Source organism: Streptomyces sp. NPDC005878, from assembly GCF_040629815.1.
GTDB lineage: Bacteria > Actinomycetota > Actinomycetes > Streptomycetales > Streptomycetaceae > Streptomyces.
Map to the genome: position 1 here is coordinate 1 of NZ_JBEXWK010000025.1, position 49,402 is coordinate 49,402.

Annotated in this window: 44 protein-coding genes and 1 rRNA gene; 17 read left to right on the top strand and 28 right to left on the bottom strand. The window is 72.2% G+C overall.

Annotated features, from left to right (window positions below; translation table 11 throughout):
- Both rrf and ABZ404_RS28935 read left to right on the top strand, forming a co-directional pair.
- Window positions 1-91: ribosomal RNA gene (gene rrf / locus ABZ404_RS28930) — 5S ribosomal RNA — on the top strand; the annotation flags it as partial.
- Between the two features lie 82 nt (window positions 92-173).
- The gene (locus ABZ404_RS28935; protein ID WP_358833720.1) at window positions 174-734 is read left to right on the top strand and encodes a GNAT family N-acetyltransferase; all 561 of its coding nucleotides are present in this window, start codon (window positions 174-176) and stop codon (window positions 732-734) included.
- A 45-nt stretch (window positions 735-779) separates the two neighbouring features.
- Here ABZ404_RS28935 and ABZ404_RS28940 read toward each other — a convergent pair whose 3' ends face one another.
- The 6 genes from ABZ404_RS28940 to ABZ404_RS28965 all read right to left on the bottom strand — a co-directional run bounded on the left by ABZ404_RS28940 (window position 780) and on the right by ABZ404_RS28965 (window position 8,352).
- Window positions 780-2,474 carry a type IV secretory system conjugative DNA transfer family protein gene (locus ABZ404_RS28940; protein ID WP_358833719.1) on the bottom strand — a complete coding sequence of 565 codons (1,695 nt, stop codon included), beginning with the start codon at window positions 2,472-2,474 and terminating at the stop codon, window positions 780-782.
- A 109-nt stretch (window positions 2,475-2,583) separates the two neighbouring features.
- Window positions 2,584-4,008, bottom strand: coding sequence for an ATP-binding protein (locus tag ABZ404_RS28945; protein ID WP_358833718.1), 1,425 nt, complete (start codon window positions 4,006-4,008; stop codon window positions 2,584-2,586).
- Window positions 4,009-4,033: 25 nt separating this feature from the next.
- Window positions 4,034-5,584: an SCO6880 family protein gene (locus ABZ404_RS28950; RefSeq protein ID WP_358833717.1), complete on the bottom strand. Its 1,551-nt coding sequence runs from the start codon at window positions 5,582-5,584 to the stop codon at window positions 4,034-4,036.
- Window positions 5,581-6,951 (bottom strand): hypothetical protein, encoded by a 1,371-nt coding sequence (locus tag ABZ404_RS28955; RefSeq protein ID WP_358833716.1) that lies wholly within the window; start codon window positions 6,949-6,951, stop codon window positions 5,581-5,583. The genes ABZ404_RS28950 and ABZ404_RS28955 overlap by 4 nt, the downstream gene beginning before the upstream one ends.
- Window positions 6,941-7,786, bottom strand: coding sequence for a hypothetical protein (locus ABZ404_RS28960; protein WP_358833715.1), 846 nt, complete (start codon window positions 7,784-7,786; stop codon window positions 6,941-6,943). Before ABZ404_RS28960 ends, ABZ404_RS28955 begins: the two co-directional genes overlap by 11 nt.
- 257 nt (window positions 7,787-8,043) lie before the next feature.
- Window positions 8,044-8,352: a hypothetical protein gene (locus tag ABZ404_RS28965; RefSeq protein WP_101389324.1), complete on the bottom strand. Its 309-nt coding sequence runs from the start codon at window positions 8,350-8,352 to the stop codon at window positions 8,044-8,046.
- A 400-nt stretch (window positions 8,353-8,752) separates the two neighbouring features.
- Here ABZ404_RS28965 and ABZ404_RS28970 point away from each other — a divergent pair, with 400 nt between their 5' ends.
- Window positions 8,753-9,595: a trypsin-like serine protease gene (locus tag ABZ404_RS28970; RefSeq protein WP_358833714.1), complete on the top strand. Its 843-nt coding sequence runs from the start codon at window positions 8,753-8,755 to the stop codon at window positions 9,593-9,595.
- A gap of 34 nt (window positions 9,596-9,629) precedes the next feature.
- Here ABZ404_RS28970 and ABZ404_RS28975 read toward each other — a convergent pair whose 3' ends face one another.
- Genes ABZ404_RS28975 through ABZ404_RS28985 form a run of 3 tightly spaced genes read right to left on the bottom strand, consistent with a single transcriptional unit; the run spans window position 9,630 to window position 12,586 of the window.
- Window positions 9,630-10,208, bottom strand: a complete 579-nt coding sequence (locus ABZ404_RS28975) for a hypothetical protein (RefSeq protein WP_358833713.1) — start codon at window positions 10,206-10,208, stop codon at window positions 9,630-9,632.
- Window positions 10,198-12,096 carry an alpha/beta hydrolase gene (locus tag ABZ404_RS28980; RefSeq protein ID WP_358833712.1) on the bottom strand — a complete coding sequence of 633 codons (1,899 nt, stop codon included), beginning with the start codon at window positions 12,094-12,096 and terminating at the stop codon, window positions 10,198-10,200. Before ABZ404_RS28980 ends, ABZ404_RS28975 begins: the two co-directional genes overlap by 11 nt.
- Before the next feature lie 7 nt (window positions 12,097-12,103).
- Window positions 12,104-12,586 carry a hypothetical protein gene (locus ABZ404_RS28985; RefSeq protein WP_358833711.1) on the bottom strand — a complete coding sequence of 161 codons (483 nt, stop codon included), beginning with the start codon at window positions 12,584-12,586 and terminating at the stop codon, window positions 12,104-12,106.
- Window positions 12,587-12,755: 169 nt separating this feature from the next.
- On the opposite strand from ABZ404_RS28985, the gene ABZ404_RS28990 reads away from it, so the two are divergent.
- The 3 genes from ABZ404_RS28990 to ABZ404_RS29000 all read left to right on the top strand — a co-directional run bounded on the left by ABZ404_RS28990 (window position 12,756) and on the right by ABZ404_RS29000 (window position 16,410).
- Window positions 12,756-14,375, top strand: a complete 1,620-nt coding sequence (locus tag ABZ404_RS28990) for a serine/threonine-protein kinase (RefSeq protein ID WP_358833710.1) — start codon at window positions 12,756-12,758, stop codon at window positions 14,373-14,375.
- A 68-nt stretch (window positions 14,376-14,443) separates the two neighbouring features.
- Complete coding sequence (locus ABZ404_RS28995; protein WP_358833709.1) at window positions 14,444-15,460, top strand: bifunctional lytic transglycosylase/C40 family peptidase; 1,017 nt, start codon at window positions 14,444-14,446, stop codon at window positions 15,458-15,460.
- A 209-nt stretch (window positions 15,461-15,669) separates the two neighbouring features.
- On the top strand, window positions 15,670-16,410 hold the full coding sequence (locus tag ABZ404_RS29000; protein ID WP_358833708.1) for a phosphatase PAP2 family protein: 741 nt from the start codon (window positions 15,670-15,672) through the stop codon (window positions 16,408-16,410).
- Between the two features lie 89 nt (window positions 16,411-16,499).
- Here ABZ404_RS29000 and ABZ404_RS29005 read toward each other — a convergent pair whose 3' ends face one another.
- Both ABZ404_RS29005 and ABZ404_RS29010 read right to left on the bottom strand, forming a co-directional pair.
- On the bottom strand, window positions 16,500-18,095 hold the full coding sequence (locus ABZ404_RS29005) for an FAD-binding oxidoreductase (protein WP_358833707.1): 1,596 nt from the start codon (window positions 18,093-18,095) through the stop codon (window positions 16,500-16,502).
- Window positions 18,096-18,192: 97 nt separating this feature from the next.
- A complete protein-coding gene (locus tag ABZ404_RS29010) occupies window positions 18,193-18,348 on the bottom strand; it encodes a hypothetical protein (RefSeq protein WP_358833706.1) in 156 nt (51 codons plus the stop codon).
- Between the two features lie 110 nt (window positions 18,349-18,458).
- On the opposite strand from ABZ404_RS29010, the gene ABZ404_RS29015 reads away from it, so the two are divergent.
- Together ABZ404_RS29015 and ABZ404_RS29020 are read left to right on the top strand one after the other, a co-directional pair.
- Window positions 18,459-19,325 carry a hypothetical protein gene (locus ABZ404_RS29015; RefSeq protein ID WP_358833721.1) on the top strand — a complete coding sequence of 289 codons (867 nt, stop codon included), beginning with the start codon at window positions 18,459-18,461 and terminating at the stop codon, window positions 19,323-19,325.
- Between the two features lie 135 nt (window positions 19,326-19,460).
- Entirely contained in the window at window positions 19,461-19,634 is a 174-nt protein-coding gene (locus ABZ404_RS29020) for a hypothetical protein (protein WP_358833705.1), read from the top strand.
- Window positions 19,635-19,806: 172 nt separating this feature from the next.
- Here ABZ404_RS29020 and ABZ404_RS29025 read toward each other — a convergent pair whose 3' ends face one another.
- Complete coding sequence (locus ABZ404_RS29025; RefSeq protein WP_358833704.1) at window positions 19,807-20,145, bottom strand: metal-sensitive transcriptional regulator; 339 nt, start codon at window positions 20,143-20,145, stop codon at window positions 19,807-19,809.
- Between the two features lie 206 nt (window positions 20,146-20,351).
- Between ABZ404_RS29025 and ABZ404_RS29030 the strand changes: the two genes are divergently transcribed.
- Window positions 20,352-20,972: a DUF47 family protein gene (locus ABZ404_RS29030; protein WP_067155188.1), complete on the top strand. Its 621-nt coding sequence runs from the start codon at window positions 20,352-20,354 to the stop codon at window positions 20,970-20,972.
- A gap of 5 nt (window positions 20,973-20,977) precedes the next feature.
- Window positions 20,978-21,976 (top strand): inorganic phosphate transporter, encoded by a 999-nt coding sequence (locus tag ABZ404_RS29035; protein ID WP_358833703.1) that lies wholly within the window; start codon window positions 20,978-20,980, stop codon window positions 21,974-21,976.
- A gap of 225 nt (window positions 21,977-22,201) precedes the next feature.
- Here the strand turns inward: ABZ404_RS29035 and pstB are convergent, their stop codons facing one another.
- The 8 genes from pstB to mshD all read right to left on the bottom strand — a co-directional run bounded on the left by pstB (window position 22,202) and on the right by mshD (window position 31,718).
- Window positions 22,202-22,978 (bottom strand): phosphate ABC transporter ATP-binding protein PstB, encoded by a 777-nt coding sequence (gene pstB, locus ABZ404_RS29040; RefSeq protein WP_358833702.1) that lies wholly within the window; start codon window positions 22,976-22,978, stop codon window positions 22,202-22,204.
- Window positions 22,979-23,007: 29 nt separating this feature from the next.
- Window positions 23,008-24,084, bottom strand: coding sequence for a phosphate ABC transporter permease PstA (pstA, locus tag ABZ404_RS29045; RefSeq protein ID WP_358833701.1), 1,077 nt, complete (start codon window positions 24,082-24,084; stop codon window positions 23,008-23,010).
- Window positions 24,084-25,076 carry a phosphate ABC transporter permease subunit PstC gene (pstC, locus tag ABZ404_RS29050; protein WP_358833700.1) on the bottom strand — a complete coding sequence of 331 codons (993 nt, stop codon included), beginning with the start codon at window positions 25,074-25,076 and terminating at the stop codon, window positions 24,084-24,086. The genes pstA and pstC overlap by 1 nt, the downstream gene beginning before the upstream one ends.
- Window positions 25,077-25,219: 143 nt before the next feature.
- Window positions 25,220-26,362 (bottom strand): phosphate ABC transporter substrate-binding protein PstS, encoded by a 1,143-nt coding sequence (pstS, locus tag ABZ404_RS29055; RefSeq protein WP_358833699.1) that lies wholly within the window; start codon window positions 26,360-26,362, stop codon window positions 25,220-25,222.
- Between the two features lie 321 nt (window positions 26,363-26,683).
- A complete protein-coding gene (locus ABZ404_RS29060) occupies window positions 26,684-27,106 on the bottom strand; it encodes an NUDIX hydrolase (protein WP_358833698.1) in 423 nt (140 codons plus the stop codon).
- Window positions 27,103-28,137, bottom strand: coding sequence for a CHAD domain-containing protein (locus ABZ404_RS29065; RefSeq protein ID WP_358991056.1), 1,035 nt, complete (start codon window positions 28,135-28,137; stop codon window positions 27,103-27,105). Before ABZ404_RS29065 ends, ABZ404_RS29060 begins: the two co-directional genes overlap by 4 nt.
- Window positions 28,124-30,373 (bottom strand): RNA degradosome polyphosphate kinase, encoded by a 2,250-nt coding sequence (locus ABZ404_RS29070; RefSeq protein WP_358832002.1) that lies wholly within the window; start codon window positions 30,371-30,373, stop codon window positions 28,124-28,126. The genes ABZ404_RS29065 and ABZ404_RS29070 overlap by 14 nt, the downstream gene beginning before the upstream one ends.
- A 406-nt stretch (window positions 30,374-30,779) precedes the next feature.
- Window positions 30,780-31,718 carry a mycothiol synthase gene (gene mshD / locus ABZ404_RS29075; RefSeq protein ID WP_358832003.1) on the bottom strand — a complete coding sequence of 313 codons (939 nt, stop codon included), beginning with the start codon at window positions 31,716-31,718 and terminating at the stop codon, window positions 30,780-30,782.
- 211 nt (window positions 31,719-31,929) lie between these two features.
- Between mshD and ABZ404_RS29080 the strand changes: the two genes are divergently transcribed.
- The gene (locus ABZ404_RS29080) at window positions 31,930-33,777 is read left to right on the top strand and encodes a bifunctional metallophosphatase/5'-nucleotidase (RefSeq protein ID WP_358832004.1); all 1,848 of its coding nucleotides are present in this window, start codon (window positions 31,930-31,932) and stop codon (window positions 33,775-33,777) included.
- An 88-nt stretch (window positions 33,778-33,865) separates the two neighbouring features.
- Here ABZ404_RS29080 and ABZ404_RS29085 read toward each other — a convergent pair whose 3' ends face one another.
- From ABZ404_RS29085 to ABZ404_RS29095, 3 genes are all read right to left on the bottom strand, one after another.
- Window positions 33,866-35,281: a HAMP domain-containing sensor histidine kinase gene (locus ABZ404_RS29085; RefSeq protein ID WP_358832005.1), complete on the bottom strand. Its 1,416-nt coding sequence runs from the start codon at window positions 35,279-35,281 to the stop codon at window positions 33,866-33,868.
- Window positions 35,278-36,012: a response regulator transcription factor gene (locus ABZ404_RS29090; RefSeq protein WP_358832006.1), complete on the bottom strand. Its 735-nt coding sequence runs from the start codon at window positions 36,010-36,012 to the stop codon at window positions 35,278-35,280. Before ABZ404_RS29090 ends, ABZ404_RS29085 begins: the two co-directional genes overlap by 4 nt.
- Before the next feature lie 97 nt (window positions 36,013-36,109).
- Window positions 36,110-37,171, bottom strand: a complete 1,062-nt coding sequence (locus tag ABZ404_RS29095; protein ID WP_358832007.1) for a trypsin-like peptidase domain-containing protein — start codon at window positions 37,169-37,171, stop codon at window positions 36,110-36,112.
- Window positions 37,172-38,113: 942 nt separating this feature from the next.
- Here ABZ404_RS29095 and ABZ404_RS29100 point away from each other — a divergent pair.
- Together ABZ404_RS29100 and ABZ404_RS29105 are read left to right on the top strand one after the other, a co-directional pair.
- Window positions 38,114-39,022, top strand: a complete 909-nt coding sequence (locus tag ABZ404_RS29100; RefSeq protein ID WP_358832008.1) for an NUDIX hydrolase — start codon at window positions 38,114-38,116, stop codon at window positions 39,020-39,022.
- Window positions 39,023-39,089: 67 nt separating this feature from the next.
- Window positions 39,090-39,920 carry an MBL fold metallo-hydrolase gene (locus tag ABZ404_RS29105; protein ID WP_358832009.1) on the top strand — a complete coding sequence of 277 codons (831 nt, stop codon included), beginning with the start codon at window positions 39,090-39,092 and terminating at the stop codon, window positions 39,918-39,920.
- 146 nt (window positions 39,921-40,066) lie between these two features.
- Here the strand turns inward: ABZ404_RS29105 and ABZ404_RS29110 are convergent, their stop codons facing one another.
- Window positions 40,067-40,741, bottom strand: a complete 675-nt coding sequence (locus ABZ404_RS29110) for a Crp/Fnr family transcriptional regulator (RefSeq protein WP_017947815.1) — start codon at window positions 40,739-40,741, stop codon at window positions 40,067-40,069.
- Between the two features lie 263 nt (window positions 40,742-41,004).
- On the opposite strand from ABZ404_RS29110, the gene nth reads away from it, so the two are divergent.
- The 4 genes from nth (at window position 41,005) to ABZ404_RS29130 (ending at window position 45,685) form a co-directional block, all read left to right on the top strand.
- The gene (nth, locus tag ABZ404_RS29115; protein ID WP_358832010.1) at window positions 41,005-42,099 is read left to right on the top strand and encodes an endonuclease III; all 1,095 of its coding nucleotides are present in this window, start codon (window positions 41,005-41,007) and stop codon (window positions 42,097-42,099) included.
- Between the two features lie 245 nt (window positions 42,100-42,344).
- Complete coding sequence (locus ABZ404_RS29120) at window positions 42,345-43,001, top strand: CoA pyrophosphatase (protein ID WP_358832011.1); 657 nt, start codon at window positions 42,345-42,347, stop codon at window positions 42,999-43,001.
- Window positions 43,002-43,013: 12 nt separating this feature from the next.
- The gene (locus tag ABZ404_RS29125) at window positions 43,014-44,237 is read left to right on the top strand and encodes a MarP family serine protease (protein ID WP_358832012.1); all 1,224 of its coding nucleotides are present in this window, start codon (window positions 43,014-43,016) and stop codon (window positions 44,235-44,237) included.
- A gap of 95 nt (window positions 44,238-44,332) precedes the next feature.
- A complete protein-coding gene (locus ABZ404_RS29130) occupies window positions 44,333-45,685 on the top strand; it encodes a 6-phospho-beta-glucosidase (protein WP_358832013.1) in 1,353 nt (450 codons plus the stop codon).
- Between the two features lie 33 nt (window positions 45,686-45,718).
- On the opposite strand, the gene ABZ404_RS29135 is transcribed toward ABZ404_RS29130, so the two are convergent.
- The 4 genes from ABZ404_RS29135 to nhaA form a co-directional block, all read right to left on the bottom strand.
- On the bottom strand, window positions 45,719-45,898 hold the full coding sequence (locus tag ABZ404_RS29135; protein ID WP_358832014.1) for a hypothetical protein: 180 nt from the start codon (window positions 45,896-45,898) through the stop codon (window positions 45,719-45,721).
- A 169-nt stretch (window positions 45,899-46,067) separates the two neighbouring features.
- On the bottom strand, window positions 46,068-47,024 hold the full coding sequence (locus tag ABZ404_RS29140) for an alpha/beta hydrolase (protein WP_358832015.1): 957 nt from the start codon (window positions 47,022-47,024) through the stop codon (window positions 46,068-46,070).
- Window positions 47,021-47,482, bottom strand: a complete 462-nt coding sequence (locus ABZ404_RS29145) for a phage holin family protein (RefSeq protein ID WP_358832016.1) — start codon at window positions 47,480-47,482, stop codon at window positions 47,021-47,023. The genes ABZ404_RS29140 and ABZ404_RS29145 overlap by 4 nt, the downstream gene beginning before the upstream one ends.
- 74 nt (window positions 47,483-47,556) lie before the next feature.
- Window positions 47,557-48,960, bottom strand: coding sequence for a Na+/H+ antiporter NhaA (gene nhaA, locus ABZ404_RS29150; protein WP_358832017.1), 1,404 nt, complete (start codon window positions 48,958-48,960; stop codon window positions 47,557-47,559).
- Window positions 48,961-49,402: the final 442 nt, after the last annotated feature.

Consider the following 49,402-nt stretch of genomic DNA (forward strand, 5'->3'; position numbering starts at 1 on the left):
GCCCGGTTACATTCCGAACCCGGAAGCTAAGCCTTTCAGCGCCGATGGTACTGCAGGGGGGACCCTGTGGGAGAGTAGGACGCCGCCGAACAAATATTGCGGGAAGCCCCGCACCATGATCCGCAAGGATTAATGGTGCGGGGCTTTTCTGCGTTCCGTGGCAGGATCACGCCATGGACCACGTGATACGCCCCGTACGGGCCGATGAATGGCGCAAGGCCAAGGAACTCCGGATGGCCGGGCTCGCCGACCCTGCCGCCCCCGTCGCCTTCCTTGACACCGCCGAAGAGGCAGCAGTACGCCCCGACTCCTTCTGGGAGGAGCGGACGGCCGGCGTCTCCGGTGACGCTCCCGGTGGCCGGCAGTTCGTGGCCGAGGGCCCGGACGGCACCTGGGCCGGTTCGGTCGTCGTCCTGGTCGAGCAGGCCGGGAACGTGGACTTCTTCGGGCTGGACATCGAGGCCGCCCAGGGCCATCTCGTCGGTGTCTTCGTACGTCCCGAGTTCCGGGGCGTCGGGCTCACCGAGCGGCTCTTCGAGGCCGCGCTGGAGTGGGCCTGGGCCCTGGAGCGACCGCGCCTGGAGCGCGTACGGCTCTACGTGCACAACCAGAACGAGCGGGCCGAGGGCTTCTACCGGAAGTTCGGGTTCGTACGGACGGGCAAGACCGTTCCTGCGGGCGCCGGGCAGGCGGCTGGCGCGTACGAGGTCGAGATGGAGTTCCCGCGTCCGTAGGTCCGGCGCGTCTGTAGAGCCCGTCTGCCGGTCACAGGTGCCGGGCTAGGGCGTCAGCGTCTCGGTCCAGCGGGCCCGGGCCTGTTCGGCAGAGCGGAGCAGGACCAGGGTCGGCAGGCCCATGTCCTGCCCGGTCGAAAGGAGTTCGGGCAGCCGGGGCAGCGGGGCGACCGCCGCCACGTCGTCCAGGACCAGCGTCATTGGTGGGTCGAGCCGACCGTCGGGTGACCGTTCGGCCATGCGGCGGCCGCGCTCGACCACGTCTGAGGCGAGGGCGGTCAGGAGGGGCATCGCGGCGGGACGGGACCGCGGATCCTCGATGGCTTCACCCACCACGTAAAGCGTGCCCCCTTCGGCGGCGAATGATGCCAGCGCGAGCGAATCCGCTCGGTTGGGTGTGCATGCCTCGCGGATGTGGATCGAGGAGAGCGCGTCGAGCGCACGGGCCGTCAGCTCCTGGGCGATCTCCCGGCGTTCGGGGTGCGCGGTCAGCGCCGACTCCAGCAGGCCCGCCGCGCCGCTCATGGCCTTGGGGTGGGTGCGGAGTATCCGTACGGCCTCGTGGGCGCCGGTGCCCTGGGCCCAGCGGTGCATCTGCTTGACCGCCTTGCCGTCCCGGCTGTCCAGCGCGGCCGCGTGCAGCCAGCACCGCAGCAGGGTCTCGGCGGTGTCGGCCATGGCAGCGTCGATCCGGGCCTGCGGGCGTACGGGCGCGAGCAGCGCGTTCGCGCGCGCCGCCGCCACCTCCGCTTCCTCGCAGCCGCTCGTGGGCGACCAGTGCAGCCGGGCCGGGGTGTCGCAGAGGTGCCCCGGGTCGTACACGTGCACAGGGCCCAGCTTCGCGCGCGCGTCCTTCGTCTCCGCCCAGAGGCTGGGGTCCGAGGTGATGACGAGCGCGGCGCCCTCGGCGTCCTGGATGGCCTGGACGGCGGTGGGGCGACGGGTGTCGGGGCCGCCGTAGACGAGCCGGGGCGGGCGGGCCGCGCGCGGCGCGGGAAGACGTCCGGCTCCGGGGTCGTCGGGCGCCCAGGCCGTGGGGACGGGCGGGGTGACGGGTGCGGTGACAGGCGGGGCGGCGGGCGTGGGGGCGAGGCCCAGGGTGAGTGCGGCGGCGAGGCCGGGGGCGGGCGCGGTCTCGATCCCCGCGCCCTCCGTACGTACGGTACGGGCCGTACTCGGATCCGTACCCGGGGCCGTAGTCGGACCCTTGCCCATCTCCACGCCGGCACCGGCACCTCTAGCGGCACCCACACCCGTATCTGGGCCCGTCCCCGTACCCGTAGCCCTATCCGTGTCCGTCGGCGCGCTCCACGCGCGCGTGTCCGTGTGTCTCGTCGGCTCGCCGGGCGTCTCCGCGGCCTGCGTCGCGGCCGCCTCTCTGGCTCTCGCGCGGACCGCTTTCCAGCGGGACCACGTGCCGAGGGCGAAGATGAACAGCACGAGCAGGATGAGCAGTTCGCCGATGAGCAGGCCCCAGAAGAGGCCGTAGCCGGAGAGCTGGGCGGCGGGGGTGTCCGGCCAGGCCGCCGGGAGGTCGTGGGGGGCCTGGACCAGTTGGCGCAGGGCGAGCGGGGTGCGGGTGAACGTCACTGCGTCCGGCCAGGCGCCGTGGCTGAACAGGCCCGCGAGGCCCGTCGCCATCCAGACCAGGACTGTCAGACCGAGCAGGAACGCGAGCAGCCCGACCAGCAGGGAGTCGGGGATGCCGCGCTCCTCGCCGCGGGAGCGGGACTCCGGCATTGCAGGCAACCTCCGGCGTGTCGGGCCGACTTGCGCGTGTCGGGGAACTTTGGTGCTGCGGGCGGCCGTTGATCGGACGGGCCCCTCGGGGGGAGGGGCCCGCCGGCCGTCAGGCCACGGTCGACTCGGGGGAGGAGGTGCCTGACATGCGCTGTTCCATCATCGCTGCCCTGCGCTCGCTCTCCGATTCCAGGCGGCTCTCCAGTTCGTGCGCGAGCACGTCGTCGGTCGCCGCCGACTCGGTCATGGCCCGGTCGGTGAAGACCAGGGGCCGTTCCCGCTCGGTGACCAGGTGTTTGACCACCTGGACATTGCCGTTGACGTCCCAGACGGCGATACCGGGCGTGAGCGTCGGGATGATCTCGACCGCCCAGCGGGGCAGGCCGAGGACCCGGCCCGTCGCCCTCGCCTCGTCCGCCTTCTGGGCGTAGATCGTCCTGGTCGACGCCATCTTCAGGATCGCCGCCGCCTCCCGCGCGGCCGCCCCGTCCACGACGTCCGACAGGTGGTGCACCACCGCCACGAAGGAGAGACCGAGCCGTCGGCCGAACTTGAGCAGCCGCTGGAAGAGCTGCGCCACGAACGGCGAGTTGATGATGTGCCAGGCCTCCTCCACCAGGAAGATGCGCTTCTTGCGGTCGGGCCGGATCCAGGTGTGCTCCAGCCAGACGCCGACAATGGCCATCAGGATCGGCATCGCGATCGAGTTGCGGTCGATGTGCGAGAGGTCGAAGACGATCAGCGGGGCGTCCAGGTCGATGCCGACGCTGGTCGGCCCGTCGAACATGCCCCGCAGGTCGCCGTCGACCAGCCGGTCCAGGACGAGCGCCACGTCCAGGCCCCAGGCCCGGACGTCGTCTATGTCGACGTTCATGGCGACCGCCGAGGCGGCCTCCGGGTGGCGCAGCTGCTCCACGATGTCCATCAGGACCGGCTGGCGGTCGGTGATGGTCTCGTTGACGTAGGCGTGGGCGACCTTCAGGGCGAAGCCCGAGCGCTCGTCGAGGCCGTGCCCCATCGCCACCTCGATGATGGTGCGCAGGAGCGCCAGCTGGCCGGTGGTGGTGATCGCCGGGTCCAGCGGGTTGAGCTTGATTCCGCCGTCGAGGGCGGCCATCGGGTCGAGCCGGATGGGGGTTATCCCCAGCTCGCGCGCGATGAGGTTCCATTCGCCGACGCCGTCCTCGCCCTGGGCGTCGAGGACGACGACCTGCCGGTCGCGGAAGCGCAGCTGGCGCAGCACATAGGTCTTCTCCAGCGCCGACTTGCCGTTGCCGGACTCGCCGAGGACCAGCCAGTGCGGCGCGGGCAGCTGCTGGCCGTACAGCTGGAAGGGGTCGTAGATGTATCCCTTGCCGCTGTAGACCTCGCGGCCGATGATCACGCCCGAGTCGCCAAGACCCGGCGCCGCCGTCGGCAGATAGACGGCCTGCGCCTGGCCCGTGGAGGTGCGCACCGGCAGCCGGGTGGTCTCGACCTTGCCGAAGAGGAAGGAGGTGAAGGCGTTGGTGAGCGCGGAGAGCGGATCTCGCATGAGCAGGGCCCCTATCAGCTCTCGGCTAGCGGCGGATGCCGGTCGCGAACGGCAAGGTGTTGACGAAGGCCCGGTGGTGCTCGCGGTCGCACCACTCCAGTTTCAGGTACGACTTGCCGGCCGAGGCGCGGATGGTGCGCTTGTCCCTCGCCAGGGCCTCGGGGGAGCGCGCCGACACCGTGATGTACCCGACGAGGTTGACGCCTGCCGCGCCGCTGGCGAGATCTTCACCCCGTTGGTCGAGGCGGCCGTGGGCGGCGATGTCGCGCGGGTCGACGGTGCGGTTCATCTTGGCCGCGCGCGAGGCCTCGGCCTCGTCGTTGGTCTTCTCGGTGAGCATGCGTTCGATGGCGACCTCGGTGGGTTCGAGGTCCATGCAGACCGCGACGGTACGGATCACGTCCGGGGTGTGGACGAGCAGGGGAGCCAGGAAGTTGACGCCCACGGGGGTCATCGGCCACTCCTTCACCCACGCCGTGGCGTGGCACCAGGGCGCGCGCGTGGAGGACTCGCGGGTCTTGGCCTGGAGGTAGGTGGGCTCGACCGCGTCCAGCTCGGCGGGCCAGGCGTTGCGCTTGGTCATGGCCTGGATGTGGTCGATGGGGTGGTCGGGGTCGTACATGGAGTGCACGAGCGAGGCGAGCCGGCCCTGGCCGAGCGGCTGGCGCACCCGGATGTCGGCCTCGGCGAGCCGGGCGCAGATGTCGGTGAGCTCGCGGGCCATGACGACGGCGAGCCCCGCGTCCCGGTCCAGCTTGCGGCCGGTCTGGGGGCGGGCGGCGCGGGCCATGGCGTTCGCCTCGGCGGCGAGCTCGCGCGAGTACTGCATACAGGCGACGAGGTACGCGCGGTGCTGTTCGCTGGAGGTCGACACCATGGACTGGAGCTGCTGGTAGGACTCCTGGAGCCAGTCGGGGGCGCTGTGGTCGCCGCGCTGGGCGACGTCCTTGGCGTGCGCGTCCGGGTCGGCGGGCAGGGTGCGGGCGAGCATCTGGAGGCGGGTGACGAACCCGTCGCCGTTGGCCACGTGCTTGAGCAGGGTGCCGAACCGGTCGACGAGCGCCTCCTGGTCCTCGGAGTCGCGCAGGCCGACGCCCGGGCCCTCGATCTCGATGGCGGCGGTGACGGTCCGGCGGTCGGCGTGCAGGAGCACGGCGATCTCGTCGGGCCCGAAGGGCGCGGCGAGCCAGTTGATCCGGCCGATGCCGGGCGGCGGCCCGACCTCGACCTCGCGCCCGTCACCGCGTACGCCCGCCTCCATGGCGCCGGAGCGGTAGGTGGTGCCGCGCCGCAGGGAGCGTTTGTAGCTGCGGTTGATCTCGAACCACTTGTAGAACGTGCGGTGTTTGTACGGGAGGTACACGGCGGCCAGCGCCAGCATGGGGAAGCCCATGAGGAGCAGGATCCGCAGGGACAGGACGGGGACCAGCAGTCCGCACATCATGCCGAGGAACGCGCCGCCGATGATCAGCGCGATCTCGCCGGTCTCGCGGTTCTTGCCGACGATCGCCGACGGCCTGGCACGGCCGATCAGATACGTGCGGCGGGGCGAGACCGGTTGGGACTGGGTCGTCAACGCCCTCCACCTCCTGTGCTGTTGTTGCCTTTGGTGCCGGTGTTGCGGCTGCTGTGCGGGGTGCCGCTGGTGGGTCCGGAGCCGCTACGGGGCGGGGGTGCGGCGGAGGGGACAGGTCCGCCGCCACCGCCGCCGGAGGAACCCCGGCTGCTGTGGGCGGCGACGCCGCCGGACATCGGGTTGGCGGGGCGGGCCTGGGCGCCGCCGCCCCCCTGGTTGCCCCGGCTGCTGTGGGTCTTGATGCCCTGGGAGACGAGGGCGGCCGGGGAGGAGATCACTGCGGCGGCCTGGGAGCCGTCGGTGGCCTGCTTGCGGTTGGTGCGGGCGGCGGCGATCTCGTCGCCGAAGCCCGGGACGAAGCGGTAGATCATCGCGGAGGCGAAGATGGCCAGCAGGATGATGGCGAGGCCGGAGACGACGGCCTGGAAGGAGTCCGGCCCCTTCCCCGCCGACAGCGCGCCCGCGAGGCTGAGGACGATCACGATGATCGGTTTCACCAGGATGACCGCGATCATGATCCCGGCCCAGCGGCGGACGTGGCCCCACATGTTCTTGTCGACGAGTCCCGAGTACACGACGACGCCGAGCAGCGCTCCCACGTACAGCAGGAGGGCGCGGATGTAGAGCTCGAGGAAGAGGATGCCGGCGGCGAGGATGGTGACCAGCGAGACGACGATCAGCATGATCGGGCCGCCGCCGATGTCCGTGCCCTTCTTCAGCGCGTCCGAGAACGACCCGAAGAACACGTCGGTCTGGTCGCCGGTGCCGGCGGCGATGACGTCGGTGACGGCGTCGGTGGCGTTGACGACGGTGTAGAGGATCAGCGGGGTGAAGGCGGACGCCAGCACGGTCAGCCAGAGGAACCCGACGGCCTCGGAGATCGCCGTGGTCAGCGGCACCCCCCGGATCGCCCGCTTGGTGACGGCGAGGAGCCACAGGACGAGGGTGAGGATGGTGGCGGCGGCGAAGACGACGGCGTAGCGGCCGAGGAAGGCGGGGTTGGTGAAGTCCACCTTGGCGGCGGTCTTCACGAACTTGGAGAGCGTGTCGACGACCCAGACGGCGGCGTCGGCGCAGCCTTTGGCGAGGGAGGTGAGGGGGTCGGCGGGGTCGCCGGGGGCGACGGAGCCGCCGCCCCTCTGTGGGGCCTGGGAGGACCCGCTGTCGCAGTAGTCGCGGGCCGGGCCGGAGATCAGCGAGCAGGGGTTCTCGGACTTGCCCGGTGCCGGTGGCGACGCGCTGCCGGACGGGGTCGGCGTCGGTGTGGGGGCGGCCGTCGCGCGGGCGGCGAAGAGGACGACCGCCGTGTGCAGGACGGTCGCCGCCGCGAGAACCGAGCGGGTACGGCTGCGAGGGCTACCGGGCATAAGTGAACCCTCCGAATTCCTTGACCGCGTTCGCGATCTCCTCGGAGCCGGACACGGTGTTGTCGCCGGTGACCGGTGTCGGGCCCTTCTTCTGAGCGGTCTCCAGGACCTTCCAGTCCGACCCGTTCCACGCCAGCTTCAGCGTCATCGTGAACCAGGTGCTGGTCACCGGCTTGGTGGACTTCTCTCCGGTGAGGCCGAACAGCCCGATGCACCACACGTCGACGCTCGCGGCCTGCGGCGAGTAGCTCTGCACCTTGGTGCCCGCCGGGACCGTCCGGTTGACGAAGGTCGTCCCCGCGGGCGCGGTGCCCTCCGGGGTCAGGCCGATCTGCTGGTTGAGGCCCGGTGAGTAGTTGCTGTCGAACCCGGACCGCAGCTTCTCCTTGCTGGAGGCGTCCGCGACGGACTCCACGATGTCGTGCCGGTGCGCCGCGTTGAACATGCCGTCCGAGCCCAGCGCCACCGCGTAGTTCGCCGCCGCCGACTGTGCCCCCTGCTCCGTCTGGGCGAAGCCCGAGGCGATTCCGCCGGTCTTGCCCTCGACCGGCTTCGCCCCGCTCGCCGCCGTCGGGTTCGATCCCGTGTGCTTGGGGTCGTCCGAGGTGCCGCCGCCGCTGTCGCCCCGGTTGGCGAAGGCGATCGCGGCGACGAGGAGCGCCACCACGCCCACGACCATGATCAGGGAGCGGGAGGCGCGGACGGGGCGGCGGGCGCCGCCGTACACGTCGGCGCCCTCGCCCTCCGGCAGTCGGGTGCGCGTCTGGCGCGTACCGCCGACGGTGCTGTACGCGTCCTCCGTGCGCCTGGAGTCGTGCTCGTCGCCGAGGCTCATGCCGCGTACGCCCCCTCAACCCTTCGCTGGTCCGTCGTGTCGTAGTACGACGGTAGCCGTGCTGGTTCCCGCGCGGGCGCGGTGTGGTGACTCGACATCAGGGAGACGCAACCTCAGTCGGTGGGCACGACGGACGGATGGTGGGGGAGGGCCTGGGCGGGGCCGTGGGGACGAAGGAAACGGGATGGCACCCGGCCTGAGGACAGGTCAGGTAGGACCCGGTCGGATCAGTTCAGATCAGTTCAGATCGGATCGGGTCAGACGGCCATCCCGTACACGATGGTGAACAGGGTGCCGAGCGAACCGATGATGAAGACTCCGGTCAGTCCGGCCACGATCAGACCCTTGCCCTGCTCCGCGCTGAACGTGTCGCGCAGCGCGGTCGCGCCGATCCGCTGCTTGGCCGCGCCCCAGACGGCGATGCCGAGGCACAGGAGGATGGCCACGGCCATCACGACTTCGACCATCACCCGGGCCTCGTTGCCCAGGCTTCCGAACGGCCCCCAGTTGGGCGCGATCCCGCCGATGATCGTGGTGATGTCGCCCTTTTCTGCTGCCAGGTACACGTAACTCACCGCCCCTGTCGGGTAGTTCGATGCCCCTGCCCCATGGCATGGGTCAGGCTCTATCTTCGCTGATGAAACCGCCCCGGCATGTCGACTTGGCGGCTCTCTTTTCCCGAAACCGCACAGCTGTGCCGGTCGCACCGCCCTGACCTGCGGTGGACCGGTTCTCTACGGATTCGCGTATGGTCACTCTGTGTATCACGCACAGTGACTCCGGGCAATGACTGTCGTTGGTGCACTCTGGGCCCGTTGGCTCGAGCGGAACTCGCGCGGGCGCGTCCGGCCCCCTGTCAGGGTGCTCGTACGGGCCCCCGCGCGAACTCCTCGCCGGCTCACTTCACAGACTCTTCTCAGAAAAGTTCCAGGGCTGTTCTCAGGTCGGAGCGGCACAGTCCGGGTCATGAGACACGTCTCCCAGCTGCGTGCGCTGTCGGCGGTGGCCGTGCTCCTGGTGATCCCCGCGTACGGGGACCGGGACCCCGGGACGGGCGGCCGGACCGTCGTGGCGCCGGCCACGGCCGCCTCCGCGCGCGTGGGCGCGCTGTTCGAGGGCGGCCTGGACGGCGACCACTTCTGCACGGCGTCCGTGGTGCACAGCGCGGACCGGAACCTGATCGTCACGGCGGCGCACTGCCTGGACGGCCAGGACGACGCGGTCTTCGTGCCGGGCTACCGGGACGGCCGGGCGCCGTACGGCACCTGGCCGGTGGAGGACACCTATACGGATGACGCGTGGCAGGAGGACGGCAGCGAGGACGACGACGTGGCCTTCGCGGTTCTGGGCGCCGGCTCGCTGACGGGGGCGCGGGTGGAGGACGCGGTGGGCGCGGCGCGGCTGGCGACGCCGCCGCCGTCCGATGCCACAGCGGACGCCACGCCCGACACCACGGCCACGGCCACGGCCGGCACCACGGCCGCGCCCGACACCACAGCCACGGCCGACGCCACAGCCACGGCCGGCGCCGCGGACACCGTCACGGTCACCGGGTATCCGAGCGACGCCGACTCCCCCCTGACCTGCACGAACCGCACGACACGGTACGGCGCCACCCAGCAGCGCATCGAGTGCCCCGGCTACTCCGGCGGCACCAGCGGCAGCCCGTGGGAGGCGGCGGACGGGTCGGTGGTGGGGGTCATCGGCGGTTACGAGGAGGGCGGGGACGACCCGGACGTGTCGTACAGCATCGTCTTCGGGCCGAGCACGGCGGAGCTGTTCCGGCTGGCGGGCGGGGAGGGGTGTTGAGGGGGCCGGCGGGGCCCGGGCCCGTGGGTACGGGCTACTGGGCGCCCTCCGTGTACGCGGGGTCGACGTAGCAGGGCGAGTCCAGCATGACGAACAGGCCGTCGCGGCCCGCCTTCTCCCACTTGGAGGCCTTCGGGTCGCGCGAGGCGAAGTCCTCCTCGATCGTCGCCGTGTGGTGCAGCCTCAGGTCCTCGACGTCGAGCTGCATCTGCTGGGCCTTGGAGCCCGCCTTCTCGAAGCGGTAGACCTTCCAGCCGTGCTTGGGCAGCTCCTCGTGCAGGCGCCGCAGTGCGGCGGAGAGGACTTCGCGGGAGGGGCCGTAGACCATCCAGCTGTGCTTCACGCGGTAGCCGTGCTCGACCCTCGGGCAGGGGTCGGTGTACGGGCCGCCGTTCGTCGTGCCGTACTGCTTCAACCCGGAGACGTCCAGGAGGAGGCTGGACTGCTGCCGGGACAGCTCCTGGGCGACCTCGACGGTCTTCTTCTCGGGCGTGTAGTCGAGTCCGTCGTTGTCCATGGCGGTGCATCCTGTCGTGGCGGTGAGTACGGCGGCGGCCAGCGCGACGAGCCGGACCGGTCCGCGAAGCCGCGGACTCCTGGCGTTACTGGTCAAGGAGCTTCACCCTGTCGTACTGGCCCACGGTGACCCGGGCCTGGTTGAGGAGGCTCTGGGATCCCTCGTCCCAGTAGCCGCTGTGCCCCCGGGAGCCGTCCGTGGCGACGATGTTGGCGCCGAAGTCCGGGTTGCTCGGGGTCAGGGGCTTGACGACGCTCATGCCGTCGCCGTCGAGCCACGCGGGCAGGACGTCGATGTCGAGCTTCTTCGGCGCGTGGCCCCAGCCGCCGATCTCGGGGACCGGGTCGCTGGAGACAAAGGGGATGTTGACGCCCCCGTACTTGTCGTCACCGATGAACGGGATCGGCATGCCCTTGAGGAACGGCTCGCTGTCCGCGTTGGCCGCCCAGACATGGCCTTTGGGCACGTCCATCTCGGAGGCGTGGCCCACCTGCTCACCGGGGCTGCCCGCCACGAAGACGTCGTCGACGGGGAGGGTGCCCTGGCGGGCGGCCGAGCCGATGACCGTACTGCCGTAGCTGTGGCCCAGGGCCGTCAGATGGCCGGGTTCGCCCTCGTGGGCGGCGCGCAGACCGCCGAGGAAGTCGTTGAGGATCGGGCCGCCCTCGTTGGCGTAACCACTGCGGGGAGCGTCCGTGAGGATGCTCTGCGGCGCGTCGTAGCCGAACCAGGTGATCGTGGAGACACTTGCCCCGCGGGAGATGTCCGAGCTGGTCCGCCAGAGCTTCTCCATGCGGCCGATGTTGCCGTTGATGCCTTCGAGGTTCGTTCCCGTCCCGGGCACGTAGACGGAGGTGTGCGTCGCCGTGTCCGGGTTTCCGTTGGCGACGATGGCGCGGCCGATGCCGTCCGCGTCGAACCCGAGGAGGTACGCCTCGGGGAGCGGTCGTTCGCCGGGCCGGGTCGCCGTGCCCGTACGGTCGAAGCGCCCCTGGATCGCGTCCATGCCCTTGATCTTCGCGTCGAGAGGGCCCCGCTTCTTGTCCCACTTGCGCCATTCGGGGTTCTCGATCATCACCGGCTCACCGCCCCGCCGCGTCATCAGCAGACGGTCCGGCTCGGGGCCGAGGGCGTCGCGGTCGAGCTGGACCTGGGCGCGGGCCTCGGCGAGCACCATGCGGTTGGCGTCGTCGCGGACCGTGGCCGGCAGGCCGTCGAGGGCGCCGACGGCCGCCGGGTAGAGGGTCGCGTACTCGTCGCGCTCCTCCTGGCTCAGACCGTCCCACCACTTCTTGGTGTCCGCGGGCGACTTCCCCTTCGGAATGCCTGATTCCGGTAGGAACTTCGCGTTCTTCTGGACGTCCTTCGTGTCCGCGGCCGCGTCGACCAGCATCTCGTTGGTGACGGCGAGGCCGGGTGGGGACTTCAGACGGCGCAGGACGCCCGCGTACCGGCCGTCGATCTCGGCCGCGTCCCGGACCGCCCCGGCGATCCGCTCGGCGATGTCCTCCGCCTTCGCCTTGTTCGGGTCGCTGCCGCCCTCGCCCTTGCCGGGCAGGAACGGCACCGGGGCCCCGGGCCTGGCGACACCGGGACCGGGCGCGAGCGGCACGACGACGGAGGCGGTGCTCGGGTACTTCACCGAGCCGTCCGGCTGGACCGTGAACTTCAGGTTCTCCGCGTCCTCCAGCGCCTGCTTCAGCTTCTTCTGCGGCGCGGCGAGCTCGGTGGCGAGCCCGTCGAGCGCGGTACGCACCAGACCGCACTCGGTGTGCAGGTACTGGAAGTTGCGACTGAGCCGTCCGGTGTCGGCGACGGCGGCCTCGGCGGTCCCGCTCTGCTGCGTCTCGTGGATACGGGCGCGCATCTCGTTGTCGACGCGGTCCTTGGCGGCGTTGGCGCGGCCGCTGACCTTGCCCCAGCCGTCGGCGGCGTCGCTGAACTCGGACAGCTTCACATCGCGCAGCTGCTGCCAGGTGGGCACGGGCGGGTCACCGGCCCTTCGGGCCGGCCGGGGCGGCGGGCACGGCGGCCTTGACGTCGTTGCCGACCCGCACGTCGGTCTCGCCGAAGTCCTTGCCGACGCTTCGGAGCGCCCCGTCCAGGCGTCCGCACTCGTCGCGGACCGCGCCGAGCCGGTCGTTCCAGGACTTCTGGATCTCCACCAGGGCGGCCGTGGCGGTGAAGCCCTCGGTGCCGGCGGTGAGGCCCTCGGAGGCGGAGGCGAGGTCGGTGAGCGCGCCGGCCGCGCCCGTGCGCAGTTCCCCGGCGACCTTGCCGGCGGAGGTCCAGGGAGACTTGCTGAACCGGATGTCAGGGGCGCCATCGCCCCCGCCGCCCTCTTTGCTGTTGGCAGAAGCGAGCCGCATACCGGCGGCGGACGGCTCGCGCTCGCCCGGCCTGGGCGGAGTCCCCGCGAAGAGCTCGTCCCATTGCGCGCTGAGTACCATGTGCGGCCGTTCCCCCGTTGCCATGCCTTTTGCTTTCCTTTACTTGCCGACGCAACCTAGCAACGTCGAGGAGCGGGTGGCGAGCCGGGGATACGGGCGTATCCGTACGCGAATCGGTCGCCCGGCGTCGCACGTGATCACAAGTAGGTCAACGGGCGTGAGAAGCGCGCCAGTTGCGTGACAGAGTCGTGCGGTGGACGCGCTCAGGCCCCGGGATCCGGCACATATAGGTACGTACGCCCTGCTCGCCCGGCTGGGTGCGGGCGGGATGGGCATGGTCTACCTCGGGCGCTCGCCCGGCGGCCGGCTGGTCGCGCTCAAGGTGATCAAGGACGAGATCACCGACCACCCGGAGGCGCTGGCCCGCTTCCGGCGGGAGGCGGAGACGGTACGGGCGGTGCGCAGCGCGTACACCGCGAACCTGATCGACGCGTCGCTGGCGGCGCCGCCGTACTGGCTCGCCACGGAGTACGTCTCCGGCCCGACCCTGAGCCGGGCCGTCGCCGACCGGGGCCCGTTCCCGCCCGACACCTGCCGCAGGCTGTTCGCCGCGCTGGCGGAGGGGCTGGCGAGCGTGCACGCGTACGGGGTGACGCACCGGGACCTCAAGCCCCAGAACGTCATCCTGGCACCGCAGGGCCCGCAGCTCATCGACTTCGGCATCGCGCGGGCGGCGGCGGACACGGCCCTCACCCGCACGGGCGCCGCACCCGGCACCCCCGGCTACACGGCTCCCGAGGTGCTGGTGCGCAACGAGGTGGGTGACGCGGCGGACGTGTTCGCGCTGGGGGCGACGATGGCGTTCGCGGCCACCGGGAGGGCGCCGTTCGGGGCGGGGTCGGTGGAGGGCGTGTCGTACCGGGCCGTCCACGAGCCCATCGACGTGGCCGGCGTCGAGCCCGGGCTGGCGGCGCTGATCGCGTCCTGCGCGGCCAAGGATCCGGCGCACCGGCCGACTCCGGCGGAGGTGATCGTGCGGTGCGGGGTGACGTCGGCGCTGGTCGAGGATCCGTACTACCAGGCGCTCTCGGCGGGCCTGACGGAACCGCCCCCGCACGACCTCCCCACGGCGACGGCCCTCCCCCCGAACCGTCCCACCCCGCCCCCCGCCCCGCCCCGCTCCCGCCGCACCACCTGGCTGGTGACGGTCGCGGTGGCGGCGGTGCTGGGGGTGGTGGGGGCTGTGGTGGTGCAGGGGTTGCCGGGTGGGAAGGGAGGGGGCGCGGGGGCCGAGGCGTCGGGGACGCCCGGCCCGTCGCGGAGCGCGAGCCCCGCCGACTCCGGCAAGAAGGCACCGCTGGGGCCGCCGCAGTACATCGAGCAGACCGCGCCGTCCCTCGACGGCTACTCGGGGCTGTCGGACAGCTGCCGGCAGCCGGCACAGGAACAGCTGGACACCCAGTTCCAGTTCGCGGTGACCCCCGGGGGGCTCTCCGCCACGGACGAGGTGCCGGCGGGCAAGGTGCAGATCGGATACCGGCTCAAGTACGAGGAGCCGGGCGCGCCTCCGTACTACCTCGCGATCACCGTGAAGCCGCCGCACGAGGTCGACGCGAACGGGAACCCGACCGCCCGGACGCCCAACCGGCAGCTCGGCTTCGTCAGCAAGGTGTCCGACCTGTACGCGGGAGCCCAGACGCAGTGGAAGTACGTGACGTACCCGGACGACTTCGTCCTCCGCTCCCAGGGCAAGGTGCTGCCCGCCCTGGCCGTGGAGCGGGACAAGTCGACCGAATGGACCGTCGTCTACCAGCATGTGAAGGGGGTGAGGGAGTACCGGAGCGTCGTCTGCGCGGGCTTCGTCGTGGAATGAGACGCGCGGCCGACACGGCTGGCGGGAAAGTGGCGGTGAACCCGGCGGCGATGGGGGAGGGTTGACGGGTGCGCAAATTCTGGGTGGCAGGCGGGATCGGGTTCGGGCTGTGCCTGAGCTTCCTCGCGCTGCTCGTCGTCGGAACGTACTCGGCCGCGGCCGGGCTGGCCGGCGGCCTGGGCGGCGGGGGCGGCGCGGTCGGGCTGGCGAAGGGAGCGGTCCCGGCCAAGTACCAGCCGCTGGTGCAGAAGTGGGGGACGCTCTGCCCCGCGCTGAACCCGGCGCTGCTCGCGGCCCAGCTCTACCAGGAGAGCGGCTGGAACCCGACGATCGTCAGCCCCGCGAAGGCCCAGGGCATCGCCCAGTTCATCCCCGGCACCTGGGAGTCCCACGGCATCGACGGCAACGGGGACGGCAAGCGGGACGTGTGGGACCCGCAGGACGCCATCCCCTCCGCCGCCTCGTACGACTGCGAACTCGCCAAGTACGTCAAGAACGTGCCGGGGGACCAGGGCGCCAACATGCTGGCCGCCTACAACGCGGGCGCGTACGCGGTGATCAAGTACGGCGGGGTGCCGCCGTACCCCGAGACCCAGAACTACGTGAAGATCATCCGCACCCTGGAAAAGAGCTTCGCCCGCCCCACCACCCGGGTGGCCCCCTCCCAGCAGGCCGCCGGGGCCATCTACTACGCGCAGCAGAAGCTCGGGACCCCCTACCTCTGGGGTGGGGAGGGGACCGCCGCCCAGGGCGGGCGGTTCGACTGTTCGGGGCTTACCCAGGCCGCCTACGCCAGCGTCGGGATCGCGCTGCCACGGGTCGCCAACGACCAGTACAACGCCGGTCCGCACCCCGCCCGCAACGAGCTCCTCCCCGGCGACCTCGTCTTCTTCTCGGACGACCTGACCAACTCCCGCGCCATCCACCATGTCGGGCTGTACGTCGGCGGCGGGTACATGATCAACGCCCCGTACACCGGCGCCGTCATCCGCTTCGACAAGATCGACGCGCCGGACTACTTCGGCGCGACCCGGGTGACCAAGGACGGCGCCGCCGCGTTGCCGACCTTCAAACCGGGTACGTGACCCCCGGTGGGAAGTGGCCGGAACTCGTCGGCACTCTCCGTCAAGTCATGGCCCTGAGCTGCGACGATGAGTCTCTCTTCGGTAACGTCGTCGTGATCATTCCGTGGAGAGTGGAACGCGAGGGCCGTTCAGGCCGTTCAGTGGACAGTGACCGCAGCAGTACTGACCACGGGGGTTGGTAGCTACACGCACAGGCAAGGGGCCTCGGCATGGCTGGACTCGCGCTCGACGGGGCGAACCTGGACGTCAGCCTGCTCTACGACATCAACGGACTCGCCGCTTCCGCTCCCACCTGGCTCGACCGCGTGATGGAGTTCGTCGGGGAGTACGGCATCCTCCTCGCCCTCGTCCTCGTCGTGCTCCGGTGCTGGTGGAGCCTGCGGCGCGCGGACGACCGGGAGAGCGCGCTCGCGTCCCTCGCCGCCCTCGTCTGGGCGCCGCTCGCCGCCGGGATCGCGCTGCTCGTCAACATCCCCATCAGGGGGTTCGTGGAACGGCCGCGGCCGTTCGTCGCCCACAAGGGGCTCGACGTCCTGGTGGACGGCAAGACGGACTACTCGTTCGTGAGCGACCACGCCACGCTGGCCATGGCGATCGGGGCCGGACTCTTCGTCGCGCACCGCAGGTTCGGGCTGCTCGCCATCGGTCTCGCGCTCGCCGAGGGCTTCAGCCGGGTCTACATGGGCGTGCATTACCCCACGGACGTGGTCGGCGGCTTCGCCCTGGGTACCGCCGTCACCCTGCTGCTCGCGCCGCTCGCGCTGATGCTGCTGACCCCGCTGGTGTCGACCGTGGCCCGCTCGCCCCGGCTCGGCCGTCTCGTACGGTCGCGGCGCGCCGGCCAGTCCTCGCTGCGGCTCGCCGCCGACCTGCCGGAGCCCCGCGGCTCCCGGTCGGGTGCGGAGACCGGGACGGGAGCCGGACCGGGCGAGAACGACCTGGCGGCGTAGGCCGGTTCGGCGGTCGCGCACCCGCCGCGGGACTCGGGACTGCACCGCCGCAGGACTGCACCCCCTGCGGGACTGCACCCCCTGCGGGACTACAGCGCCTGCGGGAAGTCGAACAGGCGCGTCGGGTCGTACCGGCGCTTCAGCTCGGCCAGCCGGGGCGCGGCGGCGCCGTAGTACGCCCGGCGCCAGTCCCTCAGCTCCGGGTCGGTGTAGTTCTGGTAGGCGGCGCCGTTCGCGTACCGGCTCAGCGCGTCATGGGTGGTATTCAGCCAGGCCCGCTGGGCCGTTCCCGGGGTGTCCGGCCGCCAGGAGGCGATGTACTGCGCGAGCACCCGCGAACGCCGGTGCACGAACGCCGTCGCCGTCGGGGAGACCCGGTTCAGCGCCCCGCCGAGCGCCGTGAGCGCCACGCTGCCCTCCCCGCCGCCCTGCCCCACCGCCACGTTCCCGAACGCCTCGGTCCGGGCGAGCAGGGCCCGTACGCCGTCGGCGGGGAGCGCCCGGTCGAAGAAGGCGGAGCGGGCCGCGTACGTCTCGCGCTGGAGCGCGCCCCGCGGCGAGCGGCCGGGCGTGGCGCCGGGCAGCCGGCACCGGTCCTCGGAGAGCCCGGCGCAGCCGGCGTACGCGAGCATCGCCTCGGTGTAGCCGTGGCGGCGCAGCGAGACGGAGTCGGCGGGGGCGCCTACGCGGTCGGCGAGGCGGTCCACGGCGTTCTGGAGATCGCCGTAGGTGCCCAGCGAGAACACGGAGACGCCGACGGTCGGCGCGGCCCCCGCCTTCACGCCGCCCGCGGCCGCCGCGAGATGGGCGGCGGACCAGATCTCGTCGGGCTGGTCGGGGCCCCACTCCTGCCAGGCCCCGATCACCGCACGCGCCTTGGCCCAGGGCCAGGTCAGGTGGGCGGTGACGGTCCGCGGGGCGTCGTGCGTACGGAAGGTCAGGCCCGTGACGACGCCGAAGTTGCCGTTGCCCGCGCCGCGCAGGGCCCAGAAGAGGTCGCTCTCGTGGTCGGCGTCGGCGGTGAGCCGTCTGCCGTCGGCGGTGATCAGGGTCGCGGAGGTGAGGCTGTCGCAGGTCGCGCCGTACGCGCGCGTGGCGACGCCGTGACCGCCGCCGAGGGTGAGCCCGGTGACGCCGACGGTGGGGCAGGAGCCGCCGGGGATCGTCCGGCCGCCCCTGCCCAGGGCCAGGTAGACGTCGAGCAGCCGGGCGCCCGCGCCGACCGTGGCGGTGTCGCCGTCGGCCCGGACGCCGTTGAGCCTCGACAGGTCCAGGACGAGGCGGCCGGTGCCGGAGGACCATCCCGCGTACGAGTGGCCGCCGCCGCGCAGCGCGACCGGGGTGCGGTGGGCGCGGGCGAAGGCCAGGCACTCCCGTACGTCGTCGTCGTTCGCCACGTACGCGACGGCCGCCGGACGCAGGCCGTCGAAGCGGGTGTTGTAGAGCTGACGGGCGGTCGGGTACGCGGCGTCCTCGGGCCGCACCAGGGAACCGGCGAGCGAGCGCGCGAGGGCGGTCCAGGCGGCCGGAGCCGTGCCGGTACCGGAGGCCGAGGTGGCGGCGGTGGGCGCGGGTGACCGGGGGGATGTCGATGCCTCGCCGCGGGCCGCGCCGGACGTGCAGGCGGACGCGGCGGCGAGGGCGGTCCCCGCGGCCCCGGCGGCGAGGAGGGAGCGCCGGTCCATGCGGGGACGTGTTCCCGCAGGGCCGGGCTCCGAACCGTCCCGTGGCGTACGGGTCCTTGCTCGGCCGGCCGGACGTTTTCGCGGCCCCCGGGCGGGCCTAGTCCGCCGACTCGTGCTGCCGCGCGTCCCCTCGCGCCTTGTCGCGGGAGCGGCGGGCGGGGCCGGTCCAGCCGCAGGTGCAGTGGGCGTGGGCGAAGCTGCCGCGTTCCGTCGTCGTGGTGCGGTGCTCAGGAGCTGAGGCTTGGTGGGGCACGCTGCCACGGTACCCAGCGTCGGGCGCGGGCGTGACCGGGGTGGGGACGCGGTCGTTAGACGGGGCGGGTGGTGCGGCGGGTCGTGGAAGGCGCTTGGGGGTTGACGGCGATGGCGGTGCGGCGGCAGGGGCTTGGGGGCGCGGGCTTCGCCGGTGCCGTCGTGACCGGCGTGACGGCCGCCGCGGTGACCGTCGCGGGCGTGCTCGTCGCCGGCTGCGGGGCCGACGCCTCCGCGGGCGCCGACGGGCCGCAGGGGCGTGCGGCCGAGCCCAGCCAGGTGGTGGCCCGCGCGGCGGACGCGCTGGTGGCCGCCCGCAGCTCCAAGACCAGCACCTCCATGGAGATGGCCGCGGGCGGCACGCGCGTGACGATCCGCGGCGAGGGGGTGTACGACTTCACGCGCCGCATGGGCCGGCTGAAGGTCGTCCTGCCCCGGGACGCGGCGGGCGCCGAGGAGCACCGCCCGATCACCGAACTGCTGGCGCCCGGCGCGCTCTACATGAAGAACCGGGGCGCGGGCGTCCCCGCCGACAAGTGGGTCCGCGTCGACACGGCGACGCTCCCCGACGGCAACCTGGTCACCGGCGGGGTCACCGACCCGATGGTGGCGGCCGAACTGCTGCGCGGCTCGGGCGCGGTGAGGTTCGTGGGCGAGGAGGACCTGGCGGGCGTCCGGGTCCGGCACTACCGGGGCACCGCCGACATCCCCCGCGCGGCGGGCGCGGCCGGGCCGCACGCGCGCGGCTCGCTGGCGGCCGCGGCGAAGGGCTTCGGCCGGTCCAAGGGCGCGGTGCCCTTCGACGCGTACTTCGACGCCCAGGGCCTGCTCCGCAAGCTGCGCCAGCACTTCAGCTACGTCAACCAGGGGCGTACGGTCGCGGTCGCCTCGACCACGCTGCTGTACGGATTCGGGGTGCCCGCCGCCGTGCAGCTCCCGGCGGAGCGGGACATCTACGCCGGGAAGATCGAGTCATAGGGGGCCGGGAGGCGTTCGGGAATTCAGTCATGGGCGGTGGCGGAAATGGTCCGTCCGTGCCATGCGCGGTGTGTGTGCTCCTCCCTACGCTAGGAAGCCGACGACGGCAGAAAGAGGGGTAGAGGGGTGAGGTGCGTGGCCGGGCTCCGCAGCACAACCGTCCAGGACCACGTGGCCCTCGTCGAGATCGAGCTGTGCGGTGAGCTGATGATCGCCGCCTCGGCCGCCGACGGGGAGCGGCTCAGTCCCGACCTGATCGACGAGGTGCTCAAGGTCGAGCCCGAGACCCCCGCCGGCGCCGGGGGCTGATTCCGGCCAGGCCCGCGGCTCCCGGTGCACGTGACCGGGCCCGGCCGCCGGCTTCCGGCCAGACAGCCGGCCAGGTGGCCGGGGCGGTCACCGGGGGCGGTCCACCGGACCGGGCTACCGAGGGCGGGCCGACAGGGGCGAGCCACCCGGGCGGGCCGTCGGCGGCCGTCGTTCAGGTGCGCAGCAGGCGGGCGATCGCCTTCGTGGCCTCTTCCACCTTCGCGTCGATCTCCCCGCCGCCCTTCACCGCGGCGTCCGCCACACAGTGCCGCAGGTGCTCCTCCAGGAGCTGGAGGGCGAAGGACTGGAGGGCCTTGGTGGACGCCGAGACCTGGGTGAGTATGTCGATGCAGTAGACGTCCTCGTCCACCAGGCGCTGGAGCCCGCGGATCTGCCCCTCGATCCTGCGCAGCCGCTTGAGGTGTTCTTCCTTCTGCTTGTGGTAGCCGTGTACCGCGTGCGGCTGGTCCGTGAGGACGGTGTCCGGCTCGGCGGGCTCGGTGGTCGTCATCGCGTCCTCCCGTGGTCAGAAGAGGGGGTGGATACCCCTCGTGGGTATAGGGTAACGAACCCCGTGGAAGGGGGTACGGATACGGGCCGGGGGCCCGTGCTGATCACTGTGCCTGATGGGCGACACTGAAGTACGCCGGTTAGCCGTGGCCGGATGATGCGCCTAGCATCAGCCTGACCGAATCCAGAGCACCCCGAGGACCCCACGTGCGCTTTCGTCTGACCCCCAGGGAGACGAGCTTCTACGACATGTTCTCCGCGTCCGCGGACAACATCGTCACGGGCTCGAAGCTCCTGATGGAACTGCTCGGAGCGGATTCCGCGTCCCGGGCCGAGATCGCGGAGCGGATGCGGGCAGCGGAGCACGCGGGTGACGACGCGACCCACGCGATCTTCCACCAGCTGAACTCCTCGTTCATCACGCCGTTCGACCGCGAGGACATCTACAACCTCGCGTCGTGCCTCGACGACATCATGGACTTCATGGAGGAGGCCGTCGACCTCGTCGTCCTCTACAACGTCGAGGAGCTGCCCAAGGGCGTCGAGCAGCAGATCGAGGTCCTGGCGCGGGCGGCCGAGCTGACCGCCGAGGCCATGCCGAACCTGCGGACGATGTCCAACCTCACCGAGTACTGGATCGAGGTCAACCGTCTGGAGAACCAGGCCGACCAGATCCACCGCAAGCTGCTCGCCCATCTCTTCAACGGCAAGTACGACGCCATTGAGGTGCTCAAGCTCAAGCAGATCGTGGACGTGCTCGAAGAGGCCGCCGACGCCTTCGAGCACGTGGCGAACACGGTGGAGACCATCGCCGTCAAGGAGTCCTGAGCTTCGTGGACACCTTCGCACTGATCGTGACCATCGCGGTCGCGCTCGGATTCACGTACACGAACGGGTTCCACGACTCGGCGAACGCCATCGCGACCTCCGTCTCGACGCGGGCGCTGACCCCGCGTGCGGCGCTGGCCATGGCCGCCGTGATGAACCTCGCCGGTGCCTTCCTCGGCAGCGGGGTCGCCAAGACCGTCAGTGAGGGCCTGATCGCCACCCCCGAGGGCAACAAGGGGATGGGGATCCTGTTCGCCGCGCTGGTCGGGGCGATCATCTGGAACCTGGTGACCTGGTACTTCGGGTTGCCGTCCTCGTCCTCGCACGCCCTGTTCGGCGGCATGGTCGGCGCGGCGCTCGCGGGCGGGACGACCGTCCACTGGGACGGGGTGCTCGACAAGGTCGTCGTACCGATGTTCGTCTCGCCGGTGATCGGGCTCGTCGCCGGTTACCTGGTGATGTGCGCGATCCTGTGGATGTTCCGCAAGTCCAACCCGCACAAGGCCAAGCGGGGCTTCCGTATCGCGCAGACCGTCTCGGCGGCGGGCATGGCGCTCGGGCACGGCCTCCAGGACGCCCAGAAGACCATGGGCATCGTGGTGATGGCCCTGGTCATCGCGGATGTGCAGTCCGCGGGCGACGAGATCCCGATCTGGGTGAAGATCGCCTGCGCGGCGATGCTGTCGCTGGGGACGTACGCCGGTGGGTGGCGCATCATGCGGACCCTCGGGCGGAAGATCATCGAGCTTGATCCGCCGCAGGGGTTCGCCGCGGAGACCACGGGGGCCTCGATCATGTTCGGGTCGGCGTTCCTGTTCCACGCGCCGATCTCGACGACGCATGTCATCACGTCCGCGATCATGGGTGTGGGGGCGACCAAGCGCGTCAACGCGGTGCGGTGGGGTGTGGCGAAGAACATCATCCTCGGGTGGTTCATCACGATGCCCGCGGCGGCGATCGTCGCGGCGGCGAGCTATTACGTGGTGCGGATCTTCTTCGGCTGAGCCGCGTTACGGGGGGCTCGGGGCTCTGCCCCGGGCCCCTTTTGCTTTTGCCTGCGGGTCGCTGGGTGGTTGCTCGCGCAGTTCCCCGCGCCCCTTCAGGGCCCGCAGGCGCAAACGGTCTCCCGGGCCTGGCGGGGTACGTAAAGGGGCCCGCCCCCTGGCACCAGGGGGCGGGCCCTTCGTCTTGCGGTGGCACCGCCATGCAGCACCGCAGACGGTCCGGGGTTATCCGAAGCGGCCCGAGATGTAGTCCTCGGTCGCCTGGACGGACGGGTTGGAGAAGATCCGCTCGGTCTCGTCGAGCTCCACCAGGCGGCCGGGCTGGCCGACGGCCGCCAGGTTGAAGAACGCCGTACGGTCCGAGACGCGCGCCGCCTGCTGCATGTTGTGCGTCACGATGACGATCGTGAAGCGCTCCTTCAGCTCGCCGATCAGGTCCTCGATCGCGAGGGTGGAGATCGGGTCCAGGGCCGAGCAGGGTTCGTCCATCAGCAGGACGTCCGGCTCGACCGCGATCGCGCGGGCGATGCACAGCCGCTGCTGCTGGCCGCCGGACAGGCCCGAGCCGGGCTTGTTGAGGCGGTCCTTGACCTCGTTCCAGAGGTTCGCGCCCTTGAGGGACTTCTCGACCACGTCCGCCAGCTGGTTCTTCTTGTACGAACCGTTGAGGCGCAGCCCGGCCGCCACGTTGTCGAAGATCGACATGGTGGGGAACGGGTTCGGGCGCTGGAAGACCATGCCGACCGTACGGCGCACGGCGACCGGGTCGACGTCCCTGCCGTACAGGTTCTCGTCGTCCAGGAGCACCTTGCCCTCGACGCGGCCGCCGGGGGTGACCTCGTGCATCCGGTTCAGGGTGCGCAGGAAGGTGGACTTGCCGCAGCCGGACGGGCCGATGAAGGCGGTCACCGAGCGGGGCTCCACGGTCATCGAGATGTCCTCGATCGCCTTGTGGGAGCCGTAGTAGGCGGTCAGGCCGCTGACGTCGATTCGCTTGGCCATCAGAATCACTGCTTCTTTCGTTGGTCGCGTCAGCGGCCGGTCTTCGGGGCCTTCCAGCGGGCGATGCCGCGGGCCACCAGATTGAGGATCATGACGAAGGCGATCAGGACCAGGGCGGCGGCCCAGGCGCGGTCGTACGACGCCTCGCTGCCCACCCGGTACTGCTCCCAGATGTAGAAGGGGAGCGAGGACTGGGCGCCGTCGAACGGGTTGGTGTTGATCAGCTGGCTGCCGAAGACGAGCAGCATGATCGGCGCGGTCTCGCCGGCGATACGGGCGATGGCGAGCATGACGCCCGTGGTGATGCCGCCGATCGCGGTCGGCAGGACCACCTTCAGGATCGTGCGCCACTTCGGCACGCCGAGGGCGAGGGAGGCCTCGCGCAGCTCGTTCGGGACGAGCTTGAGCATCTCCTCGGTGGAGCGGACCACGACCGGCATCATCAGGATCGCCAGCGCCAGGGAGCCCATGAAGCCGGACGGCTTCAGCTCGAACATCAGCATCAGGGTGAGGATGAACAGGCCCGCCACGATGGAGGGGATGCCGGTCATCACGTCGACGAAGAACGTCACGGCCTTGGCGAGCGCGCCCTTGCCGTACTCCACCAGGTAGACCGCGGTCAGCAGGCCGAGCGGGGCGGAGATCAGGGTGGCGATGCCGACCTGCTCCAGGGTGCCGACCAGCGCGTGGTAGACGCCGCCGCCCTTCTCGAAGCCGGGGACGCCGGCCATGGAGTGGGTGAGGAAGTCGCCGTCGAGGACCTTGGTGCCCCGGCTGACCGTCGTCCACAGCAGGGAGAGCAGGGGGATCAGGGCGAGGATGAAGCAGACCCACACGAGCGAGGTGGCGACGCGGTCCTTGGCCTGGCGCTTGTTCTCGACGGCCGAGGTGACGGCGTACGAGATGAGCACGAACAGGACCGCGGAGATCAGGCCCCACTGGACCTTGCTCTCCAGGCCGAAGGCGAGGCCGATGCCGCAGCCGAGCGCGATGCCGGCGGCGCCGAAGGCGGCCCCGGCCCAGCGGGGCAGGCCCCGGCGGCTCAGGCCGCCCTTGCGGGGCGCGGACGCGGCCGGGCGGGTGTCCTGGACAACTGCGTTGGACATCAGGCGTTCGCCCCCGAGTACTCCTTGCGGCGCGCGATGATCAGGCGGGCCGCGCCGTTGACCAGCAGGGTGAGGATGAAGAGCACCAGGCCGGAGGCGATCAGGGCGTCCCGGCCCAGCTCGTTGGCCTCGTCGAACTTCGCCGCGATGTTCTGGGCGAAGGTGCCGCCACCCGGGTTGAGGATGTGGGCGGAGAGCAGATAGCTGGGGGAGAGGACCGTGGCGACGGCCATCGTCTCGCCGAGCGCGCGCCCGAGGCCGAGCATCGAGGCGGAGATGACGCCGGAGCGGCCGAAGGGCAGCACCGACATCCGGATGACCTCCCAGCGGGTGGCGCCCAGCGCCAGGGCGGCCTCCTCGTTCATCCGCGGGACCTGGAGGAAGACCTCGCGGCTCACGCTGGTCACGATCGGCAGGATCATGATCGCGAGCAGGATGCCGACGGTGAAGAGCGAGCGGGCGACGCCGACCTCGGTCTTCTCGAAGACGTACGTCCAGCCGAGGTACTCGTCGAGCCAGGAGTTCAGGCCCTCCAGGTACGGGACCAGGAAGAGGGCGCCCCAGATGCCGTAGACGATCGAGGGGATCGCGGCGAGCAGGTCGACGACGTAACTGAGGGGCGCGGCCAGCTTGCGCGGCGCGTAGTGCGAGATGAACAGGGCGATGCCGACAGCGATCGGAACCGCGATGGCCATCGCGACGACCGAGCTGACGACGGTGCCGAAGAGCAGGACGGCGATGCCGAAGACCGGCTTCTCGGCGGCGGGGTTCCAGTCGAAGGTGGTGAGGAAATTGCCCTCGTCCTTCGACAGGGCTATCGCGGCGCGCACGCTCAGGAAGAGGGCGATCGACGCCATCAGGGCGAGCAGCAGGATGCCGGAGCCCCGGGAGAGGCCGAGGAAGACCTTGTCGCCCGCGCGGCCGGTGGACGCGCGGCGCGGGGCGGGGGCCGGAGCCGGTGGTGGCGGAGTGTTCGTGGTCAGGGAAGCCATCGATCTTTCCGGTCTGTGGGCGGGGACGGTGTGGGTCCCCTGGCGGCGGTGCACCGGATGGTGGGGGCGGGGGCCGGTCGGGGCCCCCGCCCCAGGGGCCTCGGGGCGGCCGGTTCGGCGCGCGCCCCTCGGACCGACGGGTGTTACTGGAGACCGGCGACGGTCTCGCGGACCTTGGCGTTGATCTCCGCCGGGATCGGCGCGTAGCCGGCGTCGGAGAGGATCTTCTGGCCCTCGTCGCCCGAGGTGTAGGCCAGGAAGGACTTCACCGTGCCGAGGGTGTCGGCCTTGTTGCCCTTGTCGCAGGCGATCTCGTACGTGACGAGGACGATCGGGTAGGCGCCCTCGGCCTTGGTGGCGTAGTCCAGGCCCAGGGCCAGGTCCTTGCCGGTGCCCTTGATCTTGGCGGCGGCGATCGCCTTGGAGGCGTTCTCCGGGGTGGCCTTGACCGGGGCGGCGGCGCCCGTGTTGATGTCCACGGTCTTGATGGACTGCGAGGTGGCGTAGGACAGCTCGAAGTAGCCGATCGCGCCGTCCGTCTGCTTGACCTGCGCGGCGACACCGGCGGAGCCGGACGCGGCCTGGCCGCCCGGGGCGGGCCACTTCTTCTCGGGGGCGTAGGTCCAGTCGGACTTGGCGGTGGCGCCGAGGTACTTGCCGAGGTTCTGGGTGGTGCCGGAGTCCTCGGAGCGGTGGAACGGCTGGATCGCCTTGTCCGGGAGCTTGGCGCCCGAGTTCAGCTTGGTGATGGCCTCGTCGTTCCACTTCTTGATGTCGCCCTTGAAGATCTTGGCGAGCGTCGGGGCGTCCAGGACCAGGCTGTCGACGCCCTCCAGGTGGTAGCCGATCGCGATCGGGCCGCCGACCATCGGGAGGCTGATGCCCTGGCCGCCGGTGCAGATCTTCTTGGAGTTGGCGACCTCCTCCGGCTTGAGCGCGGAGTCGGAGCCGGCGAAGGCGACCGTGCCCTGGTTGAAGTTGATGATGCCCTCGCCGGACGAGGAGCCCTTGTAGTTGATCTCCACACCCTTGCAGGCCGCCATGTAGTTCTTGACCCAGAGGTCCATGGCGTTCTTCTGCGCGGAGGAACCGGAGGCCAGCAACTGGCCCTTGGCGCCGTCGCACTTGATGTTCGACGCGGCGCTCGTCTTGCCGCCGGTCCCGCCGGTGGAGCCCGAACCCTTGTCGTTGTCGTCGCTGCCGCACGCCGTGAGGGCCAGGGCGCTGGACACGGCGATGACGCCGAGGGCGGTGGCGCGGAGCCGGTTCTTGCGCTGAAGCTTCACTTTCGGGTGTTCCTTCCAGGAGCCGCCGGGTGCGTCCGTTGTACGGCGGCGTGCGAAGAGGTGTCCGGTCGGGCGGGTCGCCTCACACCGTGTAAGGCCGAAATTAGGCAGAACAGGTGAAGCCGCCGACGGAGGAGAGTGAACGGGAGGTGAACCGTGCCGGACAGTGCGGTGCCGACCGTTACCGGTTCGTGTTGAGCCGCCTCCGGGGGTGAACGGCACCCGGCCGGAAACCGACGTCGAGGGGGCGCGGGGGAGCGGCGGCGGACCCCGCACGGAAGCCCTCCCAGGAGCATTCCGGGGGTCCTCTCCGCAGTCCTCTCAGGACCGGCGCAGCGCGTCCAGCAGGGCGTCCACCAGGGTCCGGTCGCGCGGCTGGGTGAGCCGTTCGCGGGCGGCCTCCGGGGTCAGCCAGAGCACCCGGTCGATCTCGTCGTTCGGCTGGAAACGGCCCCCGCCGGCCTCGGCGGCCCAGTAGTCGACCGTCTTGGGGCGGCCCTGGGGGTCGATGTAGTGGGCGGAGGGCAGCCGCGCGCCGGGCACGCAGGAGTGGCCGGTCTCCTCCAGGACCTCCCGGACCGCGCCCGCGAGCGGCTCCTCGCCGGGCTTGAGCTTGCCCTTGGGGTGCGACCAGTCGTCGTATTTCGGCCGGTGCACCAGGCAGATCTCCAGCCCCCCGGCTCCCTCGGGCGAGCGGCGCCACAGCACGCAGCCCGCCGCGCGCACCGTCCCGTCCCGGTTCACGGCGCGGCCACCCGCGCGCCGGCCGGCGCGGGCTCGTCGGCGCCCGGACGCGCGCCCGCCGCCGCCCTCGGCTGCCAGACCTGCTGGAAGGCGAACCGGGCCGCCTCCACCTCGTGCCGCTGGTCGGCGTGGAGCACGCCCAGCGCGTAGGCCGTGGCCGGGGCGATCCTCGGGGTGCGGGCGGCGGCCGCGGCGTCGGCGGCGGCCTCCGAGGCGTCCCGGTGCCGGTCGAGCGCGAGCCCGGCCCGCACCAGCCGCTCGTCGTCCTCGTACGGCAGCCCGGTGCGCAGCACCTCCTGGGCGTACCGGTGCAGCCGCAGCAGCCGCCGCACCTGGTGCCAGGGCGCGTCCTGGGCCTCGCCCAGACCCGCCAGCGCCTCCGCGTTGTACGGATGGGCCGCGCGGGCCAGCGGCAGCGCGGCCACCGCCTGGCCGAGCCGCTGCTCGGCGAGGCGGGCGGCGGGCGGCAGCACCTCCACCGCGTACGCCGCCGCCGAACCGGACAGCGGCACCTCGCTGGCGAGCAGCGCCACCGCGTCGGCCACCGCGTGGAAGCGGGAGGAGCCCATCGCCTGGAGGGCCGCCGAGTGCGCCCGGGTGCGGGCCAGGGTGAGCCGGCGGTCGAGCAGCGCCCCGGCCCGCGCCGCGCCCACCGCCGAGGCCGCCGCCTCACCACGCGGCGCGGGCACCTGCGGGCCGCCGGAGAGCCGCTGGAGGCCGTCGAGCAGCCGGGTGAGCCGGGCCGCGCAGGCGTGCTCCCCGGCCAGGGTGGCGCGCAGCCAGGACAGTTCCGTGCGCAGCGCCTCCGCCCAGACCGGGTCGAGCAGCGGGCGGAAGGTGTGCAGGGTGGCGCCGATGCGGCGGGCGGCGCGCCGCAGTGCCCGCGCGGCCTCCTCGGCGCCCTCGTTGTCGGGCCCCGCCTCGCGGTGCAGACGCAGGCCGCGCAGGAACTCCCCCGCCTGCGCGTGGAGATAGGGGGACAGGACGTCCCCGGCGGTCTGCGGTCGGGGGACGTTCTCAGGGTGTGGCACGCCGGCGCCTCCGGGCGTCTATCAGCATCTCCTGGACATGGCGCAGCGGCTGCCCGTCGGCGTCGACGGCGTGCCGGGTCCACTCGCCGTCCGGGCCCAGGTGCCAGGAGGTGGTGGTGTCCGACATCCCGGTCTCCAGGAGCCGGGTGAGGGCGATGCGGTGGTGCGGGTCGGTGACCCGTACCAGTGCCTCGATGCGGCGGTCCAGGTTGCGGTGCATCATGTCGGCGCTGCCCAGCCACACCTCGGGCTCGCCCCCGTTGCCGAACGCGAAGAGCCGGGAGTGCTCCAGGAAGCGCCCCAGTATCGACCGCACCCGGATGTTCTCGGAGAGCCCGGCGACGCCGGGCCGGGCCGCGCAGATGCCGCGTACCCAGATGTCGACCGGCACACCGGCCTGCGAGGCGCGGTAGCAGGCGTCGATCACGGCCTCGTCGACCATCGAGTTGACCTTGATGCGGACGTAGGCGGGGCGCCCGGCGCGGTGGTGGGCCGTCTCCTTGTTGATGCGCGAGACCAGGCCGTCGCGCAGGGACTTGGGCGCGACCAGCAGCCGGCGGTAGGTCTCGCGGCGCGAGTAGCCCGACAGCCGGTTGAAGAGGTCCGAGAGGTCGGCGCCGACCTGCGGGTCGGCGGTGAGCAGCCCCAGGTCCTCGTAGAGGCGGGCCGTCTTGGGGTGGTAGTTGCCGGTGCCGACGTGCGAGTAGCGGCGCAGGGTGTCGCCCTCCTGGCGCACCACAAGGGACAGCTTGCAGTGCGTCTTCAGCCCGACCAGGCCGTACACCACGTGGCAGCCCGACTCCTCCAGCTTGCGGGCCCATTTGATGTTGGCCTGCTCGTCGAAGCGGGCCTTGATCTCGACCAGGACGAGGACCTGCTTGCCGGACTCGGCGGCGTCTATCAGGGCGTCCACGATCGGCGAGTCGCCGGAGGTGCGGTAGAGCGTCTGCTTGATGGCGAGGACGTCCGGGTCGGCGGCGGCCTGCTCCAGGAACGCCTGCACGGAGGTGGAGAAGGAGTCGTACGGGTGGTGGAGCAGCACGTCCCGCTCGCGCAGCGCGGCGAAGATGTCCGGCGCGGACGCCGACTCGACCTCGGCGAGGTCGCGGTGGGTGCCGGCCACGAACTTGGGGAACTTCAGCTCCGGCCGGTCGAGCGCCGCGATGCCGAAGAGCCCGGTGAGGTCGAGCGGGCCGGGCAGCGGGTAGACCTCGGCGTCGCTGATCTTCAGCTCGCGCACCAGCAGGTCCAGGACGTACGGGTCGATGGACTCCTCGACCTCCAGGCGCACCGGCGGCCCGAAGCGGCGCCGCATGAGCTCCTTCTCCAGCGCCTGGAGGAGGTTCTCGGCGTCGTCCTCCTCCACCTCCAGGTCCTCGTTCCGGGTCACCCGGAACATGTGGTGGGCCAGGACCTCCATGCCGGGGAAGAGCTCTTCGAGGTGGGCCGCGATGACGTCCTCCAGGGGGACGTACCGCTGCGGGGAGGCCTCCAGGAACCGCGAGAGCAGCGGCGGCACCTTGACCCGGGCGAAGTGGCGGTGGCCGCTGACCGGGTTGCGCACGACGACCGCGAGGTTGAGCGAGAGCCCGGAGATGTACGGGAAGGGGTGCGCGGGGTCCACGGCCAGCGGGGTGAGGACCGGGAAGATCTGCTGGCGGAAGAGGGTGAAGAGGCGCGCCTGCTCCTTCTCGGTGAGGTCGGGCCAGCGGATGAGGTGGATGTTCTCGTCGGCGAGGGCCGGGGCCACGTCCTGCTGGTAGCAGGCGGCGTGCCGGGCCATGAGCTCTCGCGAGCGGGTCCAGATCAGGTCCAGGACCTCGCGGGGCTGGAGCCCGGAGGCGGACCGGGTGGCCACACCGGTGGCGATACGGCGCTTCAGGCCGGCCACCCGGACCATGAAGAACTCGTCCAGGTTGGAGGCGAAGATCGCCAGGAAGTTCGCCCGCTCCAGCAGGGGGGTCGCCGGGTCCTCGGCGAGTTCCAGGACGCGCTCGTTGAACGCCAGCCAGCTGCGCTCGCGGTCGAGGAAGCGCCCCGAGGGCAGCTCGTCGCCGCCGGGGGCGTCCTCGCGGTCGCGTTCGTAGCCGTCGTACCCGTCGAGATCCGCGTCGATGTCCGGCTCCAGATCGGAGACGGCCGCGGCGAGGGTGTGCGGCCGGTGCGCGGCTATGGAACCGACCGACGGCTGGGAGGTGGGCTGGAGGCGGACCTCGGCGCTTGGCTGCTGGCTCATGAACCCATTCTTCCGCGCCACACCGTTCTCAGGCGCGTCGGAGAGCAGGTCGGAGCGGGCAGGCGTGAGCGCCTTGGGGCGGGCGGCGGTCCCGTTCCGGGAGGGTGGCACCTCGGGCTGCATTGAGCGAGCGTCGCAAGCGTGTCTGAATACGCGGTAACGGGGACATGACATGAGGGAATCCGAGGCCCGACGCGGACGTCAGGAGGCCGGCATCCGGCCCGGTCCTGCCGCGCTCTGCGGTGCCGGGCGCCCTGGCACCCCTAAGGGGCGCGGGGAACTGCGCGACCAGCCACCCATGGTCCGCGGACGAAAGCCGGGCACAGCCCGCCCAGGGCCCGCGCCACCGGCCACCCCCGGTCCGCCGGTGAAAGCCGGGCACAGCCCGCCCAGGGCCCGGTCGGTCCTACGACTCCGTCCGGTACATCAGGTCCACCTCGTGCGTGGTGAACCCCAGGCGTTCGTACACGGCGACCGCCGCCGTGTTGTCGGCGTCCACGTACAGCATCGCCGCCGGCAGCCCCTCCGCCGCGAGATGCCGCAGCCCCGTCGCGGTGAGGGCCTTGCCCAGGCCCCCGCCCTGCGCGTCCGGGCGGATCCCGACCACGTACACCTCCCCGATCCTCTCCGCCGCGTGCACCTTCGTCCAGTGGAAGCCCACGATCCGGCCCTCGCGCTCGGCGAGGAAGAAGCCCTTCGGGTCGAACCAGGGCTCCGCCTTGCGGTCGTCGAGGTCGCGCTGGGTGAGCGCGCCCTGCTCGGGGTGGTGGGAGAAGGCCGCCGCGTTCACGGCCAGCCACGCCGTGTCGTCCTCGCCGGGCACGAAGGTCCGTACGCTCACCCCGGGCGGGTAGACCGGCTCGGCGATGTCGGCGGGGCCCAACGGCCGCCGCATCTGCCGCAGTTCGCGGAACAGGGTGAGGCCGAGGACCTGGGCGAGGTGGCGGGCGGCGGAGTGCCCGCCGTGCGCCCACACCCGCAGCCGCTTGCCGGACGCGCCCAGCAGCGCCGAACCGAGCGCCCGGCCGTGGCCGCGGCCCCGGTGGGCCGGGTGGATGACGAGCTCGGCGGCGGGTGCCTCGACCGGGTCGGTGTCCTCCAGCTGCGCGTACCCGATCAGCTCGGACCCCTCGGCGGTGGCGAGCGTGAGCAGGAAGTGGCGGATCCCGGGCCGCCGGCCGCCCCGCAGCTGGAGCCGGCCCTGCTCGGACACGGCCTGCTGCCCGTCGGTCCCGGCGGCCTCGGCGAGCAGCGCGAGGACCTCCTGGGCCTGGGGGTGGGTGAGCTCGTCGAGGGTCCGGATCTCACGTCCGGAGGGGCCGGGCACGGCGGGGTCGGTCGTCATGGGTACGAGCCTACGGCGACCGGGGGCAAAACCTGACGTACCGACAAACGGCAACCATCCCGTAACCGCACCCCCCTGTCGCGCTACGCGCGTTGACCCTAGGCTTCCGCTCGCGGCGGCATGACCATCGGGTTTCGGCCACCGCCCGACCAGCTCGCGGTTCTTCCGCGCACACCACGCTCCACCACCAGCTGAATCATTTAGGGGAGAGATGACAGCGACACCCCGCAAGCACCACGGCGGCCGTGCGGGCCGCCGGGTCCTGGCGACCGCCGCCGGCCTCACCACGCTCGGCGCCCTCATCGCCGCGATGCCGGCCGCCGACGCCCACGACAAGGGCCACGGCCACGGGCACCCGAAGCCCGCGCGGACGGTGGACGTCCAGCTCCTCTCCTTCAACGACCTGCACGGCAACCTGGAGCCGCCGGCCGGCTCGGCCGGCGCCGTGAACGAGAAGCAGCCCGACGGGACCGTGAAGTCCATACCGGCCGGCGGCGTCGAGTACCTGGCGTCCTCGCTGCGCACCGCGCGCAAGGGCCACCCGTACTCGATCACCGCCGCCGGCGGCGACATGATCGGCGCCAGCCCGCTGCTCTCCGGCCTCTTCCACGACGAGCCGACCATCGAGGCGCTGAACAGGATCGACCTCGACGTGACGGCCGTGGGCAACCACGAGTTCGACGAGGGCGCGGTCGAGCTGGCCCGGATGCAGAACGGTGGCTGCCACCCGGTCGAGGGCTGCTACGAGAAGGGCAAGAAGTTCCGGGGCGCCGACTTCCCGTACCTCGCCGCCAACGTCACCAGCGAGAAGACCGGCAAGCCGATCCTCAAGCCGTACACGGTCTGGAAGAAGAACGGCGTCAAGATCGGCTTCATCGGCGTGACCCTGGAGGGCACCCCGGACGTCGTGACCGCCTCCGGCGTCAAGGGCCTGAAGTTCCACGACGAGATCGAGACGATCAACAAGTACGCCAAGGAGCTCGACCGGCAGGGCGTGAAGTCCATCGTCGCGCTCGTCCACGAGGGCGGGATGCCGGCGACCAACGCGTACAACTACGACTGCGACTCGGCCGGTCCCGGCAGCGGTCTGTCCGGCCCGATCGTCGACATCGCCAAGGGCGTCACGCCCAAGGTGGACGCGCTGGTCACCGGCCACACCCACCAGGCCTACACCTGCACGATCCCCGACCCGGCGGGCAACCCGCGCATGGTCACCTCGGCGGCCTCCTACGGCAAGCTCTTCACCGAGACCACGCTCACCTACGACAAGCGGACCAAGGACATCGTCCGGACCGCCGTGAAGTCGCCGAAGTCGGTGAACCGCGTCGTCCGCCGCGACCAGCCCAAGGCGCAGGACATCACCGACCTGATCGCCCGCTGGAACAAGCTGGCCGCCCCGATCGCGGGCCGCCCGCAGGGCTACATCTCCGCCGACATCAACGGCCGCGGCTCCGAGGCGCCGGAGAAGCCGCTCGGCGACCTCATCGCGGACGCCCAGCTCGCCGGGCTCTCCCCGGCCGACAAGGGCGGCGCCCAGCTCGCCTTCATGAACCCGGGCGGCATCCGCTCCGACCTCGTGTACAAGGCGAGCGGCGGCGAGGGCGACGGGGTGGTCACCTACGGCGAGGCGTTCACCGTCCAGCCGTTCACCAACATGATGAACGTGGTCGACCTGACCGGGGCCCAGATCATCCAGGGCCTCCAGCAGCAGGTCAGCGGCGGCAACGCGGCTTCGCCGAAGATCCTCCAGGTGTCGAAGGGCTTCAGCTACACGCTCGACATGACCCGGACGGGCGCGGACCGCGTCCTGGTGGACACGGTCAAGCTGAACGGGGTCGCCCTCGACCCGGCGAAGACCTACCGCGTCGCCATGAACGAGTTCCTCGCGGGCGGCGGCGACGGCTTCGCGGCCCTCGGCCAGGGCAAGAACAAGCTGGTCGGCGCCTCCGACCTGGACGTCTTCAACGCCTACCTGGCGGCGAACTCCTCGGCGTCCGCGCCGCTCGCGCCCCCGGCCGGCGGCCGGATCACGGTCGTGGGCAAGGTGGCGGGCGAGTAGTCGCCTTCCGCCGTACGGGAAAGGGGCGCCGGGTTCTTCCCGGCGCCCCTTTCCCGCTTCCCCACCCGCCGGGCGTCCGGCGGAGCGCTCACACCCCCGGGGCGTCGGGCGGCGGGGTCGGCGCTCCCGGCAGGCGGATCGTGGCCACCGTGCCGCCGCCGTCCGTCGCCGCGCCGAGGGTGACCGTGCCGCCCGCGTGCTGGACCGTCCGGGCCACGATGGACAGGCCGAGCCCCGACCCTGGCAGCGAACGGGCCGAGGGCGAGCGCCAGAACCGCTCGAAGACGTGCGGGAGTTCGTCGGCGGGGATGCCCGGCCCCTGGTCGCGCACGGTCAGGACGCCCCGGTCGAGCGTGACCTCGACGGTGCCGCGCGGCGGGCTGAACTTCACCGCGTTGTCCAGCACGTTGACGACCGCCCGCTCCAGGGCCGCCGGCTCCGCCCGTACGTACCAGGGCGCCAGCCCGGCCCTGATCTCCAGCTCCGGCCCGCGCAGCCGGGCGCGCTCCAGGGCGATGCGGACGATGTCGTGGAAGGCGACGACCTCCAGCGGGCCGGCGCGGACCGCGTCCGGCCGGGACAGCTCCTGCAGGTCCCCGATCAGCGCGGCCAGTTCGGTCATCTGCGCCTTGACGGACGCCATCAGCGCCTTGCGGTCGGCGGCGGGGATGGCCCGGCCGGTCTCCTCGCTCCGGGCCAGCAGCTCGATGTTGGTCCGCAGCGAGGTCAGCGGGGTGCGCAGCTCGTGCCCCGCGTCCGCGATCAGCTGCGACTGCCGGTCGCGGGAGGAGGCGAGGGCGGCGGTCATCGCGTTGAAGGACCGCGACAGCCGGGCGATCTCGTCCTCGCCCTCGACCGGGATACGGACGGTGAGGTCCTCGGTACGGGCCACGTGCTCGACGGTCCCGGTCAGCCGGTCCACCGGACGCAGGCCCGCCCGCGCGACCCAGAGCCCGGCGGCGCCGCCCGCCACCACCCCGGCCCCGGCGAGCCCCGCCAGGAGCAGCGCCAGCCGGTTGAGCGAGGAGTCGATCTCGGTGAGCGGCCGGGAGAGCGACACGGTGACCGCCCGGCCCGCGATCTCCTGGCGCTGGGTGCGCACACGGACGTCCACGCCGCCGTCGGTGACGCTGGTGTGCAGGGCGTCGAGCCGGTGGCCCCGCGCCACGGCCACGTCCTGGCCCGTGACCCGCACCGGCGGCGATTCGGGGGCCGCGCAGCGGGTGCCGTCGATCAGGACGACCTGGATGTAGGCGAACCCCGACCGCTGGTCGTCGGGCACCGTCCCCGGCGCCCCGCAGGTGGCGAGCGCGGCCTGCACCAGCGTGGGCGGGGCGCTGGTGTTGCGCAGCGTGTTGTCCAGCTCCTCGCCGAGCTGGGCCCGGGTCAGCAGCCAGCACGCCACCGACACGGCGGCGACCGCGACCGCGACGGCCGTCGCCACCAGCAGGGCGAGCCGCGACCGCAGCGGCATCGCCCGGTACCGCCGGACGACTCCGTTCACTCCGCGCCGCCCGAGCGCAGGGCGTACCCCACCCCGCGCACGGTGTGGACCACGCGCGGCTCGCCGCCCGCCTCGGTCTTGCGGCGCAGGTACATGACGTACACGTCGAGGGAGTTGGACGAGGGCTCGAAGTCGAAGCCCCAGACCGCCTTGAGGATCTGCTCCCGGGTGAGCACCTGGCGGGGGTGGGCCAGGAACATCTCCAGGAGCGTGAACTCCGTACGGGTCAGCTCCACCACCCGCTCGCCCCGGGTCACCTCCCGGGTCGCCAGGTCCATGCGCAGGTCGCCGAAGGCCAGGACGTTGCCGTCGGGCTGCTCGCCGCCCGCCTGCGCCGCGTACGAGCTGCGGCGCAGCAGGGCGCGGATACGGGCGAACAGCTCGTCCAGCTCGAACGGCTTGACCAGGTAGTCGTCGGCGCCCGCGTCCAGTCCGGTGACGCGGTCGCCGACCGTGTCGCGCGCGGTGAGCATCAGGACCGGGGTGGTGGACCCGGCGCCGCGCAGCCGCCGGGCGGCGGTCAGCCCGTCCATCCGGGGCATCTGGATGTCGAGGACGATCAGGTCGGGCCGGTACGCCTCCGCCTTGGCCAGCGCGTCCAGTCCGTCGACGGCGACCTCCGTCCCGTACCCCTCGAAGGCGAGGCTGCGCTGGAGCGCCTCACGGACGGCGGGCTCGTCGTCGACGATCAGGATGCGCTGGGTGTCGTCCTCGGCGGCTGCGGGGCTCATCGCTCGGGGGTCTTCCTCGGAGTTCGGGGGCGGGGGCGGGGCGGGTCGGGCCGGGTGCTGTCCAGCGTCGCATGCCGGACCCGCGCCTGCGGCGAGGTCAGCTGCTGCCGCTGCTGTCGCCGCTGCCGCTGCCGCCGCCGGCGCGGAGGGAGGGGAGGTCGGCCTTGACGTTGTTGACGGGGATGGCGAACCCGAGCCCGACGCTGCCCGCTGCGGACGAGGACTGGGCGCCCGCGGAACTGGGGCTGTACATCGCGGAGTTGATGCCGACGATGTTGCCGTTCATGTCGATCAGGGCGCCGCCGGAGTTGCCCGGGTTGAGCGAGGCGTCGGTCTGGATGGCCTTGTACGTGGTCTTGGACGAGCCGGTGTCGCCGTTGAACTGCTGCCCGCCGAACTCGAAGGGCCATCCGCCGCGCTGCCGCCCCTGCCCCTGCCCCTGGTCCTGCCTCTGGTCCTGTCCCTGCTCCTTGGCGACGGTGACGTCACGGTTGAGGGCGGAGATGATGCCGCTGGTGACGGTGCCGGTCAGGCCCTCGGGGGAGCCGATGGCGACGACCTGGTCCCCGACCCGGAGGTTGTCGGAGTTGCCGAGGCTCGCGGGCTTGAGACCGCTCGCCCCGCGCACCTTGATGAGCGCGAGGTCCTTGTCGGGGTCGGTCCCGACGACGCTCGCGGAGTACGACTTGCCGTCGCTGGTCCGCACCTTGACCTCGTCGGCGCCCGCGATGACGTGGTTGTTCGTGATGATCTCGCCGCCCGCGGTGATGATCACGCCCGAGCCGGTGGACTCCCCGGAGGTGGAGGTCGCGCTGATCTCCACGATGCTGGGCGAGACGGCCTGGGCGACGCCGGAGACGGTACCGGTGGTGCTCCTGGAGGCGTTCGTGCCCGGGACGCTCGGCGCACTGGCGCTGGTGTCGTCCCCGGCCCACCGCTCCACGAGGGTGGCGGTCCCCCCGCCCACGGCCGCGGCGGCGATCGCCACGGCGGCGAGCAGCCCGACGGACCGGCGGGCGCGGCGCGGGGCCGGGGCGGGGGTGCCGTCCGCGGTCCCGGGTTCGTACGGGGGCGGCGGGGGGTAGCCCCCGAGCCCCTGCGCCCAGGGGTGCGGCGGCTGCGGCTGCGTCTGCTTCGGCTGCTGCTCGGGGAAGGTCATGGGCATTACCTTCGCGGTGCTGGATGAGAGCTGTCTGAGGACGGCGTGAGAAGCCCGACAGAAGGGCGTTTGCCCGAAATAAAGCCCCCGGGACCGGGGCACACGGGTGCGGGTCCCCCGCGCCCCTAGAGGGTGCCATGCCCGGGCGCGGCTGGGTGGTGGGTTGCTCACGCAGTTCCCCGCGCCCCTTGTCGGCCGGGGGTTCGTCTGCGGGCGGGCGGTGGGCTGGCCGCGCAGTTCCCCGCGCCCCTTGGGGGTGCCGTTTTTCGGGTGCGGCTGGGTGGTGGGTTGCTCGCGCAGTTCCCCGCGCCCCTTATCGGGCCCGGATTTCGTGTGCAGGTGGGGGTGGGCCGGCGGCGCGGTTCCCCGCGCCCCTAGGTGGCCAGGGGCGCGGGGAACTGCGCGCTCAGCCACAGACGACCCGCAGACAAGGCCCCGGGCCGACAAGGGGCGCGGGGAACTGCGCGACGAATCCCCACCGGCCCGCAGACGAGGTCCGGCCCGTTAGGGGGCGCGGGGAACTGCGCGACGAGCCCCCACCGGCCTGCAGACAACGTCCGGGCCGTGAGGGGGCGCGGGGAACTGCGCGAGGAACCCCCACCGACCTGCACACGACGTCCGAGTCGATAAGGGGCGCGGGGAACTGCGCGACAAGCCCCCACCGGCCCGCAGACGAAGTCCGGACCCGATAAGGGGCGCGGGGAACTGCGCGGCCAGCCCACCACCGGCCCGCAGACAACGCCCGGCCACAAGGGGCGCGGCCAGCCCACCACCGGCCCGCAGACAACGCCCGGCCACAAGGGGCGCGGCCAGCCCACCACCGGCCCGCAGACAACGCCCGGCCAAAAAGGGCGCGCCCCGCCCCCCCCACCGGCCCGCAAGCGACATTCGGCCACAGAGGTGCCCTCGAACACCCGCACCCCAGGAGATAGCCTCGCGCCCATGCCCAATGGTCAGTGGTACCCGCCGGAATGGCCCGACCGCATCCGCGCCCTAGCCCACGGCACCCTCACCCCCGTACAGCCCCGCCGCGCCGCCACCGTCCTGCTCCTGCGCGCCGGAGACGGAGACGGGGACGGACACGGAAACGGGGGCGCGGGCGGCGGCCAGGCCGTGCACATGCTGCGCCGCCGCACCACCATGGCCTTCGCCGGCGGCGCCTACGCGTACCCGGGCGGCGGCGTGGACCCCCGGGACGACGCCAGACGGATCGGCTGGGCCGGCCCCAGCCGCGAGACCTGGGCGGCCCGCCTCGGCGTGGCCCCCAACGACGCCCAGGCCATCGTCTGCGCCGCCGTCCGTGAGACGTACGAGGAGGCCGGGGTCCTCCTCGCCGGCCCGGACGCCGGCAGCGTCGTCGGCGACACCACCGGCGACGACTGGGAGGCCGACCGCCGCGCCCTCGTCGCCCGCGACCTCTCCTTCGCCGAGTTCCTCGACCGCCGCGCCCTCGTCCTGCGCTCGGACCTGCTCGGCGCCTGGGCCCGCTGGATCACCCCCGAGTTCGAGCCGAAGCGGTACGACACGTGGTTCTTCGTCGCCGCGCTCCCCGAGGGCCAGCGCACCCGCAACGCCTCCACGGAGGCCGACCGGACCGTGTGGATCCGGCCCGCCGACGCCCTCGCCGGATACGACGCCGGCGAGCTGCTGATGATGCCCCCGACGGTCTCGACCCTGCGCGCCCTCCTCCCGTACGCGACCCCCGCCGAGACGGTCGAAGCCGCGGTGGCCCGCGACCTCACGCCCGTACTGGCGCGTGCCAGTCTCGGCGAGGACGGCGAGATCGTGCTGAGCTGGCCCGGCCACGACGAGTTCACCAAGCGGGTACGCACCACGGACGGCACCCCGTGACCCCTCCCGCCCCCACATCCCCGCTTCCCGCCCCCACATCCCCGCTTCCCATGGAAGGTTCCCTCGCGTGACCGAAGCCGCGGCCCTCCCCGGCCGGCCCCGCGGCGGGGTGCTCTCGGGCCCCGCCACCACCCGTACTGTCAACGTCCTCGCGCCCAACCCCTCCGCGATGACCCTCGACGGCACCAACACCTGGATCGTCGCCGAGCCCGACTCCGACCTCGCGGTCGTCGTCGACCCGGGCCCCCTCGACGAGGGTCATCTGCGGAACGTGGTCGCCACCGCCGAGCGGATGGGCAAACGCGTCGCCCTGACCCTGCTCACCCACGGCCACCCCGATCACGCCGAAGGCGCGTCCCGCTTCGCCGAGCTGACCCGTACGCACGTACGCGCCCTGGACCCGGCGCTGCGCCTCGGTGACGAGGGCCTGGCCACCGGTGACGTGATCACCACCGGCGGGTTGGAGATGTGGGTGGTGCCCACCCCCGGCCACACCGCCGACTCCCTCTGCTTCCATCTCCCCGCCGACTCGGCCGTGCTGACGGGGGACACGGTCCTCGGGCGCGGCACGACCCTCGTGGCGCACCCCGACGGCCGCCTCGGGGACTACCTCGACTCCCTGCGGCGGCTGCGCTCGCTGGCGGTCGACGACGGCGTCCACACCGTGCTGCCCGGCCACGGCCCCGTCCTGGACGACGCGCAGGGCGCCGTCGAGTACTACCTCGCCCACCGCGCCCACCGGCTCGCCCAGGTGGAGACGGCGGTGGAGGACGGCCACACCACGGCGGAGGAGGTGGTCGCCCGCGTCTACGCGGACGTCGACCCGTCCCTGTGGCCGGCGGCGGAACTCTCCGTGCGCGCCCAACTGGATTACCTGAGCGAGCACGGCCTCATCTAGCCGGTCCGTCAACCGGTCCGGCAGCCGGTCCGGCAGCCGGTCCGGCAGCCGGTCCGTCAGCCGGTTCCTCCGCCTACGTGTACGGGCCCGCCTCCCCGAGGGGAGACGGGCCCGTACACGTAGACGTACACCTACACGCGTGCGCGTCAGCGCGACCGCTTCGCGAGCCGCTCCACGTCCAGCAGGATCACCGCACGGGCCTCGAGCCGCAGCCAGCCGCGCTGCGCGAAGTCCGCCAGGGCCTTGTTGACCGTCTCGCGGGAGGCGCCGACCAGCTGGGCCAGCTCCTCCTGCGTCAGGTCGTGTACGACGTGGATGCCCTCCTCCGACTGCACGCCGAAGCGGCGCGACAGGTCCAGGAGCGCGCGGGCGACACGGCCCGGAACGTCGGAGAAGACCAGGTCGGACATCTGGTCGTTGGTCTTGCGCAGGCGGCGGGCGACCGCGCGCAGCAGGGCCGTGGCCACCTCGGGCCGGGCGTTCAGCCAGGGCTGGAGGTCGCCGTGGCCCAGGCCCAGCAGCTTGACCTCGGTGAGCGCGGTCGCGGTGGCGGTGCGCGGGCCCGGGTCGAACAGCGACAGCTCGCCGATGAGCTCGCCGGGGCCGAGGACCGCCAGCATGTTCTCGCGGCCGTCGGGGGAAGTGCGGTGGAGCTTGACCTTGCCCTCGGTGACCACGTAGAGGCGGTCGCCGGGGTCGCCCTCGTGGAAGAGGGCGTCGCCACGGGCGAGCGTCACCTCACTCATCGAGGCGCGGAGCTCCGCGGCCTGCTCGTCATCGAGCGCCGCGAAGAGCGGGGCGCGCCGCAGAACGTCGTCCACGAGTTCTCTCCTTGTCGACCGGTACAGGGGACCGTGTTGCCCATTTTGCCGGACGGTGTAAACAGTGCGATCAATCACACGGGTAATCACAAGGATGACGCACCCGAACGCCGGACTGTGCGGCAGGGGGCCGATTGGGGTGGTGATCGGCCATGACCGGGGCACATGTCAGTGCGTGCCTTTAGGCTGGCCGGGTGTCCAATTCGCCGGTGAGAGCGCAGGCCAGGGGGGCCACAAGAGTGTCGGCAGGCAAGGATTCCGCTGTGGGCGAACAGCCTACGAGTAAACCGAAAAAAGCCGCGAAAGTATCAAAATCGGCCAATCGGGCCGCGTCGCCATCCGAGCCGCTCCCGGGCGCGTCGGCGGCCACGGCCACCAAGAAGGCCGCGGCCGAGAAGCCCGCCTCCAAGAAGCCCGCGGCCAAGAAGGCGGCTCCGGGACAGGCGGCCACGGCCACGGCCTCGGTCACTGACGAGGCTGCGGCGGCGAAGAAGACCGCCCCCAGGAAGACCGCTCCCAAGAAGGCTGCGGCCAAGAAGGCGGCTCCAGAGCGGGCGGCCACCACCACGGCGCCCGCCAAGAAGCCCGCCCCGCCCGAGTCCCGCGTCTCCATGGTCCGCCGCGCCCGCCGGATCAACCGGGAGCTGGCGGAGGTGTATCCGTACGCCCACCCGGAGCTCGACTTCCGCAACCCCTTCGAGCTGCTGGTCGCCACGGTCCTGTCGGCCCAGACGACCGACCTGCGGGTCAACCAGACCACGCCCGCGCTGTTCGCCGCGTATCCGACCCTGGAGGAGCTGGCCGCGGCCGACCCGGAGGCGGTCGAGGAGCTGATCCGGCCGACCGGGTTCTTCCGCGCCAAGACCAAGTCGATCATGGGTCTCGCGGTCGCCCTGCGCGACGAGTTCGGGGGCGAGGTGCCCGGGCGCCTGGAAGACCTGGTGAAGCTCCCGGGAGTCGGCCGCAAGACGGCCAACGTGGTGCTGGGCAACGCCTTCGGTGTCCCCGGTCTCACCGTCGACACGCACTTCGGGCGGCTGGTCCGGCGCTGGAAGTGGACCGACGAGGAGGACCCGGTCAAGGTCGAGGCCGTCGTCGCGGGGATCTTCCCCAAGAGCGAGTGGACGATGCTCTCGCACCGCGTCATCTTCCACGGCCGCCGCATCTGCCACGCCCGCAAGCCCGCCTGCGGCGCCTGCCCCATCGCCCCGCTCTGCCCGGCGTACGGGGAGGGCGAGACGGACCCGGAGAAGGCCAGGAAGCTTCTGAAGTACGAGAAGGGCGGCTTCCCCGGCCAGCGGCTCTCCCCGCCCCCGGACTACCCCGGGCGCCCGGCCCCGCCGCTGGGGGCCGGATGACGCGGCGCCCATGAGCCGAGGGATGCCGGAACGAACGCGACCGGCCCGGACGTTGTGACCGGTGGACGACGGGGGTGCCCATGACGCACGCGAGTGACACCAGCAGGACCAGTGGGCCCAGCGGCCCCAAGAGAACCAGTGGCCCCAGCAGGGCCAGCGGCCCCAGCGCCCCCAGCAGGGCGTACGGGAGCGGTCAGGGCGGCCCGGCCGCCTCCGGGGGCGGCGACGGTCCCCACGGGCCCGCCGTGAGCCGTGACGGGCTGCCCGAGTGGCTCGGCCCGGTCGCGAGCGCCGCCGATCGCATCGAGCCGCTCCAGCTCAGCCGCTTCCTGCCGCCGGAGGACGGCGCGGGACGCCAGTCCGCCGTGCTGGTCCTCTTCGGCGAAGGCCCGGCCGGGCCCGAGCTGCTGCTCATGGAGCGCGCCAGCCAGCTGCGCTCGCACGGCGGCCAGCCCTCCTTCCCCGGCGGCGCCCTGGACCCCGAGGACGGCGACCCCCGGACCACCGGGCCACTGCGCGCCGCCCTGCGCGAGGCCGAGGAGGAGACCGGCCTGGACCCCGACGGGGTGCAGATCTTCGGCGTGCTGCCCCGGCTCTACATCCCGGTGAGCGGTTTCGTGGTGACTCCGGTCCTCGGCTGGTGGCGCGAGCGCACCGAGGTGCGCGCGGTGGACGCGGCGGAGACCGCCCGGGTCTTCACCGTCCCCGTGGCGGATCTCACGGACCCGGCCAACCGGGCCACCGCGGTCCACCCCCGGGGCCACGCAGGACCGGCCTTTCTGGTCGAATCCGCCCTCGTGTGGGGCTTCACGGCCGGGGTGATCGACCGGCTGCTGCACTTCGCGGGCTGGGAGCGCCCCTGGGATCGCACCCGCCGGGTCCCGCTCGACTGGCACGCGTGACAGGCTGACCCCGTGAACGTGCTGGACATCCTGTTGCTGGTCGCCGCCGTGTGGTTCGCGATCGTCGGCTACCGCCAGGGCTTCGTCGTCGGCATCCTGTCGGTGATCGGCTTCCTCGGCGGTGGTCTCATCGCCGTGTATCTGCTGCCGGTCATCTGGGACCAGCTGACGGACAAGCGGGACGTGTCGACCACCGCCGCCATCGTGGCGGTCGTCGTCGTGATCGTCTGCGCCTCCGTGGGCCAGGCCTTCACCACCCACTTGGGCAACAAGCTGCGCCAGCACATCACCTGGTCGCCCGCGCGCGCCCTGGACGCCACCGGCGGCGCGCTGGTCAACGTCGTCGCGATGCTCCTGGTCGCCTGGCTGATCGGCACCGCGCTCGCCCCGCTCGCCGACCCCCAGGACGCCTCCGGCCGGGGGAACGCGCTGGGCAGGGCGGTCAACGACTCCCGCATCCTGCGCGGCGTCGACAAGGCGATGCCCCAGCAGGCCTACACCTGGTTCTCGGACTTCTCCTCGATGCTCGCGCAGAACGGGCTGCCGCAGGTCTTCGCCCCGTTCACCAACGAGTCGATCACCAAGGTCCCGCCCCCCGACCAGGCGCTGGCCACCAGCCCGGTCGCGTCCACCGCCAAGCGCTCGATCGTCAAGGTCACCGGCACCGCGCCGAGCTGCGGCAAGCGCCTGGAGGGCACCGGCTTCGTCTTCGCCGAGCGCCGGGTGATGACCAACGCCCATGTGGTGGGCGGCGTGTCCGACCCCAAGATCCAGATAGGCGGTCAGGGGCGGACGTACGACGCGACGGTCGTCGTCTACGACTGGCGCCGCGACATCGCGGTCCTGGACGTGCCGGACCTGAAGGCCCCGGTGCTGCGCTTCGCCGCGCAGCAGGCGCACAGCGGCAGCGGCGCGATCGTCGCGGGCTTCCCCGAGGACCAGCCGTACGACGTGCGCGCCGCCCGTGTGCGCGGCCGGATCACCCCGCCCGGCCCGGACATCTACCACCGCGGCACGGTCACCCGCGAGGTCTACTCGCTGTTCACCACGGTCCGCCCCGGCAACTCCGGCGGTCCCCTGCTCACCCCCGACGGCAAGGTCTACGGAGTGGTCTTCGCCAAGTCCCTCGACGACCCCAACACCGGGTACGCGCTGACGGCGAACGAGATCCGCGAGGACATCCAGCTGGGCCGCACCGCCAACCAGCAGGTGGACAGCCAGCAGTGCGCCCTGTGAAGGCCGCCGCGCCGCCCCCCTGACCCGGCGCCCCCTGACCCGGCGTCCCGCCGGCCCCGACTCCCCGCTGACCCCGACTCCCCGAAGAGGCCGGAATGCGACTGACGATCCTCGGCGGCGGCGGTTTCCGCGTGCCGCTCGTGTACGGCGCCCTGCTGCGCGACCACGCCCCGGGCCGGATCACCGAGGTCACGCTGTACGACGTGGACGCGGCCCGGCTCGCCGCCATCGCCCGGGTCCTCGCGGACCAGGCGCGCGGCGCCGCGGACGCCCCGGCCGTCCGGGCGGTGACCGATCCGGACGAGGCGCTGCGCGGCGCCGACTTCGTCTTCTCCGCGATCCGCGTCGGCGGCCTCGCGGGCCGGGCGGCGGACGAGCGGATCGCGCTCGCCGAGGGCGTCCTGGGCCAGGAGACGGTCGGCGCGGGCGGGATCGCGTACGGCCTGCGGACCGTGCCCGTGGCGGACGGCCTCGCCCGCCGGATCAAGGCGCTCGCGCCGGACGCGTGGGTCATCAACTTCACCAACCCGGCCGGCCTCGTCACCGAGGCCATGGCCCGCCACTTGGGCGACCGGGTCATCGGGATCTGCGACTCACCGGTCGGCCTGGCCCGCCGCGTGGCCCGTACGGTCGGCGCCGACCCGGACGCCGTGCGGCTGGACTACGCGGGCCTGAACCACCTGGGCTGGCTGCACGGCCTCTACGAGGACGAACAGGACGTGCTGCCGCGGCTGTTCGCGAACGACGCGCTGCTGACCTCGTTCGAGGAGGGCCGGCTCTTCGGCGCCGACTGGCTGCGCTCCCTGGGCTCGGTGCCCAACGAGTACCTGCACTACTACTACTTCAACCGCGAGGCCGTCGCCGCGTACCGGCAGGCGGAGCTCACCCGGGGTGCCTTCCTCCTCGGCCAGCAGGAGCGCTTCTACGCGGGCCTTGCCGAGTCCCCGGACGGGCGCGAGCGGGCGTGGGACGCCTGGGACCGCACTCGCGCCGAGCGCGAGGCCACGTACATGTCCGAGAACCGGGAGGTCTCGGGCGCGGGCGAGCGGGCGCCGGACGACCTGGAGTCGGGCGGGTACGAGAACGTCGCGCTGGCGCTGATGCGGGCGATCGCGCGCGACGAACCGGCGACGCTGATCCTGAACGTCCCCAACGGCGCCTCGCTGCACGCCCTCGACGCCGAGGCGGTCGTCGAGATCCCGTGCCGCGTCGACGCGTCGGGCCCGCGCGCGCTGCCCGTCACCCAGCTGACGGGCCATGAGGCGGGCCTGGTCAGCGCGGTGAAGGCGGTCGAGCGGTGTGTCCTGGAGGCCGCCGAGGGCGGGTCGGCGCGGGCGGCGGTGAAGGCCTTCGCCCTGCACCCGCTGGTCGACTCCGTCCAGGTGGCCCACCGCCTCCTGGACGGCTACCGGGACGCGCACCCGGGGCTCGCGTACCTGCGCCGGTGATCCCGTGCGGACGCCGGGCGTCCGGGGCGCGTCCTACGTGCGCGAGTGGCGCAGCCGGGCCGAGACCCAGCGGGCCCGGCGACGGAGGATACGCGGAATGCCGAGTTGGGGATCATGGCCCTGAGCCTGCGGGCCACCCCTCTCGTGCGAAATCGGCGCGGTGGCCGAGCGGCGGTTGCGTGCTGCGTCACCGTAGTCGTGCGTCCAGCCCATACCCCGACGTCTGCCCGGGGCCCAAGGTCGGTAACCGCGACTCGGGCGGCCAATTGGCCTATGCGCCGGGCATTTGGCTGTTCGTCAGACAAACGTTCCCGTCCGCTCCCCGGACGGCCCCGCCGCAGCCCGCCGCAGCCCCGCCGGCCGGGGCGACGGGCCGGCGGCGCTAGCGGTCGGGCTCGGGGTCCTTCAGCCAGTTCACCAGCTCGGACGAGAACGCGGCCGGGTCCTCCTCGTGCGGGAAGTGCCCCAGCCCGTCGAACAGCCGCCAGCGGTAGGGGGCTTCGACGTACTCGCCGGAGCCCGCCGCGCTGCGGGTGCGCATCACCGGGTCGAGCGAACCGTGCAGATGCAGCGTCGGTACCCGTACCGGCCGCTTCATCCGGCGGTTGAACTGGATGCCGTCGGGCCGGGCCAGCGAGCGCACCATCCAGCGGTACGGCTCGATCGAGCAGTGCGCGGTCGAGGGGATGGTCATCGCCCGCCGGTACGTCTCCACGGCCTCGTCCTCGGGCGCCAGCGGACCCGACCACTCCCGCACCAGCCGCCCCACCAGCTCCGCGTCGTCCGCGACGAGCCGGCGCTCCGGCAGCCACGGCCGCTGGAAGCCCCAGATGTACGAACCGGCCCGCGACTGCGCGAAGTCGGAGAGCATCGCGGAGCGCCAGCGCCGGGGGTGCGGCATCGACGACACCACCAGGCGGCGCACCAGCTTGGGCCGCATCACGGCCGCCGTCCACGCCAGATAGCCGCCCAGGTCGTGGCCGACCAGCGCCGCGTCGGGCTCGCCCAGCGACCGTACGACGCCGGTGATGTCCAGCGCGAGGTTGGCCGGGTCGTAGCCCCGCGGGGTGCGGTCGCTGCCGCCGACGCCCCGCAGGTCCATCGCGACCGCCCGGAAACCGGCGTCGGCGAGGGCGGTCAGCTGGTGCCGCCACGTCCACCAGAACTGCGGGAAGCCGTGGAGCAGCAACACCAGCGGACCGTCACCCAGCTCCGCGATGTGGAAGCGCGCACCATTGGCCGCTACGTCCCTGTGTGTCCAGGGACCATCGATGCGGACAGGGCTGCCCGTGCCGCCGGGGCTGCCCGTGGCGCCGGTACCGGTATCAGGTGCGGTCATGCAGACGAGCGTGCCACAGCCGGGGTCTGCTCCGTGACCGGGCGGGGATGCGGCTTGACGCCCCCGAGCACGGCGGCGGTCTGCTTGGCCGAGGCGATGGACTTCTCCGGCGGCTTGACCTTCTTGAACTTGGACACCGACAGCAGCGCGAGCAGGCCCGCGAGCAGCAGGAACGCCCCGCCCACGATCAGGAACGACCAGGCGAGGCCGAGGCCCAGGTTGTGGATCCCGTACGCCGCCGCGAAGCTCAGCACCGGCAGCGAGAACAGGGCGAACACGCCCGCCGTACTGATGGCGAGGCCACCGATCGCCCCGCGCTTGACGTCCTGGCGCAGCTCCGCCTTGGCGAGCGCGATCTCGTCGTGCACCAGCGCGGACATCTCGGCCGTCGCCGAGGCGACCAGCTGGCCGAGGCTGCGGTCGGCGCCGCCGACGGCGGTGTTGCTGGGGTCGCTCATTCGCTGACTCCCTCTTCTCTCTCCGGTCCCGTCATCTCCCGGCCCAGATGTCCTTCTCCGGCCCAGATGTCAGATCATGCCGGACGGTCGGCCTCGTCGCTCCCCGCCCCCGCCACTTGCGCGAGGCGGCGGTGCTCGGCGGCCTTCGCCTCGTAGAGGACGGCCATCCGCAGGTGGTAGGCCGGATTGTGCTGTTCGTACACATCCGGGATGCCGTCGTGGTCGTCGTCGCGCTCCTCCTCGTCGACGAGCGCGCGGTAGCGGCGTACGCGCAGCTTCAGCAGGACGGTGGCGAAGACGGCCGCGATCAGCGAGCCGGTCAGGACGGCCGCCTTGATCTCGTCCGCGAGCGCACCCTCGCCGTCGAAGGCCAGCTCGCCGATGAGCAGCGAGACGGTGAAGCCGATCCCGGCGAGCGCCGCCACCGCGAAGACGTCCGCCCAGGCGAGGTCCTCGTTGAGCTCCGCCCTGGTGAACCGCGCGGCGCACCACGTCCCGCCGAAGATGCCCACCGCCTTGCCGACCACCAGACCGAGCACCACGCCGAGCGTCTCGGGCCGGGTGAAGACATCCGCGAGCGCCCCGCCGCTGACCCCGACCCCGGCCGACATCAGGGCGAAGAGCGGCACGGCGAGCCCGGCGGAGAGGGGGCGCACCAGGTGCTCGATGTGCTCGCCCGGGGAGTGCTCCTCGCCCTCGCGGCGGGTGCAGCGCAGCATCAGCCCCATGGCGACGCCCGCGATGGTGGAGTGGACGCCGCTGTTGTACATCAGCCCCCAGACGACCAGCGCCAGCGGTACGTACACGTACCAGCCGCGCACGCCCGTGCGCAGCAGCACCCAGAACAGGGCGAGACCCGCGAACGCGCCGCCGAGTGCCACGAAGTCGATCTCCGTGGTGAAGAAGACGGCGATGATGAGGATCGCGAAGAGGTCGTCCACGACGGCGAGCGTGAGCAGGAACGCGCGCAGGGCGCTGGGCAGCGAGGTGCCGATGACCGCGAGCACGGCGAGCGCGAAGGCGATGTCGGTGGCGGTGGGCACGGCCCAGCCGTCCATCGCGCCGCCGCCCACGGCGTTGACCAGCGCGTAGACGAGGGCGGGCACCGCCATTCCGCAGAGCGCGGCGATCACGGGCAGCGCGGCGGCCTTGCGGTCGCGCAGCTCACCGGCGACGAGCTCACGCTTGAGCTCGATGCCGGCGACGAAGAAGAAGACGGCGAGGAGGCCGTCGGCGGCCCAGTGCTGGAGGGAGAGGTCGAGCCCGAGGGAGCCGACGCCGACGTGGAAGCCCTGGACGTCGGCGTAGCTGCCGCCCCACACATTGGCCCAGATCAACGCGGCGATCGCGGCGACGAGGAGCAGCACTCCGCCGACGGTCTCGGCGCGCAGCGCCTCGGCGACGTAGTTCCGCTCGGGCAGCGAGAGCCGCCCGAGGAACTTCCGGCGGCTGTCCTTGAGGGTGTCGGGCGCGACCACGGGCGGTGACCTCCGGTCCGGTACGGCTGAACTCGGTTCGGCTGAGCTCGGCGGGCATGGCAAACCACATTGCCGACCAGACTTCCCGGCGCACCTGGGTCCTTACTTTACCTAAGCCTTTACCCGGCCACGACAGAACAAACCCGACGAAACGGACGCCCGCCAGATGTGGGCCAAGGGCGCGCCCCGGATGGGCCGGGGGTTCGTCTGCGGGTGGGTGATGGGTTGCTCGCGCAGTTCCCCGCGCCCCTTTCAGGCTTGGGGTTCGTCTGCGGGCCGGTGGTGGGTTGCTCGCGCAGGCCTGGGGTTCATCTGCGGGCCGGTGGTGGGCTGGTCGCGCAGTTCCCCGCGCCCCTTAACGGGCCGGACTTCGTCTGCGGGCCGGTGGTCGGTTGCTCGCGCAGTTCCCCGCGTCCCTAAGGGGGACGGGGTTCTGGGGGCC

Excerpts from the sequence above, each read along its gene's own strand:
- ABZ404_RS29025 (WP_358833704.1), bottom strand. The coding sequence starts at position 20,145 with ATGACGACCACCGAGCCCGCCGAGCCGGACACCGTCCTCACGGACCAG.
- ABZ404_RS29005 (WP_358833707.1), bottom strand. The coding sequence starts at position 18,095 with ATGGACCGGCGCTCCCTCCTCGCCGCCGGGGCCGCGGGGACCGCCCTC.
- ABZ404_RS28955 (WP_358833716.1), bottom strand. The coding sequence starts at position 6,951 with ATGCCCGGTAGCCCTCGCAGCCGTACCCGCTCGGTTCTCGCGGCGGCG.
- mshD (WP_358832003.1), bottom strand. The coding sequence starts at position 31,718 with ATGACGACCGACCCCGCCGTGCCCGGCCCCTCCGGACGTGAGATCCGG.
- ABZ404_RS29100 (WP_358832008.1), top strand. The coding sequence starts at position 38,114 with ATGCCCAATGGTCAGTGGTACCCGCCGGAATGGCCCGACCGCATCCGC.
- ABZ404_RS28960 (WP_358833715.1), bottom strand. The coding sequence starts at position 7,786 with ATGAGCCTCGGCGACGAGCACGACTCCAGGCGCACGGAGGACGCGTAC.
- ABZ404_RS28985 (WP_358833711.1), bottom strand. The coding sequence starts at position 12,586 with ATGGCAACGGGGGAACGGCCGCACATGGTACTCAGCGCGCAATGGGAC.
- ABZ404_RS29090 (WP_358832006.1), bottom strand. The coding sequence starts at position 36,012 with ATGAGCCCCGCAGCCGCCGAGGACGACACCCAGCGCATCCTGATCGTC.
- ABZ404_RS28945 (WP_358833718.1), bottom strand. The coding sequence starts at position 4,008 with ATGCGAGATCCGCTCTCCGCGCTCACCAACGCCTTCACCTCCTTCCTC.
- ABZ404_RS29015 (WP_358833721.1), top strand. The coding sequence starts at position 18,459 with ATGGCGGTGCGGCGGCAGGGGCTTGGGGGCGCGGGCTTCGCCGGTGCC.
- ABZ404_RS29135 (WP_358832014.1), bottom strand. The coding sequence starts at position 45,898 with ATGGGCTGGACGCACGACTACGGTGACGCAGCACGCAACCGCCGCTCG.
- ABZ404_RS29140 (WP_358832015.1), bottom strand. The coding sequence starts at position 47,024 with ATGACCGCACCTGATACCGGTACCGGCGCCACGGGCAGCCCCGGCGGC.
- pstA (WP_358833701.1), bottom strand. The coding sequence starts at position 24,084 with ATGTCCAACGCAGTTGTCCAGGACACCCGCCCGGCCGCGTCCGCGCCC.
- ABZ404_RS28935 (WP_358833720.1), top strand. The coding sequence starts at position 174 with ATGGACCACGTGATACGCCCCGTACGGGCCGATGAATGGCGCAAGGCC.
- ABZ404_RS29000 (WP_358833708.1), top strand. The coding sequence starts at position 15,670 with ATGGCTGGACTCGCGCTCGACGGGGCGAACCTGGACGTCAGCCTGCTC.
- pstB (WP_358833702.1), bottom strand. The coding sequence starts at position 22,978 with ATGGCCAAGCGAATCGACGTCAGCGGCCTGACCGCCTACTACGGCTCC.
- ABZ404_RS29130 (WP_358832013.1), top strand. The coding sequence starts at position 44,333 with ATGCGACTGACGATCCTCGGCGGCGGCGGTTTCCGCGTGCCGCTCGTG.
- ABZ404_RS28970 (WP_358833714.1), top strand. The coding sequence starts at position 8,753 with ATGAGACACGTCTCCCAGCTGCGTGCGCTGTCGGCGGTGGCCGTGCTC.
- ABZ404_RS28940 (WP_358833719.1), bottom strand. The coding sequence starts at position 2,474 with ATGCCGGAGTCCCGCTCCCGCGGCGAGGAGCGCGGCATCCCCGACTCC.
- ABZ404_RS29145 (WP_358832016.1), bottom strand. The coding sequence starts at position 47,482 with ATGAGCGACCCCAGCAACACCGCCGTCGGCGGCGCCGACCGCAGCCTC.
- ABZ404_RS29095 (WP_358832007.1), bottom strand. The coding sequence starts at position 37,171 with ATGACCTTCCCCGAGCAGCAGCCGAAGCAGACGCAGCCGCAGCCGCCG.
- ABZ404_RS29080 (WP_358832004.1), top strand. The coding sequence starts at position 31,930 with ATGACAGCGACACCCCGCAAGCACCACGGCGGCCGTGCGGGCCGCCGG.
- ABZ404_RS29070 (WP_358832002.1), bottom strand. The coding sequence starts at position 30,373 with ATGAGCCAGCAGCCAAGCGCCGAGGTCCGCCTCCAGCCCACCTCCCAG.
- pstC (WP_358833700.1), bottom strand. The coding sequence starts at position 25,076 with ATGGCTTCCCTGACCACGAACACTCCGCCACCACCGGCTCCGGCCCCC.